The 56,464-nt window shown below is 52.3% G+C and carries 60 protein-coding genes and 1 pseudogene (2 of these 61 only partly in view); 45 read left to right on the forward strand and 16 right to left on the reverse strand.

Annotated elements, in window-relative coordinates; translation table 11 throughout:
* The 3 genes in view from AUMI_RS01710 to msrB are tightly spaced (at most 32 nt apart) and all read left to right on the forward strand, a layout consistent with a single transcriptional unit that may run on beyond the window.
* A protein-coding gene (locus AUMI_RS01710; protein WP_096380614.1) for an aliphatic sulfonate ABC transporter substrate-binding protein crosses the window boundary here: on the forward strand, positions 1-1,049 show its 3' portion. Its footprint begins 13 nt before the window's first position; 1,049 of the gene's 1,062 nt are visible here — the last part of the coding sequence; its start codon lies off the left edge, out of view; its stop codon occupies positions 1,047-1,049.
* A gap of 28 nt (positions 1,050-1,077) precedes the next feature.
* Positions 1,078-1,923, forward strand: a complete 846-nt coding sequence (locus tag AUMI_RS01715; protein ID WP_096380617.1) for an ABC transporter permease — start codon at positions 1,078-1,080, stop codon at positions 1,921-1,923.
* A gap of 32 nt (positions 1,924-1,955) precedes the next feature.
* Positions 1,956-2,360, forward strand: coding sequence for a peptide-methionine (R)-S-oxide reductase MsrB (msrB, locus tag AUMI_RS01720; protein WP_096380618.1), 405 nt, complete (start codon positions 1,956-1,958; stop codon positions 2,358-2,360).
* Positions 2,361-2,363: 3 nt separating this feature from the next.
* Here msrB and AUMI_RS01725 read toward each other — a convergent pair whose 3' ends face one another.
* Positions 2,364-2,879 carry a hypothetical protein gene (locus AUMI_RS01725; RefSeq protein WP_096380621.1) on the reverse strand — a complete coding sequence of 172 codons (516 nt, stop codon included), beginning with the start codon at positions 2,877-2,879 and terminating at the stop codon, positions 2,364-2,366.
* A gap of 101 nt (positions 2,880-2,980) precedes the next feature.
* Here AUMI_RS01725 and AUMI_RS01730 point away from each other — a divergent pair, with 101 nt between their 5' ends.
* From AUMI_RS01730 to AUMI_RS01785, 12 genes and pseudogenes are all read left to right on the forward strand, one after another.
* Positions 2,981-4,273: an O-acetylhomoserine aminocarboxypropyltransferase/cysteine synthase family protein gene (locus tag AUMI_RS01730; protein ID WP_096383387.1), complete on the forward strand. Its 1,293-nt coding sequence runs from the start codon at positions 2,981-2,983 to the stop codon at positions 4,271-4,273.
* Positions 4,273-4,839, forward strand: a complete 567-nt coding sequence (locus tag AUMI_RS01735) for a CoA-binding protein (protein ID WP_096380623.1) — start codon at positions 4,273-4,275, stop codon at positions 4,837-4,839. Before AUMI_RS01730 ends, AUMI_RS01735 begins: the two co-directional genes overlap by 1 nt.
* Positions 4,840-5,008: 169 nt before the next feature.
* Positions 5,009-5,419, forward strand: a pseudogene (gene rpsP, locus AUMI_RS01740) (30S ribosomal protein S16); the annotation flags it as partial.
* A gap of 188 nt (positions 5,420-5,607) precedes the next feature.
* On the forward strand, positions 5,608-5,844 hold the full coding sequence (locus tag AUMI_RS01745) for an RNA-binding protein (protein WP_096380627.1): 237 nt from the start codon (positions 5,608-5,610) through the stop codon (positions 5,842-5,844).
* The gene (gene rimM / locus AUMI_RS01750; RefSeq protein WP_096380630.1) at positions 5,801-6,433 is read left to right on the forward strand and encodes a ribosome maturation factor RimM; all 633 of its coding nucleotides are present in this window, start codon (positions 5,801-5,803) and stop codon (positions 6,431-6,433) included. The genes AUMI_RS01745 and rimM overlap by 44 nt, the downstream gene beginning before the upstream one ends.
* Entirely contained in the window at positions 6,433-7,128 is a 696-nt protein-coding gene (gene trmD / locus AUMI_RS01755; RefSeq protein WP_096380633.1) for a tRNA (guanosine(37)-N1)-methyltransferase TrmD, read from the forward strand. The genes rimM and trmD overlap by 1 nt, the downstream gene beginning before the upstream one ends.
* Before the next feature lie 132 nt (positions 7,129-7,260).
* Positions 7,261-7,608 carry a 50S ribosomal protein L19 gene (rplS, locus tag AUMI_RS01760; RefSeq protein WP_096380636.1) on the forward strand — a complete coding sequence of 116 codons (348 nt, stop codon included), beginning with the start codon at positions 7,261-7,263 and terminating at the stop codon, positions 7,606-7,608.
* Between the two features lie 130 nt (positions 7,609-7,738).
* Positions 7,739-8,464 carry a signal peptidase I gene (lepB, locus tag AUMI_RS01765; RefSeq protein WP_096380637.1) on the forward strand — a complete coding sequence of 242 codons (726 nt, stop codon included), beginning with the start codon at positions 7,739-7,741 and terminating at the stop codon, positions 8,462-8,464.
* 5 nt (positions 8,465-8,469) lie between these two features.
* Entirely contained in the window at positions 8,470-9,099 is a 630-nt protein-coding gene (locus AUMI_RS01770; RefSeq protein WP_096380640.1) for a ribonuclease HII, read from the forward strand.
* 22 nt (positions 9,100-9,121) lie between these two features.
* Complete coding sequence (locus AUMI_RS01775; RefSeq protein ID WP_096380642.1) at positions 9,122-9,445, forward strand: DUF2469 domain-containing protein; 324 nt, start codon at positions 9,122-9,124, stop codon at positions 9,443-9,445.
* A 97-nt stretch (positions 9,446-9,542) separates the two neighbouring features.
* On the forward strand, positions 9,543-10,598 hold the full coding sequence (dprA, locus tag AUMI_RS01780) for a DNA-processing protein DprA (RefSeq protein ID WP_096380644.1): 1,056 nt from the start codon (positions 9,543-9,545) through the stop codon (positions 10,596-10,598).
* A 14-nt stretch (positions 10,599-10,612) separates the two neighbouring features.
* On the forward strand, positions 10,613-11,521 hold the full coding sequence (locus AUMI_RS01785) for a tyrosine recombinase XerC (protein WP_096380648.1): 909 nt from the start codon (positions 10,613-10,615) through the stop codon (positions 11,519-11,521).
* On the opposite strand, the gene AUMI_RS01790 is transcribed toward AUMI_RS01785, so the two are convergent.
* The 5 genes from AUMI_RS01790 to AUMI_RS01810 are packed head-to-tail and all read right to left on the reverse strand — an operon-like array spanning position 11,472 to position 15,132.
* Entirely contained in the window at positions 11,472-12,683 is a 1,212-nt protein-coding gene (locus AUMI_RS01790) for a cation:proton antiporter (RefSeq protein WP_096380651.1), read from the reverse strand. The two genes, AUMI_RS01785 and AUMI_RS01790, sit on opposite strands and share 50 nt — an antisense overlap.
* Before the next feature lie 3 nt (positions 12,684-12,686).
* Complete coding sequence (locus AUMI_RS01795) at positions 12,687-13,181, reverse strand: cation:proton antiporter regulatory subunit (RefSeq protein ID WP_096380652.1); 495 nt, start codon at positions 13,179-13,181, stop codon at positions 12,687-12,689.
* A gap of 9 nt (positions 13,182-13,190) precedes the next feature.
* Positions 13,191-14,111 (reverse strand): TIGR01777 family oxidoreductase, encoded by a 921-nt coding sequence (locus tag AUMI_RS01800; protein ID WP_096380655.1) that lies wholly within the window; start codon positions 14,109-14,111, stop codon positions 13,191-13,193.
* 45 nt (positions 14,112-14,156) lie between these two features.
* The gene (locus AUMI_RS01805) at positions 14,157-14,693 is read right to left on the reverse strand and encodes a DUF4395 domain-containing protein (RefSeq protein WP_096380657.1); all 537 of its coding nucleotides are present in this window, start codon (positions 14,691-14,693) and stop codon (positions 14,157-14,159) included.
* Positions 14,683-15,132, reverse strand: coding sequence for a TlpA family protein disulfide reductase (locus tag AUMI_RS01810; protein WP_096380659.1), 450 nt, complete (start codon positions 15,130-15,132; stop codon positions 14,683-14,685). The genes AUMI_RS01805 and AUMI_RS01810 overlap by 11 nt, the downstream gene beginning before the upstream one ends.
* Before the next feature lie 76 nt (positions 15,133-15,208).
* Here AUMI_RS01810 and thyX point away from each other — a divergent pair, with 76 nt between their 5' ends.
* From thyX to AUMI_RS01845, 7 genes are all read left to right on the forward strand, one after another.
* Positions 15,209-15,946 carry an FAD-dependent thymidylate synthase gene (gene thyX / locus AUMI_RS01815; protein ID WP_096380661.1) on the forward strand — a complete coding sequence of 246 codons (738 nt, stop codon included), beginning with the start codon at positions 15,209-15,211 and terminating at the stop codon, positions 15,944-15,946.
* A gap of 25 nt (positions 15,947-15,971) precedes the next feature.
* Positions 15,972-16,949, forward strand: coding sequence for a 4-hydroxy-tetrahydrodipicolinate synthase (gene dapA, locus AUMI_RS01820; RefSeq protein WP_096380664.1), 978 nt, complete (start codon positions 15,972-15,974; stop codon positions 16,947-16,949).
* A gap of 71 nt (positions 16,950-17,020) precedes the next feature.
* Positions 17,021-18,697, forward strand: coding sequence for a ribonuclease J (locus AUMI_RS01825; protein ID WP_096380666.1), 1,677 nt, complete (start codon positions 17,021-17,023; stop codon positions 18,695-18,697).
* Between the two features lie 51 nt (positions 18,698-18,748).
* Positions 18,749-19,789 (forward strand): LacI family DNA-binding transcriptional regulator, encoded by a 1,041-nt coding sequence (locus tag AUMI_RS01830; RefSeq protein ID WP_096380669.1) that lies wholly within the window; start codon positions 18,749-18,751, stop codon positions 19,787-19,789.
* A gap of 277 nt (positions 19,790-20,066) precedes the next feature.
* Positions 20,067-21,395 (forward strand): ABC transporter substrate-binding protein, encoded by a 1,329-nt coding sequence (locus tag AUMI_RS01835; RefSeq protein WP_096380670.1) that lies wholly within the window; start codon positions 20,067-20,069, stop codon positions 21,393-21,395.
* Positions 21,396-21,502: 107 nt separating this feature from the next.
* Positions 21,503-22,375 carry a carbohydrate ABC transporter permease gene (locus AUMI_RS01840; protein WP_197702071.1) on the forward strand — a complete coding sequence of 291 codons (873 nt, stop codon included), beginning with the start codon at positions 21,503-21,505 and terminating at the stop codon, positions 22,373-22,375.
* A complete protein-coding gene (locus AUMI_RS01845) occupies positions 22,372-23,202 on the forward strand; it encodes a carbohydrate ABC transporter permease (RefSeq protein ID WP_096380675.1) in 831 nt (276 codons plus the stop codon). Before AUMI_RS01840 ends, AUMI_RS01845 begins: the two co-directional genes overlap by 4 nt.
* A gap of 64 nt (positions 23,203-23,266) precedes the next feature.
* Here AUMI_RS01845 and AUMI_RS01850 read toward each other — a convergent pair whose 3' ends face one another.
* Positions 23,267-24,178 (reverse strand): glycoside hydrolase family protein, encoded by a 912-nt coding sequence (locus tag AUMI_RS01850; RefSeq protein ID WP_231951796.1) that lies wholly within the window; start codon positions 24,176-24,178, stop codon positions 23,267-23,269.
* 168 nt (positions 24,179-24,346) lie between these two features.
* Between AUMI_RS01850 and AUMI_RS01855 the strand changes: the two genes are divergently transcribed.
* The 13 genes from AUMI_RS01855 (at position 24,347) to AUMI_RS01915 (ending at position 36,856) form a co-directional block, all read left to right on the forward strand.
* Positions 24,347-25,996: a glycoside hydrolase family 13 protein gene (locus AUMI_RS01855; RefSeq protein ID WP_096380680.1), complete on the forward strand. Its 1,650-nt coding sequence runs from the start codon at positions 24,347-24,349 to the stop codon at positions 25,994-25,996.
* 118 nt (positions 25,997-26,114) lie between these two features.
* Positions 26,115-28,832, forward strand: a complete 2,718-nt coding sequence (locus AUMI_RS01860; protein WP_096380683.1) for an FtsK/SpoIIIE family DNA translocase — start codon at positions 26,115-26,117, stop codon at positions 28,830-28,832.
* A 9-nt stretch (positions 28,833-28,841) separates the two neighbouring features.
* Positions 28,842-29,411: a CDP-diacylglycerol--glycerol-3-phosphate 3-phosphatidyltransferase gene (pgsA, locus tag AUMI_RS01865; RefSeq protein WP_096380685.1), complete on the forward strand. Its 570-nt coding sequence runs from the start codon at positions 28,842-28,844 to the stop codon at positions 29,409-29,411.
* Between the two features lie 2 nt (positions 29,412-29,413).
* Complete coding sequence (locus tag AUMI_RS01870; protein WP_096380687.1) at positions 29,414-29,872, forward strand: CinA family protein; 459 nt, start codon at positions 29,414-29,416, stop codon at positions 29,870-29,872.
* A 137-nt stretch (positions 29,873-30,009) separates the two neighbouring features.
* Positions 30,010-30,318, forward strand: coding sequence for a helix-turn-helix domain-containing protein (locus AUMI_RS01875; protein ID WP_096380689.1), 309 nt, complete (start codon positions 30,010-30,012; stop codon positions 30,316-30,318).
* An 8-nt stretch (positions 30,319-30,326) separates the two neighbouring features.
* A complete protein-coding gene (locus AUMI_RS01880; protein WP_096380692.1) occupies positions 30,327-30,551 on the forward strand; it encodes a DUF3046 domain-containing protein in 225 nt (74 codons plus the stop codon).
* 269 nt (positions 30,552-30,820) lie between these two features.
* Positions 30,821-31,912, forward strand: coding sequence for a recombinase RecA (gene recA, locus AUMI_RS01885; RefSeq protein WP_096380694.1), 1,092 nt, complete (start codon positions 30,821-30,823; stop codon positions 31,910-31,912).
* A gap of 5 nt (positions 31,913-31,917) precedes the next feature.
* The gene (locus tag AUMI_RS08085) at positions 31,918-32,559 is read left to right on the forward strand and encodes a regulatory protein RecX (protein WP_148664040.1); all 642 of its coding nucleotides are present in this window, start codon (positions 31,918-31,920) and stop codon (positions 32,557-32,559) included.
* 111 nt (positions 32,560-32,670) lie between these two features.
* The gene (locus AUMI_RS01895; protein ID WP_096380696.1) at positions 32,671-32,946 is read left to right on the forward strand and encodes a hypothetical protein; all 276 of its coding nucleotides are present in this window, start codon (positions 32,671-32,673) and stop codon (positions 32,944-32,946) included.
* Between the two features lie 11 nt (positions 32,947-32,957).
* Positions 32,958-34,598, forward strand: a complete 1,641-nt coding sequence (gene miaB, locus AUMI_RS01900; protein WP_096380698.1) for a tRNA (N6-isopentenyl adenosine(37)-C2)-methylthiotransferase MiaB — start codon at positions 32,958-32,960, stop codon at positions 34,596-34,598.
* Position 34,599: 1 nt separating this feature from the next.
* Positions 34,600-35,529 carry a tRNA (adenosine(37)-N6)-dimethylallyltransferase MiaA gene (gene miaA, locus AUMI_RS01905; RefSeq protein WP_096380701.1) on the forward strand — a complete coding sequence of 310 codons (930 nt, stop codon included), beginning with the start codon at positions 34,600-34,602 and terminating at the stop codon, positions 35,527-35,529.
* Positions 35,530-35,538: 9 nt separating this feature from the next.
* A complete protein-coding gene (dapF, locus tag AUMI_RS01910) occupies positions 35,539-36,456 on the forward strand; it encodes a diaminopimelate epimerase (RefSeq protein WP_096380704.1) in 918 nt (305 codons plus the stop codon).
* Positions 36,449-36,856, forward strand: a complete 408-nt coding sequence (locus AUMI_RS01915; RefSeq protein ID WP_096380706.1) for a hypothetical protein — start codon at positions 36,449-36,451, stop codon at positions 36,854-36,856. The genes dapF and AUMI_RS01915 overlap by 8 nt, the downstream gene beginning before the upstream one ends.
* Here the strand turns inward: AUMI_RS01915 and AUMI_RS01920 are convergent.
* From AUMI_RS01920 to AUMI_RS08095, 3 genes are read right to left on the reverse strand one after another with little or no spacing between them, the layout of a single operon-like run.
* Positions 36,853-37,473 carry a class I SAM-dependent methyltransferase gene (locus tag AUMI_RS01920; protein WP_096380708.1) on the reverse strand — a complete coding sequence of 207 codons (621 nt, stop codon included), beginning with the start codon at positions 37,471-37,473 and terminating at the stop codon, positions 36,853-36,855. The genes AUMI_RS01915 and AUMI_RS01920 overlap by 4 nt on opposite strands.
* A 24-nt stretch (positions 37,474-37,497) precedes the next feature.
* Positions 37,498-38,370: a hypothetical protein gene (locus tag AUMI_RS08090; protein WP_148664041.1), complete on the reverse strand. Its 873-nt coding sequence runs from the start codon at positions 38,368-38,370 to the stop codon at positions 37,498-37,500.
* Between the two features lie 59 nt (positions 38,371-38,429).
* Positions 38,430-38,627 carry a hypothetical protein gene (locus AUMI_RS08095; RefSeq protein WP_148664042.1) on the reverse strand — a complete coding sequence of 66 codons (198 nt, stop codon included), beginning with the start codon at positions 38,625-38,627 and terminating at the stop codon, positions 38,430-38,432.
* 61 nt (positions 38,628-38,688) lie between these two features.
* On the opposite strand from AUMI_RS08095, the gene hflX reads away from it, so the two are divergent.
* The gene (hflX, locus tag AUMI_RS01930) at positions 38,689-40,200 is read left to right on the forward strand and encodes a GTPase HflX (protein WP_096380710.1); all 1,512 of its coding nucleotides are present in this window, start codon (positions 38,689-38,691) and stop codon (positions 40,198-40,200) included.
* Here the strand turns inward: hflX and AUMI_RS01935 are convergent.
* Genes AUMI_RS01935 through AUMI_RS01945 form a run of 3 tightly spaced genes read right to left on the reverse strand, consistent with a single transcriptional unit; the run spans position 40,197 to position 42,738 of the window.
* The gene (locus tag AUMI_RS01935) at positions 40,197-41,267 is read right to left on the reverse strand and encodes an App1 family protein phosphatidate phosphatase (protein ID WP_231951798.1); all 1,071 of its coding nucleotides are present in this window, start codon (positions 41,265-41,267) and stop codon (positions 40,197-40,199) included. The two genes, hflX and AUMI_RS01935, sit on opposite strands and share 4 nt — an antisense overlap.
* 20 nt (positions 41,268-41,287) lie before the next feature.
* Complete coding sequence (locus tag AUMI_RS01940) at positions 41,288-41,971, reverse strand: DedA family protein (protein ID WP_096380712.1); 684 nt, start codon at positions 41,969-41,971, stop codon at positions 41,288-41,290.
* The gene (locus AUMI_RS01945) at positions 41,968-42,738 is read right to left on the reverse strand and encodes an aminotransferase class IV (RefSeq protein WP_096380714.1); all 771 of its coding nucleotides are present in this window, start codon (positions 42,736-42,738) and stop codon (positions 41,968-41,970) included. The genes AUMI_RS01940 and AUMI_RS01945 overlap by 4 nt, the downstream gene beginning before the upstream one ends.
* 17 nt (positions 42,739-42,755) lie before the next feature.
* Here AUMI_RS01945 and AUMI_RS01950 point away from each other — a divergent pair, with 17 nt between their 5' ends.
* Positions 42,756-44,111: an anthranilate synthase component I family protein gene (locus AUMI_RS01950; protein ID WP_148664043.1), complete on the forward strand. Its 1,356-nt coding sequence runs from the start codon at positions 42,756-42,758 to the stop codon at positions 44,109-44,111.
* Positions 44,112-44,115: 4 nt separating this feature from the next.
* On the forward strand, positions 44,116-46,635 hold the full coding sequence (gene leuS, locus AUMI_RS01955) for a leucine--tRNA ligase (RefSeq protein ID WP_096380719.1): 2,520 nt from the start codon (positions 44,116-44,118) through the stop codon (positions 46,633-46,635).
* 9 nt (positions 46,636-46,644) lie between these two features.
* On the opposite strand, the gene pknB is transcribed toward leuS, so the two are convergent.
* Positions 46,645-48,531, reverse strand: a complete 1,887-nt coding sequence (pknB, locus tag AUMI_RS01960) for a Stk1 family PASTA domain-containing Ser/Thr kinase (RefSeq protein ID WP_425338942.1) — start codon at positions 48,529-48,531, stop codon at positions 46,645-46,647.
* An 86-nt stretch (positions 48,532-48,617) separates the two neighbouring features.
* On the reverse strand, positions 48,618-49,226 hold the full coding sequence (locus AUMI_RS01965; protein ID WP_096380724.1) for a LysM peptidoglycan-binding domain-containing protein: 609 nt from the start codon (positions 49,224-49,226) through the stop codon (positions 48,618-48,620).
* A gap of 133 nt (positions 49,227-49,359) precedes the next feature.
* On the opposite strand from AUMI_RS01965, the gene AUMI_RS01970 reads away from it, so the two are divergent.
* Positions 49,360-49,707, forward strand: a complete 348-nt coding sequence (locus AUMI_RS01970; protein ID WP_096380727.1) for an Rv2175c family DNA-binding protein — start codon at positions 49,360-49,362, stop codon at positions 49,705-49,707.
* A 7-nt stretch (positions 49,708-49,714) separates the two neighbouring features.
* Here AUMI_RS01970 and AUMI_RS01975 read toward each other — a convergent pair whose 3' ends face one another.
* Entirely contained in the window at positions 49,715-50,794 is a 1,080-nt protein-coding gene (locus tag AUMI_RS01975; protein ID WP_096380729.1) for a polyprenyl synthetase family protein, read from the reverse strand.
* Positions 50,795-50,869: 75 nt separating this feature from the next.
* Between AUMI_RS01975 and AUMI_RS01980 the strand changes: the two genes are divergently transcribed.
* From AUMI_RS01980 to AUMI_RS02005, 6 genes are all read left to right on the forward strand, one after another.
* The gene (locus AUMI_RS01980) at positions 50,870-51,235 is read left to right on the forward strand and encodes a DUF3040 domain-containing protein (RefSeq protein WP_096380731.1); all 366 of its coding nucleotides are present in this window, start codon (positions 50,870-50,872) and stop codon (positions 51,233-51,235) included.
* 231 nt (positions 51,236-51,466) lie between these two features.
* A complete protein-coding gene (mraZ, locus tag AUMI_RS01985; protein ID WP_096383396.1) occupies positions 51,467-51,898 on the forward strand; it encodes a division/cell wall cluster transcriptional repressor MraZ in 432 nt (143 codons plus the stop codon).
* Positions 51,899-52,000: 102 nt separating this feature from the next.
* On the forward strand, positions 52,001-52,954 hold the full coding sequence (rsmH, locus tag AUMI_RS01990) for a 16S rRNA (cytosine(1402)-N(4))-methyltransferase RsmH (protein WP_096380733.1): 954 nt from the start codon (positions 52,001-52,003) through the stop codon (positions 52,952-52,954).
* Positions 52,951-53,673 (forward strand): cell division protein FtsL, encoded by a 723-nt coding sequence (gene ftsL / locus AUMI_RS01995; protein WP_096380735.1) that lies wholly within the window; start codon positions 52,951-52,953, stop codon positions 53,671-53,673. Before rsmH ends, ftsL begins: the two co-directional genes overlap by 4 nt.
* A 37-nt stretch (positions 53,674-53,710) precedes the next feature.
* On the forward strand, positions 53,711-55,477 hold the full coding sequence (locus AUMI_RS02000) for a peptidoglycan D,D-transpeptidase FtsI family protein (protein ID WP_231951800.1): 1,767 nt from the start codon (positions 53,711-53,713) through the stop codon (positions 55,475-55,477).
* Between the two features lie 16 nt (positions 55,478-55,493).
* A protein-coding gene (locus AUMI_RS02005) for a UDP-N-acetylmuramoyl-tripeptide--D-alanyl-D-alanine ligase (protein WP_096380740.1) crosses the window boundary here: on the forward strand, positions 55,494-56,464 show its 5' portion. It continues 439 nt past the right edge of the window; the window shows 971 of its 1,410 coding nt (coding positions 1-971); it begins with the start codon at positions 55,494-55,496; its stop codon lies off the right edge, out of view.

Below are 56,464 nucleotides of genomic sequence, written 5' to 3' on the forward strand. Positions count from 1 at the left end.
CCCTACTCGCTTCAGTTACAGCCAGCATTGCAACCCTTGCTCTCGTGCTGACTGGCTGCGCGAGTGAGCCCAAGCCTGTTGTCACCGAAGAAGCTACTGCGGTTGTTGACCGTACCGGTGAAACCCTCAACATTGACTTCGCGACATACAACCCGCTGTCTCTCTTGATCAAAAACTACGGCTGGTTGGAAGAAGAACTTGCTGAAACCGGAATCAAGGTCAACTGGGTTCAGTCCCTGTCCTCAGCTGACGCTAACGCAAAGCTACTTGCCGGTGCTCTCGATGTTGGATCTACTGCTGGTTCTGCCGCGCTTCTCGCACGTGCGAACGGTTCACCAATTAAAACCATCGAAATCTACACCCAGCCTGAATGGGCCGCTCTTGCTGTTGGACCAGACTCCAAGATCAAGGACGTTGCTGATTTGGAAGGCAAGAAGGTAGCTGCACGAAAGGGAACCGACCCCTACTTCTTCCTGCTCCAGGCACTCGAGGAAGCTGGCGTTGACCCAGCAACTGTCACTATCGAGAACCTCGCTCACGCAGATGGTAAGACCGCACTGTTCAACGGTTCAGTTGACGCATGGGCAGGCCTTGACCCCATACTTGCTGGTGCGGAAACCGAAGGTGCACAGCTGATCTACCGCAACGTTGATTTCTTGAGCTACGGCTTCCTCAACGCCACGGAATCCTTCATCGCTGACAAGCCAGATGTGGCTCAAATCGTGACCAACGTTTACGAGCAGGCACGTCAGTACGCAATTGCTAACCCTGACGCTACCTACGCAGTTCTTGCTGCGGCATCTGGTCTGTCTGTACCCGTTGCCAAGAAGGTCATCACTGAGCGCACACTCATCGATATCAACCCCATTCCTGGAAAGAAGCAAACCAAGCTCCTTAAGGGAATTGGCAAGGTCTTTGTTGCTAACGGTGATGTAGCTACCCAGGCGCAGGTCGATGAAGCTCTCAAGACTCTGTATGACACCACCTTCATCAAGAAGTCCTACAAGGAAATCGACGTGAAGGCTACTGAAGCTGCAGAAGCACAGTAAGTCAGAGTTTCACTAAGGAATACGAAGCATGAACGCGACGACTGATCCCACACCCAGAGCACAGACTCGGGGGAAGAATGCCCACAAGGGTGGGGGATCAGTTCGTCGTGCTCCTTTGACGTCTACACGAGCTGGTCGAATCCTCATCAGCTCGATTTTGCCCCTGGCAATTTTGTTGCTGTGGCAAATTACGACCATGCTGGGAGTCTTCACGGTAGGTCAGCTTCCCTCACCGGTGATGGTGTGGCAGGCATTTATTGACCTCATTCAACGTGGGCAGCTTGGGCCCTACATTGGCATTTCAGTTCAACGCGTACTCCTCGGCTTTAGTATTGGTGCCACGCTCGGTCTGATCTTCGGGGCCATTGTTGGACTTGCCAAGGTATGGGACTACTTCTTTGGCTCTACCTTTGGCGCAATTCGCGCTGTTCCGTCCCTGGCTTGGGTCCCGTTGCTGCTGTTGTGGTTGAAGATCGGCGAAGAATCCAAAGTTACGCTGATTGCTATTGGTGCATTCTTTCCTGTCTACACAACAGTTGCCGCGGCACTTCGTCACGTAGATAAGCAATTAGTGGAAGCCGGTCGAGCATTTGGTTTATCTGGCTATCAACTGTTTAGAACTGTGCAATTACCGGCAGTAGTTCCTTCGGTTATTTCTGGTTTGCGCCTGGCCTTAGCTCAATCGTGGCTATTCCTGGTTGCAGCGGAATTGATTGCATCCTCGGCGGGACTTGGATTCTTACTCCTGGATTCTCAAAACAATGGCCGCACGGACAGGGTGATCCTTGCAATTATCTTGCTTGCTGTCTTTGGTAAAACAACAGATGCCCTGTTGGGATTGTTCGAGAAATGGGCAGTTCGACGCTGGGCTTAAAGCCCGTCAGGCAACTCCTTTAGAATGAGCTCATGGCATACGAGGTAGAAAAAGACGACGAGCAATGGAAAGCAGAGCTTTCTGCTGAGGAATACGCAGTTCTTCGTCAAGCAGCGACAGAGCGCGCATGGTCTGGGGAGCTTCTTGATGAAGATCGTGCCGGAATTTACACCTGCAAAGCCTGTGGCAACGAACTCTTCACTGCCGGCACCAAGTTTGACTCAGGCTGTGGCTGGCCTTCATTTTATGAATCCGTTCGCCCAGATGCTGTAGAGCTTCGTCCAGATCACTCTCTGGGTATCGAGCGCACCGAAGTGTTGTGTGCCAAGTGCGGCTCTCACCTCGGTCACGTCTTCCCCGATGGCTTTGGAACACCTACTGGTGACCGCTACTGTATGAACTCGATTTCATTGAACTTCGAGGCCAAGGATAACTAGTCCCTACGCGCGTATTACTCGCACGTCAGCTGCTGTGAGGGCAGTGTTTACTTTCAACTGCTCTGGCTGAGGTTCGGTTGTTGCTGTTGTGGTGACAGCAGTGAGAAGGTGCGAGGTAGCTCGGGAGAGGCCACGATAGGCTGCTTCAGCAGCGGCAGCTTCCGGGGATGTTGCATCTAAGCCCAGCGCAGCAAGTTGGTCGATTACAGCACCTGCGGCCAGGAGATCCTCTGTCGTCACGCGTAGCTGGCCATCACGAGAAGAGCCTGCAGCAACGACCGCAATCAAGATGCGTTTAGCTAGTTTGACCTGCAGGTCAATAACCCACTGTGCCACGGCGTGTGCCGAGGTGAGATCTGTAAAAACAACAACTGGGCCCTGGGGGAGAGAGTTCAGATCGACGTCGCTTCCGGGTTCTGTTATGGCATCGACCCAGACGATGACGTCTGCATCGGCGCCAATGGCATGGGCACCGGTGGTGGCCCAGTCAAAGCGAACTTGGTAGCGAGTTTGTTCCATAGCAACATTCTGCCGGAGGTAGAACGCTGTCACTTTTTCGTGTGACGCAGTATGACATCCCTGGTGTGCGCCAACTCTGTGACTTCCATAACCTTGGAGCTATGGCAGATCGCGAATACGGGTTCAAAACCCGCTCTATCCACGCAGGTAACATCCCTGACTCAACAACTGGTGCCAGGGCTCTTCCGATTTATCAGACCAGTGCATTCGTTTTTGATGACACCTCTGATGCCGCTGCGCGTTTTGCACTGCAAAAATACGGGAACATTTACTCGCGCGTCTCCAATCCAACGGTTGCCTCCTTTGAAGAACGCGTCGCCAGCCTGGAGGGAGGTCTTGGCGCTGTCGCGACTGCTAGTGGGCTCTCGGCGCAGTACATCACCTTTGCTTCCCTAGTTGGGCAAGGAGATCACATCGTTTCATCCGCAAACCTTTACGGCGGATCCATTACACAGCTTGATATCACCCTGCGTCGTTTTGGGGTGGAGACCACGTTCGTGCAGTCAGCTAACCCTGAAGACTACGCAGCTGCCATTACCGAGAACACGAAGCTGATCTATGCCGAGACGGTGGCAAACCCCTCGGGTGAAGTCGCTGATATTGAAGGTCTTGCCGATGTCGCTCACGCTCACGGGATTCCTTTGATTATCGACTCCACCATTGCTACCCCCTATTTGTGTCGCCCGATCGAATGGGGCGCAGATGTGGTCATCCACTCTGCGACTAAATTCCTCGGCGGACACGGCACAACACTCGGTGGTGTTGTCGTGGAATCAGGCCGATTTGATTGGAACACCGACAAGTTCCCCCTCTTTGATGAGCCAGTGCCCTCCTATGGTGGATTAACCTGGGGTGGCAACTTTGGCGAATATGCCTTTTTGACTCGACTCAGAGCAGAACAACTCAGAGACATCGGGCCTGTTCTTTCTGCGCAGTCCGCCTTCCTGCTTGCTCAGGGTGTCGAAACGCTGCCCTATCGAATGCAGGCACACATCGACAATGCTCGTATTGTTGCTAACTGGTTGGCCCAAGATTCCAGAATCGAGTTTGTGAACTGGGCAGGCCTTCCCAGCCACCCTCACTATGAGCGTGGACTGAAGTATTTGCCTCAAGGACCTGGATCCGTCTTTAGTTTCTCTGTCAAGGGTGGGCGTGAAGTAGGCAGAAAGTTCATCGAATCTGTTGAACTTGCCAGCCATGTTGCCAATATTGGTGACGCAAAGACTTTGGTGATTCACCCTGCTTCGACAACCCATGCGCAACTGACCGACCAGCAGCTTCTCGATGCGGGTGTTCTTCCCGGTATTGTCCGTTTGTCTGTTGGTATTGAAGATGTCGATGACATTATTTATGACCTCGATCAGGCATTGACCAAGGCTGTGGAGGGCAAATAATGGCTGAAGTTATCAATGCGCAGCTCGCGAACGGCCTCAGTTGTGAACTGCCTGCCAATTCACCACTTGCTAAGTTACTGAAGTCCCAGCGCACCTGGCTTGGTCCGGATGCTAAAGCCCGCCAGCGCATCCTTAATAATGCTCAATCTGTTGCGATTGTTGGTGCATCTCCTAATCCAGCACGTTCGAGCTACTTTGTTGGCACATATTTGCTCTCGTCAAGTAATTACCGGGTGTATTTCGTGAACCCCAATGCCGATGAAATTCTTGGCCAGAAGGTTTATCCAGACCTAGCTTCCTTGCCTGAAGTGCCTGACATTGTGGACGTATTCCGCAAGGGTAGTGATATCCCCTCTGTCATCGATGATGTTGTGGCTATTGGTGCCAAGACCATCTGGGTTCAGCTGGGAATTTACAACGAAGAAGCAGCTCGCTACGGCGAAGAAAAGGGCCTCACCGTGGTGATGGACCGCTGTATCAAGGTGGAGCACGCCCGTTTCCACGGAGGATTGCACCTGCTCGGTTTTGACACCGGTGTGATCAGTGCGAAAAAGCAGGAAAGATAAGTTTCTCGATTAGCCAAAACCTGGTGAAACCTGCCAGAATAGGAAGTCGAGTTTGATTCATATCCGACCCTCTAATCAGATATGTCTTGAATCCCTAGAGCTTGTACCGAGTGTGCCCCCACGCTCACGGTCGTCAGTTCATCCACTACACATCACTCACAGGAGAATTGTGGCTGTCAAAATCCGTTTGAAGCGCCTCGGAAAAATCCGTGCGCCTTACTACCGCATCGTCGTAGCAGACTCACGCACCAAGCGTGATGGTCGTGTTATCGAGGAGATCGGTAAGTACCACCCCACTGAGAACCCTTCTTTCATCGAAGTTAACTCAGAGCGTGCTCAGTACTGGCTCTCCGTTGGCGCACAGCCAACCGAGCAGGTTGAAGCACTTCTGAAGCTCTCCGGTGACTGGGGAATCTTCAAGGGCGACAAGAATGCCAAGAGCACCATCAAGGTTGCTGAGCCTAAGGCCGCATTCGTTGTCGACACCAAGAAGAAGCCAGTTCTCGTTCCAAAGACTGAAAAGGCACCTAAGAAGGAAGAGGCAGCTGTTGAAGCTGCTGAAGAAGCCGTCGTAGAGGCCGCTGCTGAAGAAGCCGTCGTAGAGGCCGCCGCTGAGGAAGCAGTAGTCGAGGCAGTTGCAGAAGCAATCGTCGAAGAGGCTGTAGCCGAGGCTGTTGTCGAAGAAGCAGCAGCTGAAGTTGTTGCCGAGGCAGAGGAAATCGTTGAGGCTGCTGAAGAAGCAGCTGGCGAGGAACAGGCCTAACAAACATGCTCGCATCAGCAGTCAAGCACCTCGTCAAGGGAATCGTTGAACACCCTGATGACGTTGAGGTTGCTGTGCGTTCAAACAATCGTGGTGAGGTCCTCGAGGTTCATGTGAACCCCGAGGACCTTGGCCGCGTTATCGGCCGTTCTGGCCGCACTGCTAAGGCCCTTCGCACTGTTGTGAACGCCTTAGCTGATGGTCGCAAGGTTCGTGTCGACGTCGTCGACACCGACGCCTAACGTGACCGCTGAATCCAGGCAGACCCAACTTCGCGTCGGGCGTCTGACAAAGGCTCACGGCCTCAAAGGCGCAATCAAAGTTGAGCTCTACACTGACGAACCTGAGAAGCGCTTTGTTCCCGGAGCTGTTTTCTCACTTCAGGTTCCTGAAGAGTCACCTTGGCACGGTAAAAGTATTGAGCTCGTTGAACTGCGCTGGTACAACTCACACCCCGTAGCTTTTTTCAAAGATGTGCCCGATCGCACGGCTGCTGAGTCACTCATTAAAGCAATCTTGTGGGTGGACCATGACACTTCTGTTCTTCCTGAAGAACCAGAGGCCTGGTATGACCACCAGCTCACTGGTTTGAAGGCTGTCCGTGATGGTGTTGAAGTAGGCACGATTGCACGTGTTGACCACCTTCCCGCGCAAGACCTCCTCGTGGTCAAAACTGCACAGGGTGAAGTGATGGTTCCATTTGTGAAGGCAATTGTTCCTGAAGTGGATATTGATAAGGGGATCGTGACACTCACCCCACCAGGAGGCTTGTTCGAAGAGCTTCCTGAAGATGAGGATGACGAACTCACTGAGGGCTCTAGCGAGGCCTAATGCGCATCGATATCGTCACAATTTTCCCTGAGTTCTTTGCAACCTTGGATGTGTCGCTCCTAGGTAAAGCTCGTCAGTCAGGCCTCATCCAGACGCATGTGCATGATCTGCGTGATGTGACCACGGATAAACATCGAACAGTCGATGACACTCCATACGGTGGTGGCGCTGGCATGGTGATGAAGCCAGAGCCTTGGGGGGACACCCTCGATGCCATCCTGGCTGATTCAGAAAGCTCGCAGCGTCCTATTTTGATTGTTCCTTCACCTGCGGGGGAGCCCTTCACGCAAGCCGTGGCCAAGGAACTCTCGCACGAGGAACAACTCATCTTTGCCTGTGGACGATATGAAGGTATCGACCAGCGTGTGAGTGACCACTTTGCTACACGAATGACAGTACGCCCCATCTCTTTGGGAGACTATGTTCTCAACGGCGGAGAAGTGGCTTCTCTAGCCATGATTGAGGCTATAGGGCGTCTTATCCCAGGTATGGTGGGCAATCCTGACTCTCTCGTTGAAGAAAGCCACGAGGACGGTTTGCTGGAATATCCCAGCTACACCAAGCCTGCAGTCTGGCGAGATCTCGAAGTACCTGAAGTATTACTGTCGGGAAACCATGCGGCAATCGCTGCATGGCGACACGAACAACAGCTAGAGCGCACCAAGCGGATTCGGCCCGATTTACTTCCTGAGTAAATTTCTGGCAGAATTGTCACTTGTGCCGTTTGTTTCACCCTGCCACAGGGGGCACTGAAACTTTCATCACAGCACACTCTCTTTTCATCATTCACGTATGAGACCTGTGGCTTGTACAGATTGAGATACATCATGCACATTCTTGACGCTGTAGATGCACCATCGCTGCGTAGCGACATTCCAGAGTTCCGCGCCGGTGACACCGTAAAGGTTCACGTAAACATCATCGAAGGTAACCGTTCTCGTATCCAGGTATTCCAGGGTGTCGTTATCGGTCGTTCCGGTGAGGGCGTTCGCGAAACTTTCACCGTTCGGAAGGTTTCTTTCCAGGTTGGCGTGGAGCGTAAGTTCCCAGTGCACTCCCCAGTTATTGACCACATTGAGGTCGTATCTCGCGGTGACGTGCGTCGTGCAAAGCTGTACTACCTGCGTAACCTTCGCGGTAAGAAGGCGAAAATCAAAGAGAAGCGCGACTTCTAAGACCTTCATCAAGATAACCCCCACAGTGTGGGGGTTATCTTTTTGCCCTATTTCGGAGTTTCACCAACTCCACACAGGCTTTTGACGGAATCGGCAACCTAGACTTGAGCTGCAGGGGAGTAGTAACCACATGACTGACACAACAACACAAACACGCCATCCGTGGCGTTCTGTGTTGTTTTTTCTCCGCGATGTCTTGGTAATCTTCGGAATCGCCATTGTTGTTTCCTTTGTGGTGAAAACTTTCCTCATCAGGTCATTCTTTATTCCCTCGGCTTCGATGGAACAAACGCTCATGATTGACGACAGAGTCATTGTAAACGAGCTTGTTCCCCAGGTTGTCAGTGTTGAACACGGTGACATTGTCGTATTCAAAGACCCAGGAGGTTGGCTACCAGCAAGGCCGCCTGTTGAGGTCAGCCCAACTCAGGCAGGCGTGGAGTGGGTGCTCTCACTTTTCGGTCTCGCTTCGCCAGATAGTAATGATCACTTGATCAAACGCGTTATTGGTATGCCTGGGGATACAGTGCAGTGCTGTTCTGCTGAGGGACAGATCATTGTCAATGGTGTCCCCATCTCTGAGCCTTACATCACCATCCCACCGGGTGAAACACGTGCTTCGGCTATCGATTTCAATGTAACTGTTCCCGCCAATTCATTGTTCGTTATGGGAGATAACCGCTACAACTCAAAAGACTCTCGATACAACACGGAAACCCCCAGCAAAGGTTTCGTAGGGTTGGATCACGTTGTTGGTCGAGCTTTTGTGCTGAGCTGGCCCATGAGCCGCTGGGAGTGGTTGTCGAACTATCCTGAAGTCTTTGCCGATGTTCCACCGGCTCCAGCAGCGCAGTAGGTCAGATGCCAGCTGAACCATCTCTCCAGGTCGAGACAGAAATGTTTGCCTCTGGCGCCAAACTGATTATCGGGATCGATGAGGTCGGCCGTGGCGCAATGGCAGGACCAGTCATGGTGGGGGTTTGTGCCATTAGCCCTTCGGTCACAGAGTTTCCCACTGGACTGCGTGACTCAAAACTCGTTTCAGAAAAGAAGCGCACTGCACTCTTTCCTGAAGTTCAGGCCTGGGCACCCACTGCCGTCGGCGAAGCATCTGCGCTTGAGATCGATGAGATGGGCATCACCGCGTGTTTGGGACTGGCGGCAAAACGTGCACTGGCGTTGCTTCACCATGGTGGTGTTTCTGTGGGAGAGGCCACCGTCTTGTTGGATGGTTCGCATGATTGGCTCAACCCCGCGTTAAGCAGCAAACTTTCTGTTGTCACGCGGGTGAAAGCAGATCAAGACTGTGCTGTTGTTTCTGCTGCGTCAATTGTTGCCAAAGTGACTCGTGACGAATTGATGCTTTCTCTGGATCGTGAACATCCTGAGTATGGCTGGGCGTCCAATAAAGGCTACGGTGCTGCACTGCACATGCAAGCTATCAAAACGAGTGGTCTGACCCCATATCACCGCGCAAATTGGGTGAAGTAAAACATCATAGGATTGATTCACCATGGATGAAGAAGACTTCGATGACTACGACCGCGAGGCCGAGCTGGCGCTCTATCGCGAATATCGGGATGTTGTTGGGCAGTTCTCCTACGTCATCGAGACAGAACGCCGCTTTTATCTAGCCAACGAAGTTGATGTAAAGCGCATTGATGCAGAACACGACTTCTATTTCGAGCTCACCATGACTGACGTGTGGGTGTGGGACGTCTACCGTGCAGATCGCTTCGTCAAGAGCGTTCGAGTGCTGACATTCAAGGATGTCAACGTGGAAGAACTCTCTTCTAAAGAGTTTGAGCTCCCTAAAGAACTCGCACTCGACGAATAGTTCTCAACAACATCACACAGACCAGTTTCGTCAACAGGTGACAATGTAGTTCTCTTTGTCATGCTGTCTGCATGGTTGATTCTCTGTGGAGGTCATCATGACAACAATCTGCGGACTACCTGAATCTGCTGTTACCGAGTACATGAAACCTGTTCGACAGCAGGATTCAAACAGTAGTGAAATAGCCACATCTTTTTCTCGAGCAGTGTGGGGCACCCTTGTAGAAGCAGGCGACAGAGTTGCCGGCCTGCTAGTTAGTGCTGTGGGAGCGCACGACTCAATTGAACTGCTCATTCAACGCCGCACAGCCCATGAGATTGCTCGAATCGTTCAATCTCGAATCGAGATCCAGCAAGAGTTCCCGGACCTCGTCGAAGACATCGCCGAAGGTGTACAGCGGTGGATACCCCGACTGAGCTCGAGGGATGCACTTAATGCAGTTGTACATGCGGCACATTTAGGGGCGTTTCTCCTCACCCCAGAAGATGAGGATTGGCCACGTGGACTTGATGATTTGGCGGCGCACGCACCCCTAGGGTTGTGGGCACGTGGGAATCGTGATGCCGTGAGTAAATTCTCTCGATCGCTTGGGGTTGTTGGCGCGCGGGCATCAACAGGATATGGCGAGCATGTCACGATGGAAACGGTGGCCGCTATTGCGCAACAGGACATAGCGATAGTTTCTGGCGCCGCCTATGGCATTGACGGAATGGCGCATCGTTCTGCCTTGGCAGTGGGAGGAACCACGATGGCCTTTCTTGCCGGGGGTGTTGATCGGTTCTATCCCAGCGGACATGATGCACTTGTGGGCAGAATCATGGAAAGTGGTCTGGTGCTTGCAGAGTCGCCCTGTGGGTACTCGCCAACCAAGTGGCGCTTCCTGTTGCGAAACCGGCTTATTGCTGCTTCGACACAAGCCACGGTTGTAATGGAGGCAGGATGGCGTTCTGGCTCGTTGAACACGGCAAACCATGCAGCATCGCTCGGCAGGCCTTTAGGTGTCGTTCCTGGACCAATCACAAGTGCCTCATCTGCTGGGTGTCATCGCCTGCTACGTGAATACGACGCAATTTGCGTGACAACCGCAGCTGAGATGTGTGAACTACTTCCAGGTCACACTCCGCCAGCTGACGAGCACGAAGACGTTGAATGAGGCATTCTTGAGCTATGCGTATCGACAGTGCACTGGATGGCTTCATGAAGTACCTCAGTGCTGAACGCGGCTATTCGGAGCACACTATCAAGGCGTATTCCTCAGACCTGAAAGACCTCAGCTCATTTGCCGAACGCAAAAATCGTGAAGCTGTCTCCGATGTCACTCTCGATTTCCTTAGGGATTGGCTCTATGAGTCTGCTCAAGCAGGGTTGTCGAAGACAACCTTGGCCAGGCGCACAGCCAGTGCTCGAAGTTTCACCCAGTGGCTCAGACGACAGGGTTTCCTGGAAACAGATCCAGGTTCACGCCTGAAATCTCCAAAAGCTGACCAATCTCTTCCTCGCGTTATCTCTCAACCTCAACTGCAAGACGTCTTTGATTTCCTCACCAGCAATGCTGCTGAAGGAGAGCCGGTAGCACTGCGTGATCTGGCCATTGTGGAACTTTTGTATGCCTCAGGTCTTCGTGTTTCAGAACTTGTTGGGTTGAATCTGGGCGATGTTGATCTAGATCGACTCACAGTTCGAGTTTTGGGAAAAGGTTCAAAGGAACGCGTTGTTCCTTTTGGCAACCCTGCAGCTACAGCTCTGTTGGACTATCTGGTTCGCGCGCGTACAGTCCTGTTGGAAGGCAAGCCAGCAACCTCAGCATTTTTTGTTGGGGCGCGAGGTGGCCGTCTGAGCACACGAGCTGTCTATGGGCTCGTCGCATCATTACTTGAGCCTCTGGGGGGTTCAGGTCCTGCCGGCCCCCATGCTCTCAGGCATACCGCAGCGACTCATCTCTTAGATGGGGGTGCTGATTTGCGAATAGTTCAGGAGATGCTCGGTCACGCGAGTATGGGAACAACCCAGATATATACCCATGTATCTATGGAGCGACTGACTTCGAGCTACCAGCAAGCACACCCTCGCGCTTAGCGGCGAGCTTCATCCGCTGCTTGAACCAGGCAGTATCGGTGATCCGAGCCAGCACTGGGCCGGAGATCACAGTAATGAGCATGTAGGTTGCTGCCATGGGGGCAATCAAAGGCTGTATTCCCGCTGAAACTGCAAGACCAGCGATGATCACCGTGAATTCTCCACGTGGCATGAGGGCGACCCCGGTACGCCAGCGACCTGGGCGACCAATTCCTGCGCTCTTTGCTGCCAGGTAACCGGTCGCAACTTTGGTGGACATTGAGATGATCGCCAAGATCAAAGCTGGAATGAAGACTTGTGGGATGTCTGCAGGGTTTGTGGTCAGTCCAAAAAAGACAAAGAAGATAGCGGCAAAAAGATCACGCAGTGGAGCTAGGAGTTTTTCTGCGTTGTGTGCAACCTGACCCGAGAGGGCAATGCCCACCAGGAACGCGCCAACTGCAGCGGAAACCTGAACAGCGGCGGCAAGACCGGCCACCAACATTGTGAGACCCAAAACACCGAGTAAGAGTGATTCTGGTTGTTCGGCGTGGAAGATGCGAGAGAGCTTCTTACCTTGGCGAACAGCAAGGTACAACACTATTGAAACAGAGCCGACGGCAATAGCAACTGTTATTGCACCCTGCGCCAAACTAGCCCCGACCACTACGGCGGACAAGATAGGCAGATAGAACGCCATGGCTAGGTCTTCAAGGACCAACACTGACAGCACAATTGGTGTCTCGCGGTTACCCAGACGTCCGAGATCTCTCAAGACTTTCGCAATAACTCCTGAGGAAGAAACCCAGGTGACACCGGCCATGGCCAGAGCCGCAATTGGGCCCCACCCCAATATGAGGGCAAATAATGCACCGGGGATGGCATTAAGTAAGGCATCCCACACTCCTGCGCGTGCGGAGGATTTGAGGTTGCCCACAAGCTCAGATGGTGAATATTCCAACCCAAGCATGACAAGCAACAAGACAACGCCTAGCTCAGCACCTGAGCTTAAGAAGTCGTTGCTGGCGTGTAAAGGAAGAATTCCACCTGAACCAAAAATCAACCCTGCTGTCATATATAGAGGGATAGGGGATTGGCCGAACCTAATTGCGACGCGACCGAGCAGACTGAGGCCCAGGAGCAGTGCTCCTACCTCAATCAGCATCCAGGTCTCGTCGTGCATGGGCTATACCTGGCTGTGTGCGAGCAATGAGTCCAGTTTGTCTAAACCTTCGCGGGTTCCCACGGCGACGATGAGGTCATCTAGTCGCAGAATTTCTGCAGGAGTAGGTGACGCAATCACATCTTTGCCACGCAGAATGGCAACGATGGAAGTTCCAGTTCTGGTGCGAGCTTGAGTATCTCCAAGCGGACGATCGAGAAATCTGGAATCTGCAGGAAGCATGAGCTGTTCGGTGTACAGCCCAATCGTGCCGCCGCCCAATCCAGAGAGTTGGCTCAGAAGTGCTGCGTGGCCGAGGAGGTCAGATAGCGCTGCCGCTTCATCACCAGTGAGTTCCACAGAGCCCAAGATGGCGTCGGGATCTTCTGGATCGTAGAGGGCAACCTCACGGTTGCCATCTCGGTAACTCAATACCCCGATGCGTTGTCCCGCTTGCGTGACGACGTCGTGTCGAACGCCAATACCGGGGAGGTCAATTTTTTCGATGCGTACACCCATACCTCCACGTTATCTCAGAGCAGAGCGCACGCCCTCAGAAATGGTCTGATCGGTGAAGCTGAAACCTGAAGTTAACAGAACCTCAGGAACAATATGTTGACTGGAGAGAAGAAGTTCACGACCTGCTTGACCTAACACCAGCGAAATCGCGACGCCAGGCGCTGGTAGCCAGAATGGCCGTTTGAGTTGACGGGCAAGTTCTTTCATGACGGTCGCAGAGGTTGCAGATTCAGGGCTTACGAGATTGACCGCGCCAGTGACATCGTGGTCAATCAAAAAAGCCAAGGCGCGGGCTTCGTCCTCCAAGCTGATCCATGGCCACCAGTCTTTGCCGCCTGCAAGAGGGCCGGATGCAAAGAATTTTGTGATGAGTTTCAAAGGACTCAAAGCACCATGGTCACCGAGGACAAGCCCGGTTCGAGCCAAGACAACTCGAGTGTGTTGTGTTGCAGGCATCGCTGCCTCTTCCCACTGGGCAACAACCTCAGCGAGGAAACCAACCCCCTGCGAAGAAGTTTCAGTCAAAATCTCGTTGTCGCGGTCTCCATAAATTCCGACAGCAGAGCCGTTAATCAACACAGCTGGTTTGCGTTGAGCTCGGGCAATTGCGTCCACAATGGTGCTCGTCGCATCGATACGAGAATCGAGAATAATTTTCTTGCGCTTGGCTGTCCACGGCATTTTGCTGATGGTTGATCCTGCCAGATTCACAATCACATCAATGGGTTTACCTATGTCCTGCGACAGCTGGTCTAAGTCCAGTGGTTCCGCCCCTGGGGCCCAGGCATATGACTGCACGTGGGAAATGGAGCTGGAGGGATTTCGCGAGAGATGGCGAACATCGTGACCTTTTTGCTGCAACAGTTCTGTCAGAGCTGAGCCAATCATCCCTGACCCACCAGCGATGAGAACCGTTAACGAGCGAGCCACGACAACCTCCTAGAGGAGGCGGCCGTGGCTCGAATGTATTTCGAGTTACGCGGATGCGCCTCCGCGTCCCACGATACCTGCGCGAACGAGCAGAACATAGATTTGGCATCCCAGGCAGTATCCAAAAACCGAGTTCAAGAATGCGGCGACGAAGGCAAAGGCTACGGCGATTACTGCGCCAGTAGTGATGCCCAGCACAGCAAAGACCAAGCCTGCCAGGGAAATGATGAAACCAATGAGTTGAGCGAAGGTTGGTGGCTTTGGGTCTTCAAGCTCTTCCGGCGCAGATAGACGTGGTCGAACTGCTGCTTTGAAAATAGCGCCATAAGGGTGCTTGGAAATACCGGCAAACGCACCAATGGCAAAAATGACGGTGATGTACGCAAGCAGTAAACCAGCCGGTGTGAACAGATTTTGGAATACAGAATTGCTCGCAGAAAGTGCTCCGGGGTTTGCGAGTAACAATATGAGCTCAACGGTGAGCGTAATCAGGGTGAGGGTGGCACCAAAGCGGGGGCCACGTGGATCAATGCCTTGGGTTCCAGGCTTAGCAGCCAGCGGGTTGGGCTTCTTAGATGACATAGCTGTCGTGCTCTCTCTTGATAGCGATTTCTAAGGCAGAGATTACTGCCTCGGGTCGGGGAGATCCTCCAATGCGAGCGGCGATAGCACCACTGTCATCGAGGATGAAGGTTGTAGGGGTTTGGAGAATATTGAACTGTTGAGCGAGATCTTGCCGATGGGTCAGGTCCACATCCACATGAGCAACACCCGGGTATTGTGCGGCAACCTGAGCTAGGTATTTTCGTGTCCCTGGGCACTTTGTGCAAAATTCAGAGCTGAATTGAAGAAGGGTTCCGATTTTTCCAAACTGGATACCTTCGCCCAGGTTCGCGGGGTTCACTCGGGTCAAGCCATCTTGTTTCTTGGCACGCCCCTCAGTTGCTTTGACGAGAAAACCTATTGCGGTCGAGACCACAACGAGTCCGCCGATAAGCAGCAGAATGAGTGAGAGATCCATGGTGGTTAAAGACTATTTCTCTTTATCTTCGTCGTGCCGAGTATGACGTAACGTGACGACGGGTAAGGTTTTATCCGTGGCTGAGATTGAATTTCGTTCAGATGTAACTGTTGAATTGGTGCGCTCGAGCGCCCATGACTCTGATGTGCTTTTTGCGGCACGTGTATCGACCCAGGGGGAGCAGACTCTCGAAGAGTCCATGCACACTCCTGAGTCACGTGCAGAGGATGAAAAGCGTGACAAGGGCCTCATCAACTATCTGATGCGTGATCGCCACGGCTCACCTTTTGAGCACAACTCGATGACTTTTTATGTGCAGGCACCCATCTTTGTCTTCCGCGAATTTATGCGTCACCGTATTGCTTCGTACAACGAAGAGTCTGCACGTTATCGTGAACTCAACCCCGTGTTCTATGTTCCAGCTCCAGCCCGTAACCTCATTCAGGTGGGTAAACCAGGTGCATATGACTTCGTTCCTGGGACTGCGGAACAAGCTGCCCTCACCCGTGAAGCAACTATTCATGCCGTCTCTGTTGCGTACCAAGAGTACGAGCGCATGCTCGAAGCAGGTATTGCTCGTGAGGTTGCACGTGGCGTTCTGCCGGTAGCGACATACTCTTCGATGTACGTCACCATGAACGCCCGTTCGTTGATGAACTTCCTTTCGTTGCGGACTAAGCGTGAAGGTACACACTTCCCCTCCTTCCCTCAGCGAGAGATTGAAATGGTCGCTGAAAAGATGGAAGACGAGTGGGCAAAGCTCATGCCACTGACCTATGCGGCGTTCAATGAGCACGGCCGCGTTTCGCCGTAATCCGCTCCAGCGATACGCTTAATTTGTGGCTACAGCAGAAAACCCCTTCGGACAGGTCCTTGTCGCGCTCGTAACTCCCTTCACTGCAGACGGTGAAGTCGACTGGAACGATGTTGAAAAGCACATCGACCATGTTGTTTCCAACGGTGCAGACGGCATAGTCGTCACGGGAACCACCGGTGAAACGAGCACCTTGACAGACGATGAGAAGGTCAAGCTTGTAGAGGTTGGTAAGAATGTTGCCGGCAATCGCGCCAAGATCATCATGGGTGGTCCCTCTAACGAGACAGCGCACGCGATAGAACTTGCTAAGAAGAGTGCCAAGGCTGGTGCTGACGGCATCATGGCCGTCACGCCCTATTACAACAAGCCCACTCAAGCCGGTGTGCTGACTCACTTCCGCATGGTTGCTGACGCTACTGACCTGCCCTTCATCATGTATGACATCCCAGGTCGTGCGGGTATCCAGATTCAGTACGAAACCATCCTGCGTTTGGCCAAGCACCCCAACATCGTTGCAGTCAAAGATGCCAAGGGGGACTTCAGCGAGGTAAGCCGAGTGCTCAACCAGACTGACCTGTTGTACTTCTCGGGAGATGACGCAAACGTCCTACCTCACATGGCTATCGGAGCTTCCGGCTTGATTGGTGTCACCGCCAACGTCGCCCCCGCTCCTTACCGGGCAATGGTGGATGCGGTGAATCGCGGTGACCTCACTGCGGCAACTCAGCAACACATGGCGTTGGAGCCTCTGGTGCGTGCAATCATGACGCACGTGCCTGGAACTGTTGCCGCTAAATATGTTCTCCACGGTTTGGGCAGAATTGGTAGCCCCCGTGTTCGTCTGCCACTTGTTGGTCCTGAAGAGTGGGAAGCAGCAAAGATTGAAGACGAGATTGCACTCGTTGGAGCAATCGAGGGTGTTGATTTCTCTAACTTCCGTCCAGATCGCAATGCCGCCGCAGGTGGAGCATTGCCCAAAATCGCCGGCACTACACGGTAGCGCCACACTCGTCAGGGCAACCGCCAGGGCGTGAATACGAGTCTTTACAGACTCACACTCGTAAGAGGAATATGCCTAACGAATTATTTGACCCACATGTTTTAGAACCTGGAACGCTGCGCGTTGTCCCGCTCGGAGGAGTGGGTGAAATCGGTCGCAACATGACCGTCTATGAACTGGGCGGCAAGCTTCTCGTCGTGGATTGCGGTGTTCTTTTTCCTGAAGAGACCCAGCCAGGTGTGGACCTCATCCTTCCTGACTTCAGCTACATCCGTGACCGCATGGATGACATCCTTGCCATTGTTCTCACGCATGGGCATGAGGATCACATTGGTGCTGTTCCTTATCTGTTGCGTTTGAAAAATGACATTCCTCTGGTGGGCTCTAGCCTCACGCTTGCGTTGATTGAAGCCAAGCTCAAAGAGCACCGCATTCAGCCATACACGCTTCAAGTCAGAGAGGGGGATAAGGAACAGTTCGGTCCCTACGAACTCGAATTCGTTGCGGTCAATCACTCGATTCCTGATGCGCTTGCGGTAGCTATTCGCTCAGAAGCAGGTCTTGTTCTTCACACAGGTGACTTCAAGATGGATCAACTTCCTCTTGATGGCCGCCTGACCGACCTTCGTGCATTTGCCCGTCTCGGTGAAGAAGGTGTTGATCTGTTCCTGCCGGATTCAACGAATGCGGATGTTCCCGGATTTACTCCGCTAGAACGTGACATTGGTCCTGTTTTGGAGAGTGTGATTCATCGTTCACAGCGCCGCGTTATTGTGGCCAGCTTTTCGTCTCACGTGCACCGTGTCCAGCAGGTCATTGATGCTGCTGTGGCCAACAACCGACACGTTGTTTTGATGGGGCGCTCAATGGTGCGCAACATGGGCATTGCGGCCGAACTTGGTTATCTCGAGGTTCCAGAGGGAACCATTATCGATGCCAAGAAGGCTGCAGAGCTTCCCGATGACCGCTTGGTGTACATGTCCACTGGTTCTCAAGGTGAACCCATGGCGGTACTAGCTCGCATGGCAAACCTGGAGCATCAGATTGAGGTGGGACCTGGGGACACCGTGATTCTTGCGTCAAGTTTGATACCCGGCAATGAGAATGCAGTCTTCAGAGTTATTGATGGGTTGACAAAACTTGGTGCCAAAGTTGTCCATAAGGGCAATGCCAAGGTGCATGTTTCAGGCCACGCGGCAGCAGGGGAGTTGCTTTACTGCTACAACATCTTGCAACCCAAGAACGTTTTTCCCGTGCACGGCGAATACCGTCACTTGGTGGCGAACGCCAACCTTGCTATTGATTCAGGCGTAGATGCACACCGCACCATCCTGGGTGAGGATGGAACAGTCATTGACCTCAAGGGTGGAATTGCCCGAGTAGTAGGCCAGCTCGATATCGGATATGTCTACGTCGACGGTTCTAGCGTGGGCGAAATTACCGATAACGATCTCAAGGACAGACGCATCCTTGCTGAGGAAGGATTTATTTCCATCATCGTGGTGGTTGACCCTGCCACAGGCAAGATCATCGTTGGGCCGGAGATTCACGCCAAGGGCTTCGCTGAAGATGATGCTGTCTTTGATGAAATTAAACCCGCTATTGCGAGAGCTCTGCAAGAGGCCGCGCATAACGGTGTTCGTGACACGCATTCTTTGCAGCAGGTCATTCGACGAACTGTTGGCCAGTGGGTGTCCAAGAGCTATAGACGCCGCCCCATGATTATTCCTCTCGTCATTGAGGCCTAATTGTCGAATAAGTAGTCGACGCGTGTCGACGACAAGGTTTATGCTGTTGACATGCCAACACCAGTCAAGCCAAAGCAGGCTACCCGCGCAGACGTTGCGCGGCTAGCAGGTGTTTCGGAGAGCACTGTGAGTTACGCGCTGACAGGTGTGAGGCCTATTGGTGAGCAAACGAGAGAACGTATTTTTGCAGCCATGGAGGAACTGGGCTATGTCCCTAATGCCATGGCTCAGGCGCTCGCCGGAAAAAAATCTGGAATTCTTGCGTTGCTTTTCCCCGTCGGAGAGCGTGGATTTAACGAAACAGACTTCGAATATGTTCAAGCTGCTAATGAGGCCGTTTCTGAGGAGGGTTACCAACTTCTGCTGTGGCCGAACGCTGTGGAAGATATTGATTCTCTGACGAAGATTGTCAACCAGGGACTCGTCGAGGGTGTTCTCCTCATGGAGGTCCGCGCCGATGACCCTCGCGTTGATGTGCTGGAGCAGGCAGGTATGCCTTTTTGTCTCATTGGTAGAACAGATTATTCAGATAATTTGACCTATGTAGATGCTGACTTTTCACAGTGGGGTCCCATGGCAATTCGCCATCTGGTAGATCTCGGGCACAAACATGTTGGGTTTATCGGTATTGGGGATGAGTTGGTCGCGGCAGGATATGGACCTGCGGTCAGAACTGAATCGGGTATGAAAGAAGAAGCACGCCGTGCTGGAGTCAGCTTGTATATGAAACATATGCCAGCAACTATTCGTGCAGGACGTGCGGCGATGACGGAGCTTCTCAAAGATAATCCTGAAGTGACCGCGGTGATTGGGTTCAACGAACCAGCCATGATTGGTGCTCTTGAGGTAATTGCCACACATGGGCTTGAAATTCCACGGGACATATCCATCATGTCTCTGGGTCTTTCAGAAATTGCCGCAAACCTTACCGTTCCTGCTCAAAGTACCATCGGTGTGGAGGGCAAGGATTTGGGACGTATGGCCGGACAGTATTTAGTTGCACGTCTGAACGGGGACACCAAATCTGTTCTTCAACACTTGTCTGCCCCTCACTTTGTTGATCGCGGAAGCACGGCTTCGCCCTCTCGTTGAGAACTGCAGAATCACATTTTGGTTACAAATCAAGAAATTGCCCGAAATTTGTAGACAGAGCTCAGTAATACGCGATAGATTTCTCTCTATCGACGCGCGTCGACGACGCGCGTCGAACCTAGAAGCACCAAAGATGTTGCGTGACCGCAAGGCCACCAATGAGATAGGTAATCACAGAAGAAGGAAAGTACACGGTCTTACTCACCACTCGTGAAAGCGAGAGAAACCCTTCGGGGGATTGAGGCCGTAAACACCTTCGCTACGAAAGGAAAAAACTATGGCAGTTTTTAGCCGTAAGAAAGCAGCCGTTGCCGGTATTGCTGTTACTGCTGTTGCCGCCTCCCTCATGCTGAGCGGATGTGCAACAAGCGATTCCAGCAACCCTAACTTCAAGGACTGCAAGGAAGTAACCGACATCACATGGCTTGGAACCATCAAGGTTGAGATCCAGGACCAGTTCACCAACGCAATCGACACCTACAACGCAACTAACACCGATTGCACCACCGTAACCATCGTTGAGTCTCCTGACCAGCCATTCCTCCAGACCGTCACCACCATGTACGAAGCTGGTGAAGCACCAACCATCATGACTGCTCTCCAGGAACTTCCTGACATGGCAGACAAGGTTATGGACTGGACCGGTCAGCCTCTGGCTGAGCTCGCAGCTCCTGGAACTCTTGACGTAGCAAACATCGATGGCAAGCAGGTTGGTATCCCCGTTACTGCTGAAGCTTTCGGACTTCTCTACAACAAGGCAGTTCTTGACGCAGCTGGTGTAGACCCTGCAGCAATCAAGACCCGCTCTGACCTCGCTAACGCATTCGCAGCAGTGAAGGCAACTGGTGTTTCACCAATGCACTTCTCCGGTCTGTGGTGGTCACTCGGTGCTCACCTCACCAACGTTTACCACGCAAACGCAGCTGACACCGCTGAAGGACAGCTTGCTGTTCTCGACGAGCTGACTGCTGGTAGCAAGTCACTCATGGATGACCCTGCATTCATCAACTGGCTGGACACCTTCGACCTTCTGAAGGCAAACACCATTGACACCGCAACCATCGCTGACTCTGACTACGACGTCGCTGTTGAGAACCTTGCAACCGGACAGTCCGCTTTCTGGTTCATGGGTAACTGGGCAGAGCCAAACCTCCTCACCACCACTCCTGATGGTGAATTCGGCATCATGCCTCTGCCAATCAACGACAACGCTGGTTCGGCTGCGAACGAGAACATCTCCGTTGGTGTTCCTTTCTACATCATGATCGACACCGAGCAGTCCACCGAAGCACAGCAAAAGTCCGCTATTGCCGTTCTGACCTGGTTCCTCACCACTCCTGAGGGTCAGGCATTCTGGGCTGGTCCAGTTGAGAAGGATGGCATGAACTTCATCCCCGTTTACGAGGGCTTTGAAGTACAGCCAACCACCTACATGGCACAGGAAATCGCGAAGTACATCGCTGCAGGTAAGACTCTGCAGTGGGTCAACAGCGCTTACCCAGCTGGTCTGCAGGACGCATACGGTGCTGCAGCTCAGAAGTACTACGACGGCCAGATCGACCGCGCTGCATTCGCTGCAGAGCTCGAAGCAGCCTGGAAGAAGTAACACTTCTTCTCTGATTAGGAATCCCCTAATCTAACTACAGTGGTAAAAGAGTTGCCCGGGGCCTTGGGGCCCCGGGCAACTCGCCCTCACAGCTAAGGTCAATGAAGATGAGAAGACGTACAGAAGAAATTAAGCGTTTTGCGGTGTTCGCACTGATTCCGCTGGCCATCTTCACCCTCGTACTTGTAGTCCCTTTCACTCGCGGACTCTACTTCAGCTTCACTGACTGGAATGGCTTCGATGTCACGAAGTTCGTCGGTTTCGACAACTACATCCAGTCCTTCCAAAACGAATCTTTCTGGGCGTCTCTCAGCCTGACTGTTGCCTATGTGGCGGCTTCACTCGTTCTCGTTAACGTCGTAGCATTCGGTCTCGCTCTGCTAGTGACAATCCCTCTGCGCGGTGTCAATATCCTGCGCACCACATTCTTTGTGCCTAACCTCATCGGTGGAGTTATCCTCGGTCTTATCTGGCAGTTCATCTTCGGTCAAGCCCTGCCAGTCATGGCCAAGGCATCCGGGATTCCTCTCTTTGAAAAAAACTGGCTTCTCGATACAACCACCGCATTCTGGGCAATGGTTATTGTGACCGTGTGGCAGATGTCTGGTTACATGATGATCATTTACGTCACTGCGTTGATGAGTATCGAAAAAGATGTTCTTGAGGCCTCCTTCATCGATGGAGCCAGCAACGCACAAACGTTGTACTATATCAAGCTTCCCCTGATGGCTCAGGCATTCACCATCTCTCTGTTCTTGACCATCCGTAACGCCTTTATGGCGTACGACCTCAACCTTGCGTTGACTGGTGGTGGGCCATACCGAACCACAGAGTTGATATCGCTTCATGTGTTCCGTGAAGCTTTTGGCTACGGTAACTTCACCGCTGGCCAGTCCCAAGCAATCATCATGTTCGTAGTTATCGCGATTGCTGCTCTCACACAAGTCGTCATTTCTAAGAGGATGGAGGTCCAGCGATGAAACGCGCAAAACGTATTAACATCTTCTTCTTCATCTTTGCCAGTGTGCTGGCCGTGATTTATGCGTTCCCTTTTCTTTTGGTACTTCTTAACTCCGCCAAAGAAAAGCGTGCGGTACTGAACGACCCTCTTTCTCTTCCTGTTGAGTGGCAGTGGGAAAACTTCACTGATGCCATCAAGAAAATGGGCTACTGGCAAGCTCTAACTAACTCGTTGATCATTACGATCATCAGTGTTGTTGCCATCATCATTACCTCATCGATGCTGGCCTATTACCTCTCACGTTCGAAGACTAAGTTCTCTGCGATCACATTCCTCGTTCTGGTGGCATCGATGATTGTGCCCTTCCAAGCACTAATGATTCCTTTCGTTGGTCTTTTCGGAGAGCGTGGGTTGAACCTTCCCGGCAACCAGATAACCATCGCATTCTTCTATGTGGGCTTTGGTGTTGCGCTATCCACCTTCTTGTATCACGGGTTTATTTCTAACATCCCCTATGAACTTGATGAAGCTGCAGCTATTGATGGTGCTTCTCCGTTCAAAACATTTAGGAAGATCATCTTCCCGATGTTGGGACCTGTCACGGCAACTGTTGCCATCATCAACGCTCTTTGGGTGTGGAACGACTTCCTCTTGCCATCAGTGGTTTTGATTGATTCCGACCAGAAGACTCTTCCGCTGCGTACCTTCGTCTTCTATGGAAAGTACACCTCCGACTACGGTCTTGCCATGGCAGGTCTTCTGCTCTCTATCATTCCGATTCTGATTTTCTACTTCCTCATGCAAAAGAGAATCATTTCTGGTATCTCTGCAGGTGCAGTGAAGTAATTTCAGTTCACACGAGAATGGGCCCCAACGACATCAGTCGTTGGGGCCCATTCCCTATCTGGCATCAACTGACGCGATTAATCAATCCTTCGGAGGAGCGTTCGAGCTTGATAGGGTCACATATCACGCCGGTAAAGCCTCCGGGGTTACCTGTGTCAACAAAGCCAAGAAGTAGCCACTCGCCCTTAAACTCCACCACGCGGGCAGCATAAATTTCATCTGCAATAAGGGTCGTTCGATCCAGATCGAAAGGGCCTAGTGGCCCTGCAGCCGGAACGCAATATGTGCCGAATCCTTGTGCAATTCCAGGGCGTTCCACATCACGTGGCCCCATGCAGAAAAAGAGGAACCATTCACCATCTATTTGGATGGTTTCAGTCACTTCACACTGTCTAAATTGACTATCTGCAATCAGAGGTTCTTTGAGCTGCCAGGTTTCTAAATCTGGAGAGGTCGCATGAGCCACTGTGCCCCAGCCATCTTCGTCGCTTGCTGTGATGAGCATGTGCCATGAGTTGTTGTGGAAAAAGACCCAGGGATCACGGAAGTGTTCTGCGCCATCACTCTCATTGCCCAGAAGTGCGTATGGGGCTGCAGCTGAGAGTATCGGGGAGTCGCTGACGCGTTTCCACGTTGTGAGGTCATCAGAAACGGCGTGGCCGAGAGCTTGACGTTTTTCTTTGGTGCTGGTGTTGATTCCCGTGTAGAACATGTGCCAAATGTTTTTGTCTTTGACAATGCTCCCGGTCCAAATGGCTTGGTTATCAAAGCTTTCTGCGTGGGACGGACCGAGTGCTTCAGGTAGGTGCGTCCAGGAATATCCATCCTGTGAGATGGAATGTCCAACCCTCGCATTGATGTGCCTGAGGTCTGGATTTCCGAGGGATTTTGGTGCCATGAGATAAAAAGCATGGAGCGTTTCGTCGTCTACGACGTACCACGAGTCCCAAATCCATTCATGTTCTCGCGAAATCATACGCATTTTCTTTCTGTGTTGGGCAGGGGTGAAAAATAAATCCGAAACTGTGTGTCAAATGATTGTGATTCATTGCGTTTCATCAAGTATCCTCGATAATATCGACGCGCGTCGATAGTTTGCTACACATCAGTTTTCTGCACGAGTTTTCAACGGAAAGTAGTTCATATGTCAGATTCAGTTTTCCTCGCCGGAGATGAGAACTGGTGGCGTCAGGCAGTGGTTTATCAGGTATACCCACGATCATTCAAAGACTCCAACGGTGATGGTCTTGGGGACATTAAGGGAATTACTTCCAAGGTTGACTACATCGCAGAACTGGGCGTTGATGCCATCTGGCTGAGCCCTTTTTATCCCTCTGCACTTGCAGATGGCGGATACGACGTTGCTGACTATCGTGATGTTGATCCCAAGCTTGGTTCACTTGCTGACTTCGACGAGATGATCAAGGCATATCACTCCAAGGGGATTCGTGTTTTTGTTGACGTTGTCCCAAACCACTCATCTGACCTGCACGTGTGGTTCCAGGAAGCCCTTGCTTCCGAACCCGGATCTGCTGCTCGGGACCGCTACATCTTCCGCGATGGCAAGGGGGAAAATGGTGAGCTTGCACCCAATGACTGGCCTTCACACTTCGGACCAACTGCTTGGACGCGCACTACGAACCCTGATGGAACTCCAGGACAGTGGTATCTTCACCTCTTTGCTCCAGAGCAACCTGACTTCAACTGGGATAACCAAGAGGTCATTGATGACTTCAAAAAGACCATGCGTTTTTGGTCTGACCGCGGCGTAGACGGATTCCGCATCGATGTAGCACATGCCCTCAAAAAGGACATGTCGGAGCCTTACCCCTACATCGAAAACTACGACGTCAAGCACATCCCCCTTGACGGCTCGCATCATCTCTTTGACCGTGATGATGTGATGGAAATTTACAGGGGATGGCGTGAAATCTTCAATTCCTATGACCCACCACGTGTTGCTGTGGCTGAAGCATGGGTACCAGCAGCCCGGCGCCCACGATATGCCAGTCCAGAAACTCTCGGCCAGGCTTTCAACTTTGATTTGTTGGCGGCTCCATGGTCTGCAAGAAAGTTTAAGAAGAGCATCGAGTTCAACCTTGATTTATCAGAAAAATCTGGATCTTCTTCGACATGGGTACTCTCCAACCATGACGTGATTCGTCACGCAACACGCTACGGTCTGCCCAAAAAGACAGATTATGAAAAATGGGTGATGACAGATGGAACGAGCCCAGAGCTGGACCGTGAGCTAGGCCTATCCCGCGCCCGGGCAGCCACTATGCTTGTGTTGGCTCTTCCAGGCAGCACTTACATGTATCAGGGTGAAGAGCTCGGCCTGTTCGAAGTAGCTGATCTGCCAGGGCAGGTGCTTCAGGACCCAATCTGGTTGCGTGATGGCAAGACCCGAAAAGGTCGCGACGGTTGCCGTGTACCTCTCCCATGGGAAAAGGGCGGTTCTTCTTTTGGTTTTGGAACAGGATCAGCTCACCTACCTCAGCCTGCTTGGTTTGCAGGTTACTCGGTCGAGTTCGAAGAAGCGCAAGAAGACTCAACACTCAAGCTCTATCGGGCAGCACTGAAACTTCGCAAGGAGTTATTGACCGATGAAAATCTTGAGTTTGTTGACAGCAAACGCAAGGTTGTTCACTTCGTCCGCCCTAACGGTTGGCACAACATTACAAACTTCGGGAAGAAGCCAATCGCTCTTCCTGCGGGCTCGGTTCAACTCACTAGTGCACCCCTGGTTGATGGCAAGCTACCCGGCAACGCCACAGCCTGGATCACAGAATAAGGGGTTCCCTCCCTCCGTTCGAATGGTCTGTAATTCACGTGATTACAGGCCATTCGTATATCTGAACACTCGCCCGTAATACGGGGAAAAGTCGGTGCCCTCGCGTAGTTTTGAGGGCATGGCTTCAGGCTCTCAATCGCGTGGTCGCAGTAGTGGCGGCTCTCGTTCGCGTACCTCGAGCAGCAAGAAGTCTCAGCCTGCATCGGGTAGTCGATCAACGTCCTCCAACGGAGGAAGCCAGTACACCGGTATCGCGTGGCTCTGGATGAGCATGGCTCATCTAGCTGGTGGTGCTGCACGCATGCTGGGCCCGGAAAAGTTTTCTAAAGAAGAACGTCGTGATGGCGTGCCATTCACGCTAGTTGTTTTAGCGGTAATTGGTGCAATTACGCAGTGGTTCCTGCCCAACAATGAGATTGCCCAAACCATCAACGACTGGACATTTGGTGGATTATTTGGCCGGATTGCCTATGCCCTTCCGGTAGTGATGCTGCTGATGGCAATGTGGCTATTTCGTCATCCAAGCTCGGTCAATGACAACAACCGCATCGGTGTTGGGGTATTCCTGCTTCTGATGGCATCTTCTGGTTTGGCGCAAATTTTCGGCGGTCAACCAGATCCTTCTCAAGGACTTGCTGCCCTGGCAGATGCAGGTGGCGTTTTGGGCTGGGTCATCGCGGCTCCGTTAGCGCTCATCATTACTCCGGTAGGTGCTGTTGTCGTGATGATTGCGCTCATTGTGCTGTCACTGCTGATCATTACCAAGACTCCACCAAACCGCATCGGTGCTCGCTTACGTGAACTGTATGCGTATCTTTTTGGTTCACAAGCTGAGTCTGAAAGCAAAGAAACAGGCTCAATTGAGATTCTCGAGCTTGATCCAGTTGAGGCGTCTTCGTTGCCCTGGTGGCGCAGAAACGCGAGCAAGCGTGAAACTGAAGCAGCCTTTGATACTCCGGTGATAACTGATCCTGCGGCACATGCAGTTGATTTAGCAGCCACCCGAGAGATGTCAGATGTGGACATCATTGAAGAACTTGCCAACGCCGAACAAGCAGTGCGCGCATTCCATACCGGTGAGGTCGTCACAGATCCAGACTCTGTGGCTTCTCAGGACAACGTCTCTACAGCTCCGGTAGCGATTGTTGCCGCTACCGCTGAAGAGGCGGGTGTTGATGAATCTGTTGTCCCTCGTGTTGCGGCTCCTCAGGCGCCACCTGCCGTGTACCGCCTACCTCCGGCCAACTCGTTATCCGCAGGCGCGCCAGCAAAGACTCGTTCTGCAGCAAATGATGAGGCTGTCAGGGCAATCACAGAAGTACTTAAGCAATTCGCAGTAGACGCCACCGTCACCGGATTTAGTCGTGGACCAACAGTGACACGCTACGAGATTGAACTTGGACCTGGTGTGAAGGTCGAACGCGTCACTGCACTGTCGAAGAATCTCTCCTATGCAGTTGCCTCTAATGAGGTGCGCATTCTTTCGCCGATACCTGGCAAGAGTGCCATTGGTATAGAGATTCCAAACACGGACAGAGAAATCGTCACGTTGGGTGACGTTTTGCGCTCTAACGCTTCCTCCTCCAGTGAGCACCCTATGACCATTGGCGTGGGTAAAGACGTTGAGGGCGGCTTTGTTGTTGCCAACTTGGCCAAAATGCCTCACCTGTTGGTGGCTGGTTCAACCGGTTCTGGTAAGTCAAGCTTCGTCAACTCCATGATCACCAGCATCTTGATGCGGTCAACTCCCGCAGAGGTGCGCATGGTTCTTGTAGACCCTAAACGCGTCGAATTAGCCCCCTATGCCGGTGTTCCGCACCTGATTACCCCCATCATTACAAACCCCAAAAAAGCTGCAGAAGCTCTTCAGTGGGTCGTAAAAGAGATGGATATGCGTTACGACGACCTGGCAAGTTTTGGGTTCCGTCACATCGATGATTTCAACCGCGCCGTTATCAACAATGACATCGTTCTGCCCCCCGGTAGTGAGAGAGAACTGCGTCCTTATCCTTATCTCCTCGTCGTTGTTGATGAGCTCGCTGACCTCATGATGGTCGCACCACGTGATGTAGAGGATTCCGTGGTGCGTATTACTCAACTTGCACGTGCTTCTGGAATTCACTTGGTGTTGGCAACCCAGCGACCCTCGGTAGATGTGGTTACTGGTTTGATTAAGGCAAATGTTCCCTCACGTCTAGCGTTTGCGGTAACCAGCGTTACAGACTCACGCGTTATTCTCGACCAGCCGGGTGCAGACAAGCTCATCGGGCAAGGCGATGCACTATTCCTGCCCATGGGTGCCAATAAGCCCATTCGAGTTCAGGGTGCTTGGGTCTCGGAAGAGGAAATCCACAAAGTTGTCACCCATGTCACTAGACAAGCTCGACCTGAATACCGTCAGGATGTTGCGGCAGCAGCAGAGCGCAAAGAAATCGATGCAGACATCGGCGATGACCTCGACGTACTGCTTCAAGCTGTTGAGCTTGTCGTCTCCACGCAGTTTGGTTCGACATCAATGTTGCAACGCAAACTTCGCGTTGGTTTCGCAAAAGCTGGCCGTTTGATGGATCTAATGGAAAGCCGGGGCATCGTTGGTCCTTCTGAAGGGTCCAAGGCTCGAGATGTTTTGGTTTCTCAGGAACAGCTTGCTGGTGTTCTAGCCACTCTCCGCGGCGAGGATGCTCCCCCTGCAGCAGCTCCCACGGGAAACGTCACTGTGATGGCTTCAGTAGACCCTTACGGGCAGGATCCTGTCACAGCCATGACGTCAGGCCATGAGGAAGTTGATGGGGATGACGGCAATGAAGATGCATGGCAACTCACAGGCCGGGACTAGCCTGAAGCTATGAAGCACGTACCGAACATCATCACCATTGTTCGCATCTTTTTTGCGCCGGTTTTTATCTGGATGCTCCTGACTGCAGGTGATGACGTGAACTCTCCTCTGCGGTGGTGGGGTGCCGGACTTTTTGTTTTTGGCATGGCGACGGATGGAATAGATGGCTACCTTGCTCGTAAATACAACGTGGTCAGTGATTTCGGGAAGCTTCTTGACCCCATTGCAGACAAAGTACTTACCGGCGGCGCACTGATAACACTCTCAATGCTGGGTGAACTTCCCTGGTGGGTCACCGGCCTGATTCTGCTTCGCGAAATTGGCATCACGGTATATCGATTTGCCGTACTCAGCGATCGTGTCATCCCCGCCTCACGCGGCGGCAAGATAAAGACAATTACTCAGTTTGTTGCCATTACTTGCGCGTTGCTTCCTCTTCAAATCTTTATGGGCACTGCTGCTGATGTGTTAAACACAATCTTGATGTCTGCAGCCACCATCATCACGGTTTGGACGGGTGTCGACTATCTTCTTGACGCCCGCCGGCAAACAAAGAAACTCGCTACTCAAGAGGACTAGTCATGACCTCTGAGCTCATCCAGCGCCTCACCCAGCGAGGAATCACTGTTGCAGTTGCCGAATCTTTGACCGGTGGCCTGCTTGCAGCTCGTCTTACCGAAGTTCCCGGCGCATCCGTGGTCTTTCGTGGCGGCATTGTTGCCTACGCGACTGATCTCAAACATGAGTTGTTAGGCATTGACAGTGCTCTTCTTGAGCAGCGTGGTCCCGTTGATTCGAAAGTCGCCAAACTGATGGCTGTCGGTGTTGCCAACAAACTCTCAGCAGACATCGGGCTTGCAACTACCGGGGTTGCTGGACCAGATTCACAAGGCGGTGTCGCGGTAGGGACTGTCTTTATTGCCTGCGTGGGGCAGGGGAGTGAAACTATAGAAGAACACCATTTTGAGGGCACGAGAAATGAAATCCGCGCACTCACTGTTCAAGCTGCACTAGCGCTTCTTGCGAGGCACGTAAATTAGGTGTCATTCTCTGGGAATAAATCTCGCGTAACCTAAGTTGATACAAGAAGACTCACATCTTGTTTTCAGGTTTGAGTGACTAACATAGTGATGTAGATGAAGAGGAACCGACAGGTTCACCAGCGTAGGGAGGCACCATGATTCTTGTTCGACAGGAAATCGGCGATGTTCTGCGCGACTACCGCTTGCAGAAAGGTCGCACACTGCGACAGGTTGCGAGCAAGGCTAGCGTTGCACTTGGGTATCTGAGTGAGGTCGAACGCGGGCAAAAAGAAGCGAGTTCTGAGATTCTTGCCGCTGTGGCAGATGCTCTGGACACTCCAATTTCACAAATTATGCGTGAAGTGGGCGATCGTTTAGCAGTCATTGAAGGTATTGAGCCTATGCGCGCAATCCCGGACACTGTTCCCGACGAGTTCGTCAACGATTTCGTAGCTACTCGCTAGTAGTTTTTGTGCGCCTCAGCGAATTTTGGCGCGCCGTCTCAGACGAGTTCGGTGAGGCATATGGACGTGTCTTAGTCAATGACTTGGTGTTGTCTGAACTGGGTTCACAAACGGCTGCGGAGGCTCTGCGTAAGGGGATTCCTGCACGTTCCGTATGGTTAGCCCTTGTCAAAGCGGCTGACGTTCCCGAGTCACGCTGGTATGGAGTCGGTTTACCCGAGCCTAAGAAGTAATTTCCAACACGCCGACATTTGTTCGAATATGTATTCGAAAACGGCTAGTCTCCTACACATGCACTTGTTTGCACGTGTTATCCCCGAAGAAGCACCACAGGCAGTTAATGTCCGTGGCTACTTCTACGGTGAAATACGTCCGAATAGGAGCATCCGCCTTGTCGTAAGCGCCCCGCAGCGCCCGCCCCGCCTTCACCGGCCGGTCGGTAGCGGAGGAGTAGCACGGCAGCCGATAGGCGAATCACCCTCGATATGTAAAGGAGACGGCCATGGCATCCGCCGCTGACCGCGAAAAAGCACTAGAAACAGCACTAGCCCAAATTGACCGCCAGTTCGGTAAAGGTTCCGTCATGCGCCTGGGAAGCGACGAACGCGCTCCCGTCGAGGTGATTCCGACAGGATCAATTGCACTTGATGTTGCTCTCGGTATCGGGGGACTTCCTCGTGGCCGTATCGTCGAGATTTACGGTCCAGAGTCATCCGGTAAAACCACACTGACACTGCACGCTATTGCGAATGTGCAGAAGCAGGGCGGCATCGCCGCCTTTATCGACGCTGAACACGCACTCGACCCTGAATACGCCAAGAAGCTTGGTGTTGATATTGATGCTCTTCTTGTTTCGCAGCCTGATACTGGTGAACAAGCACTTGAGATTGCAGACATGCTTGTCCGCTCAGGATCTATTGATCTCATCGTCATAGACTCCGTCGCTGCTTTGGTTCCTCGCGCTGAAATTGAAGGCGAAATGGGAGACTCTCACGTGGGTCTGCAGGCACGTTTGATGTCTCAGGCGCTGCGTAAGCTCACCGGTGGATTGAACTCCACCAACACAACCATGATCTTCATCAACCAGCTACGCGAGAAGATTGGTGTGTTCTTTGGAAGCCCAGAAACCACTGCTGGTGGTAAGGCATTGAAGTTCTATGCTTCCGTGCGTCTGGATATTCGCCGCATTGAAACCCTGAAGGATGGTACCGATGCCGTCGGTAACCGTACTCGCGTCAAGGTCGTCAAGAACAAGATGGCCCCACCCTTCAAGCAAGCTGAATTCGACATTCTTTACGGGACTGGTATCTCTCGTGAAGGAAGCCTTTTGGACTTTGGCGTCGATCACGGAATCGTCAAGAAGTCTGGAGCGTGGTACACCTACGAAGCAGACCAGCTTGGTCAGGGTAAAGAAAACTCTCGTAACTTCCTGATCGAAAACCCTGCAGTGGCGCTAGAAATCGAACAGAAGATCCTTGCAAAGCTCGGTGTTGGTGCTGCTGCTGCGGAAGCTGCTGCTGTTGAAGCAGCCGCTACTGCCACCGAGGTCGAACCAGACTTCGAGGCACTCGAAGAGGTCCGTAAGGGAGCCTGAGTTTCGTGACAAACGTCACATTCTTACCCTGGGTTAATCCAGAAGAGAATCAGCCCGTTGCCTCACCTGTGAATGCAGGTGAGGCAACGGCTAACTCACACGATGTTCCTGAAGGGGTGTCTCGTTTGAGTGCAATTTTGTTTACAGAGGTTGAGGAACCAGAAGAAGTTTCTGCGGCAGGTTTGGATCTTGATGCGCTGGAGCAGAGTTTGCTCAGAAAACTCAACTCACAGGACATGTCTGTGTTTGAGGTGCAACAGTGGCTTGCTAGTAAGGATGCCCCTGAAGCGGATGCGGCCGAATTGGTAGCCAAATGCGAGCGTTTGAACTATCTCAACGATGAACGATTAGCGCATGAGCTTGCTTCTCGACTGAGCGAGCGCAATGGCAAAAGTAAAAGCGTAATTACCAGAGAGTTGCGTCAACGAGGAATCTCAACTGCACTGATTAGCGCTGCCGTGGAATCTATAGACGACGATGACGAATTACACAAAGCTACTGAACTTGCCTTACAGAGAGTTCGCCAATTTTCACGACTTGACGATGTTACGGCAGAACGCCGATTGGTTGGGTTTCTCAGTAGGCGGGGATATTCCGGAGACATAGTTCGTGCGGCGTGTAAACAAGCTTTGAGTTCTAGGTCCTAAGCTTTCAAGAGTGCTCAATGATATTCTCAACAGCCCCTATGCGGTCGTTGCCGCATTACTTGTCATCATCGTGTACATCACATGGGGCTATCGTCGCAGGAAGTAGAAACTATGTTTGATCCCACTCCAGAAGAACAAACTGAAACTCCTGCAAAACCTCTTACGCCCAAACAACAAGCTGCACGTTTGAAAGCAAAAAAGCGAAACGTCGTTGCTGTGATTATCTGCGGCGTGCTGTGTGTTGTACTCGGTGTTGTTGCAGCCGTACTTCCTTCAGAGGTCGCTACACCCTGGATGTTTGCTAGCTACGCAGCTGGATATGTTGGTGTTCTCTGGGGGCTGGCAGCTCTGTGGGCCCATTACATGGGACCAAACTCGGCAAAGTAAACTGGACTCCTATGTCCAGTCCAAGTGAAGCTCCCACATTCATCCCCGTCTCTGAAGCGGCTGTTGATGAATCTGGTCGTCGGCGTACCTATGAGGTACGAACATTTGGCTGCCAGATGAACGTTCACGATAGTGAACGTCTTGCCGGAGCTATGGAAGCAGCTGGATACATCAAGTTTGATTTAGCAGCCGAAGCGGAAGCTGATCCTGACCTCAAGCGAAGTGCTAGCTCGCCACAACCTGATGTCGTTGTCATAAACACCTGTGCCGTGCGCGAAAACGCGGATAACAAGCTTTATGGAAACCTCGGGCACTTAGCTCGTGTCAAGGAGAAGCACAAGGGGTTACAGATCGCAGTAGGCGGGTGTCTTGCTCAAAAAGATCAAGCTCTCGTTCTCAAAAAAGCACCCTGGGTCGATGTTGTCTTTGGTACCCATAACATGGGCTCACTGCCAGGCTTGTTGGAGCGCTCACGCCACAACAGCAAGGCCGAACTGGAAATTCTGGAATCTCTCGAAACCTTCCCCTCAACCCTTCCTACCAAGCGTGACTCAACCTATTCGGGGTGGGTATCCATTTCTGTGGGATGCAACAACACATGCACCTTCTGCATCGTGCCCAGCTTGCGCGGTAAAGAACGCGATCGGCGTCCTGGGGAAGTCCTCAACGAGGTCAAGGCGTTAGTTGACCAAGGGGCCATTGAGGTCACTTTGCTCGGTCAGAACGTCAACACCTATGGTGTTGAATTTGGCGACAAGGGGGCTTTTGCCAAGCTGCTTCGTGCCTGCGGAGAGATTGACGGCTTAGAACGAGTGCGGTTCACAAGCCCTCACCCTGCTGCCTTTACCGATGATGTGATTGCTGCGATGGCGGAAACACACAACGTCATGCCTCAGCTCCACATGCCGCTGCAATCTGGCTCAGATGCAATTTTGAAAGCCATGCGCCGTAGCTATCGCAGTGACAAGTTCTTGGGTATCTTGCAACGTGTTCGTGAAGCGATGCCTCATGCGGCAATTAGCACGGACATCATTGTTGGTTTCCCAGGTGAAACCGATGAAGATTTTGAGGAAACACTTCGTGTGGTTCGTGAGGCACGATTCGCAACTGCGTTCACTTTCCAATACTCCAAACGCCCCGGGACACCTGCTGCTGAGATGGACAATCAAGTCCCTAAAGCTGTTGTTCAGGAGCGATATGAGCGATTAGTTGAACTTCAAAATGACATCGCGTGGCAAGAAAACAAGAAGCAAATTGGTCGCGAAGTGAACGTCCTCGTAGCAAACGGTGAAGGTCGCAAGGATGCTGCTACAGAACGGATGAGCGGTCGTGCTGAAGATTCACGTCTAGTGCACTTTGAGGTGACCCCAGGTAGTGAGATCCCACGCCCTGGAGATGTTGTCACGGTCACAATTACAGAAGCAGCTCCGTTCCACCTTCTTGCAGATGATCCTTCCGGCGCACCCGTCAAGGTACGTCGCACAATTGCTGGTGATGCCTGGGATCGTGAGCAATCAGAAAGTTGTGGCGTTCCCTCAACCAGCGGTGCGAAGAACTTGGGTTCAACCTCTATTCCTGTTGTTGGTTTAGGTATGCCCGCACTGCGCGTCTCAACCACACCAATTTACGACGTCGAAGACGGGCAGCGTTAGGGTGACAGGTAACACCCAAATCATCGCGATTGTGGGCGCAACCGGAACCGGAAAAACCGAACTTTCATTAGATGTGGCGCAAGCTCTTGCTGAGCAGGGTGTTACCGCTGAGATTGTTAATGCAGACGCAATGCAGCTTTATGTTGGAATGAATATTGGAACTGCCAAGCTCCCTGCAACACAGCGCAGGGGGATTCCTCACCATATGTTTGACGTCTTAGATGTCACGACAGAAGCGGCAGTTGCCGATTATCAACTACATGCCCGCCACATCATTGAAGAGATCCACTCGCGTGGAAACATTGCCATTCTTGTTGGGGGATCAGGTCTGTATGTCAGCAGTGTTCTGTTTGATTTCGAATTCCCCGGTCATGATGACCAGGTTCGTGAAGACCTTGAAAGTGAATATGAGCGAGAGGGCATCAAGCCACTCTTTGCTCGCCTGAAAGAGCTTGCTCCCGAAGCAGCTGAGCGCATTGATCCTCAGAACTCCCGTCGAGTGATCAGAGCTTTGGAAGTCCTTGAGGTCACAGGTAGTACTGCATCGTTGGGCACATTGCCTGAGGAAACTCGATATTGGAAGCCCACGGTCATCATTGGATTAGCGGAGGACCGTGAAGTCCTCGTAAAAAGACTTGATGTACGTGTTGAAAGAATGTGGGAAGAAGGGCTTCTTGACGAAGTTGAGAGTTTGATTCCTTTAGGCATCGAGCAGGGGATAACAGCCCGTCGTGCAATTGGGTATGCCCAAGCTTTAGCTCAGCTAGCTGGTGAAATGACACAGGAAGAAGCAATCGCTGTAACACAGAGCATCACACGCAGATATGCCCGCAGACAAGTCAGTTGGTTCAAGAGATATGCAGACATTGTGTGGCTGCCTGCAGGTGATCCCCATAACGTTCGTGAAGTTCTTCACAAGATTCGCACTTAAACTGAACTCATGGCTATTTCGCTGCACTTCACTAAGGGTCACGGCACAGGTAACGACTTTGTGCTCTACACCGACCCTGAGGGTGAACTACCGCTGACTCCTAGTCAGATAGCCGCACTGTGTGACCGACACTTCGGAATTGGTGCAGACGGTGTGATTCGTGCCGTGAAAAGCAGCAAACTCAATCGCAAACATGAGCCTGGCCAGATCGTTTCAGATCCTGCTGGCGCAGCAGCGCTAGAAGAAGATTTGGCCGCTGAGTGGTTCATGGATTACTACAACTCAGACGGTTCACTGAGTGAAATGTGTGGAAACGGCATACGGGTTTATGCCAAATATCTTCTTGAAACCGGCCTGACAGCGATCAATCCTGGCGAAACTCTCGCCATTGGTACGCGCGCAGGGGTCCGGGATCTCACCGCCCAGGGGGCAAGCTTCCAAGTAGATATGGGGCGCTGGAGTTTTGCTGGCGGTGAACCCGTCGTCAAAGTTGATGGTGTTCCCGTGGCCCGACCTGGTCTGGGAATAAACGTGGGGAACCCTCACGTCATTGCCGCTTTTGCTGATGATACTGAGCTTGACGCTGCTGAGCTTTCTAAAGCTCCCCGTTTAGAGCCAGAACTTCCTGAGGGTGCAAATGTGGAACTGGTTGTTCCCCGTGACCCGCTGGTCAAAGATGGTGTTGGCCATATCCGCATGCGCGTTCACGAACGCGGTTCGGGGGAGACTCTCTCGTGTGGAACTGGAGTTGTGGCTGCAGCGCTGGCAACCCGCCACTGGGCTGGTGAAGGAGCCCCCCATAACTGGAAAGTGGATGTTCCCGGAGGAACGCTTGCCGTGCGCATGTTCCCCACTGAGGAAGGCGAACACGTCGCATTGTCTGGTCCTGCCGAACTTATCTACACGGGAGTTGTTGAACTTGCTTAAGTCCCTCCTTTTAGGAACCACCGCCATTGTTACTGCACTTGCATTGACGGGCTGTGATCAAATTCCGAGCTTTGATGCAAACGATAAAGCCGCGAACACAGCAGCATGTGAGTCTGTGAGCACAACGTGGGAAACCCTCAACGCAGCATTTAGCAGTGGAGATATCCTCGGTTTGCCAACAGCGATTGTGAGCGTTCCCAGTCAACTTGATCAGGTGCTTTCTGGAGCAACAGATCAGCAGCTCAAAGAATCACTCACCGGTTTGAAGTCACAGGTTCAATCCATTGTGGATGGCAACCAACCTGACGTGAGTGCCTTGGTTGCCTCCGGCGTAGGAATCTCAGCGCGGTGTGCAATCTTGGGGGCAACAGTTGACCTCCAGCTGCCCCAAATTCCTTAGGAAACGCGCGTCACGTTAATGATGCGGAAACCCTTTCGGGTGTCCTCGCGTGTAACGCTATGTGTCGAAGCAAATTTGCTGCTGAGCCATTTCTCAAAAGAGTCAGCTCCGAGGTGTTTTGCCACAACCAGATAAGCCTGACCGCCAATGTTCAGGCGAGGAAGCCAGGTGTGCATAATCGCATGTAGTTCAGCTTTGCCAACCCGAATTGGGGGATTCGACCACATCAGATCAAAACTGAGTTGGGGATCTATCTGATCTGGCACTGAGGCGGTGATGTTATCGAGGCTCAAACGTTCTGCATTGCGTCTTGTGAGCTCCAGAGCACGCTGATTGACATCAACGGCATAAATATGTGCATGAGGGGCTTCTAGCGCCAACGTGAGGGCAAGCGGACCCCATCCACACCCAATATCGAGAAAATTGCCGGTTTGAGGTGGCGTTGGAACGCTATACAGTAGCTGTTCGGTCCCGGCATCAATATGATCGGGGCTAAAAATACCACCAGCAGTCTCGACGGTGTAATCACTGTGCGCGAGACGAACTTTGATCTCTTTCGTAGTGAAATCACCAGCTGGTTGTGCCGAAAAGTAGTGTTCGGTCTTCTTTTCGGTCATATGAACAGGCTACTGGTGAGAAAACTAGCCAACAGTCACGTTCCAGGACCCATTGGCCTGGATTGTGACAACTGAAGGTCCAGCAGAAATTGGTCCACGCTGGTCAACCATGGTGGGAGAGTTCACCAAAGTGAGAGCTGATGCGGAAGGGCCAAAGTATTGGGTTACAACAATGCCTTGGTTGGGAGTGAAGGTTTGTGCGTGCAATGTTGCAGCACCGCCACCGTGGAGGTAAACCGTGTCATTCTGCGTGTCAGTAGAAGTGGCGAGCGGGCCCTGAGGAGCACTTGAAATCGGGGAGATCAGAACAGACCACGTGACATTCTGATTGGTTGTAATTTTCAAAGCACCTGGAGTTTGTCCTGCAGTTGCAACCAAACCAAAAGCTGTGGTGCCGGTGTAGGAATCTTCGCTGACCACGAGAGTGTCGATAACTGTCGTGTTGTCGGTGGCAAGAACCTCAACAGTGAAGGAGTCGTTGCTGAGGTTGGTGGTGTCAATTTTGACCAGACCCGCAGTGATGTTGTTTCCGAAGTCGACAACTTTTGTTCCGGTTTGGTTGAGGCGACTAACTGGAGAGAAAGTTCCATAGGTTTTTTCTGCCCAGGTTGTTACCGGAGTCACTGTGGGGCTAGGAGTTGGACTTGAAGTTTTTGTAGGTGTTGGGGTCGGCGTCGGACTTGGTGTCACCGTGGGTGTGGGAGTCTTGGTGGGTGTTGCAGTGGGGTGAGGAGTTGGGGTCACCGTGGGAATGCCGGTGTTTGTGGGCTCTGGCTTGGGGGCAGAGTTAGACACAGCAACAAAAACAACCAATGCAATCACTATTACGGCGGCAAGCGCGCTGACAATGATCCAAGGAAGCTTGGACGAAGCTGGTTTAGGCGTTGGTGCAGACACAGTACTCCTCATAGAAAAAGTCCACGTGAGGACGTAGACCGTGTTCCAAGTGTACTTGGTTACACCTTTTCGGGTAAGAGTTCCGGGCCAGCACATCCCTTTGTGGGGCAGCCATCGTCGGGTGCTCCCGGGTACATCATGCAGCCACCGAGAACAATTTCGCCCCTGGAGACCTGCTCAAAAGCATCCGGTGCTGGAAAGCCATAGACGATAGGCACAAGTGCGGCCCCACAGTGTGGGCAAGTCTGTGTGCTCATGCTCACATCCTAGCCACAGCCCTGGGGTAAATCCCTAGCATTGAGCGCTATCTTGGAGGTAATGAGTAGTGAATCCTCCGATGAGATCGTAGACCGCGTGCTTGCTCGCGCCGGTAATCAAAATCAAGCACGTGTTTCCGTCTTTTCTTCTGGTCGGGCGCAGGCTTTGAGCGATGATGTTGCTGTAACTCATGATGATTCTTTTGACGGCCAACAACAGGATTTAGCAGACCGTATTTCGCTGCGCCGTGTTCAAGGTCTCTCTACTGAACTCGAAGATGTTACTGAGGTTGAATACCGTCAGGTTCGACTTGAAAACGTAGTCCTCATCGGGGTTTATCCCAAAGGTCAAACAGAAGATGGCGAAAACTCTTTGCGTGAACTTGCGGCGCTGTGTGAAACAGCAGGTGCGCGAGTGCTTGATGGTGTCATCCAAATGCGTCCAATGCCAGATCCTGCAACATATTTAGGTCGAGGAAAAACTCAAGAACTCAGAGATCTCGTTGCTGCACTCGGGGCTGACACCGTCGTGGCAGATACTGAGTTGGCACCTTCCCAACGTCGTGCTTTGGAAGACGAGGTAAAGGTCAAAGTCATTGACAGAACTGCTGTCATTCTTGATATTTTTAGCCAGCATGCCAAAAGCAGAGAAGGTAAAGCTCAGGTCGAACTGGCCCAAATGCAATACATGCTTCCTCGATTGCGTGGTTGGGGTGAATCGATGTCCCGCCAGGCTGGCGGTCAAGTCGGTAGCGCTGGGGCAGGTATGGGTTCTCGTGGTCCTGGTGAAACCAAGATTGAGTTAGATCGCCGTCGAATCAACACACGCATGGCTAAATTGCGTAAACAGATTGCCGCGATGAAACCCGCGCGTGACACCAAGCGAGCAAACCGTAAACGCAACGCCATTCCCTCAGTAGCAATCACCGGATACACCAATGCCGGTAAATCTTCACTTCTCAATCGCATTACACGAGCGGGTGTGCTCGTTGAGAATGCCTTATTTGCCACCTTGGATGCCACTGTTCGTCAGGCAAAAACTGCCGACGGGAGAAATTACACTCTCGTCGACACAGTGGGTTTTGTCCGAAATCTTCCTCACCAACTCGTTGAAGCCTTCCGTTCCACAATCGAAGAGGTAGCTGATGCTGACCTCATCATTCACGTCGTCGACGCGTCCCACCCAGATCCTGCCTCACAAATTCGGACTGTCAGGGACGTCATTGGTGAAGCTGATGCTTCCGACATTCCTGAGCAGATTGTTTTCAATAAATCTGACCTCATTGATGACAACACCAGGCTTCTACTTCGAGGATTAGAACCCTCCGCGCTTTTTGCCTCGGCCCGCACCGGGGAAGGCATTGAAGATGTCCTTCAGACGATTGCCGACCGTATTCCAACCCCTGATGTTCCTGTTGTTTTAGTTGTTCCCTATGACAGGGGCGAAGTTGTTTCTGCCCTTCACGCTAAAGCAGTGATTGATTCAACTGAATATCTAGAAGAGGGAACGCTCATTCATGCGCGCGTCAAAAAATCAGATTTGCCTCAGTTCGAGCAATTTATTCCTGCTTAGTCGGGCAGAATTCCTAATTCTTTGAATTGTGCTGCCAAGCCAGCACCGTCTGGGGCGTAGACCCACGGGGCATCACCTGCTTTGCTGTGTTCTTCAGCTTTCTTACGACCTCCGGCAAGAACTGCCTCACCGTTGGAGAGCTGGCGAATAGCAACAGCTTTCACACTGGTAGGAACGTCTTTTTCGAAAGCGGCATAAATGGACTCGTCATGCTGGCCATCATCCCCGACAAGAATCCATTTCACATGGGGAAATTCTGAAGCTAGCCGGCGAAGTTGTGTTTCTTTGTGTTGGCGCCCTGAGCGGAACATTCGGTCGTGAGTGGGGCCCCAGTCTGTCAGGAGCAGTGTTCCTTGCGGATACAAGTTGCGGCCAAGGAATCTGCGTAAGGTCGGAGCAACATTCCATGCTCCGGTTGAGAGATACACCACGGGCATACCCTGTTCAATGCGGGCGACTCGGGAGAGGAAAACAGCCATTCCAGGGGTGGGGACTCGGGCGTGTTCGTCCAACACAAAAGAGTTCCAGGCAGCTAAAAAAGGACGTGGCAGCGCCGTCACCATGACGGTGTCATCAACATCACATACCAAACCCACAGATGCAGTGGGAGAAATGACATAAATAGTTGCTTCTGCGACTTCAGAGTCCTCAGAATGAATTCTCACAATGTGTTCACCAGGTGTGAGCTTCATGGGCAGCTGCACGTCAACGACGCCGCCACGGTCAGCAAGGACAGTAGTTTCATAGCCGTTGATGGCGATGGTGACACTGACCTCATTGATGGGAACAGAGGTGAAAGAACGCCAGCCTCGGACGCTCTCTGACCGCTTCTGCATTTTCTTCGCTGCACGCGAACCAGGTCGAGGATTTCTTGTGAGGAGAACACGACAGAGAACACGAACCCATTCGGTTGTGCCGTAACCGGGGTAGGGGACAACAGTGACGGCATAGCCGCGCTTGCGGGCACGCTTTTCCCGATAAGCGTGAAAGCGGTCCTCGATGCGAGCTGCGCGGTGTATGACATCTTGGGTCAGCTCTGCAGCGGTCGAGGGCTTTTTGCTCTTCACGTCGTTCAGTTTGCCACGAATTAGGAGCCGAGAGGATTTTCGACCGTGCGGGGGTCGTGATCTCCAGGCTCATCCATGTAGCGCTCTTGGCTCTTTTCGATACGTTTTTTGATCAGGGCAAACCCAATGATGATGACGACGACAATGCCTAAAAATAGGAAGCCTGCCCAGTCATACTTAGCGGCAAAGGCCTCGTATTGATCTTTGAGAACTGCGGCCAAAGTTACATAGACAACGGCCCAAATTGTGCAGGAGGCACTTGTCCACGCGATGAATTTCTTATACGTCATTCGTGTCATGCCCACAGTCAGCGGCACCATCGAATGCAGGATGGGTAAGAACCTAGAGACAAACACAGCAATCCCACCGCGGCGGTCGATGTAGTTTTCCGCTTGTTCCCAGCGATGGTGACCTATCTTTTTGCCCAACCAGCTGCGACGAATATGTGGGCCAAAATACTTTCCAACAAAGAAACCAATGGTTTCGCCTGTGAGCGATCCAATGATGACCATGACGACCATGAAAATGTATTCCGGAAAGCTGCTAATTGCTGTTGAGGAAATGATGACTACTGTGTCACCTGGAATCACGAGCCCCACCAGGAAGGAGGTTTCCAACATGATGAGGAACGAAGCCAAAAGTGTTCTGGTTATTGGATCAATCGATGCAACTAAAGCGAGCAGGTAGTTGATGATGTCATTCATGAGGTCACCGGAAGTTTTTCAGTTTGGCCAGCATAAAAATTGCGCCACACGTTAAGGCGCTCATGATTCACTCTTAATGTTGGACCATTAACCCAAGAAAGTGCTGAACGTATGCCGTGAAGTGCATTGAGTGCATACAACTCGCATCCTTCAATATCGGCAGGTGTTGCCCATCCTTCCTCGATTGCAATGCCTTGGGTTTGCAGAATGTCTTTGAGGATACTGACGGTGATGCTGTCGACTCGTAATGCTTCCATCGGGGGAATAACTACTCTGTGCCCCTCAACCCACACAAGGCATGTGGTTGAACCATCCACGATTCGGCCTCGCGAATCCAGGATGACCGCGTCATCAGCTCCCTGATTTTGTGCTTGAGCACGTATCTCGTTCAGGGCAGGGATATCGGGTCCTTTGATTGTTGGTTCTTGCCGTGGATCCGTTGCTGAGGTTGAGAGCACGAGTGATTGTTTCAGTGGTGGAGCTGGCCGAATCCACACCTCGAGCTCGCCACGCTCGGTGAGATCTATGCGTGGGAACCACTTACCCTCCCGAGGGAGTGCTGTAGTGACCTTTTCCAAAAAAGGATCCACCGAGCGAACCAAACCTTGACGCTGTGTGGAGGTGGTGAAGCGTTCAAGATGGCGCTGGTAGCCAACAACCTTCCCGTCTTCCAGAAAGAATGAATCTGCGACATAGAGGGGTATTTCAGGCGCCCCAGTGATATCCACGAGTTCTGTGCCATTCCAGCGCAAACGTAAGACATCCACAGCCCTAGGCTAGTACGGTGACCGAACGTTTACGGCGAGTGCCACTTCAGAAGTGGGTTGATCCTGCTGTGGCGTATCGCGCGCTTTCTTCTGACGAACCTCGGTCAATTTGGCTTGATGCAGGGCCTGAAGCAACAACTGGTCTGTCCTACATTTCACTTCCCACCACAAAAGTTCTGATGGAAAAAGTTGCCGAGGGTGATGTCACCATTTTTGAACGACTCAGAACCGAGATTGAACACGATTTCGCAGTTGATACTTCTGTCGCCGCAGAAAACGGTTTCGCCCTGGGCTGGGTCGGTTGGCTAGGTTATGAGCTTGCTTCCCATACTGCAGGTGTCCCTACAGCGGATTCTCTGACCCCCGACGCCTATTTCGTATACCTGGACTGGGCGCTTGAATTTGATCATTCACGTCATGCAGTTGATCTTCTTTACCTTGGGAGCGATGACCAGGCCCAACTGAAGTGTTCTGAAATTCAAGAGCTGTTTTCTCAACCGAACAGTCACATAGTCGATCACACAAGCTTTATTGACCGTGTTGAGTGGCGCCATCAACCCGAGCGCTATAAGCAGATGGTCCAAGAATGTTTGGACGCCATTACTGCTGGATATGCATACCAGCTTTGCCTGACTAATCAGGCGATGGTTTCTGGAACGTTCAATCCCACACAGGTGTATCTCTCACTGCGCCAAGAAAATCCCAGCCACCATGGGGGAATCCTCGTCTTTGAGGATGTCGCATTACTTTCGAGTAGTCCCGAAGTTTTCCTCACCGTTGACACAGCAGGCAAAATCACGACAAAGCCCATCAAGGGGACGCGAAAGCGGGGTCTTACTTCACTGGAAGACATCGCGCTCGCAGAAGAACTCGTTACGAGTGAAAAAGAACGCGCTGAAAATCTGATGATTGTCGACTTGATGCGTAACGACATTGGCAAAGTTGCCCAGCTGGGGACAGTCACGGTTGAGGAGCTCTTGACCGTTGAAAGCTATGAAAATGTGCATCAGCTTGTCTCCACAGTCACCGCGCAGTTGTCTCCAGGAATGACCGCTATTGATGCTCTAGAGGCGTCATTTCCTGCGGGATCCATGACTGGCGCCCCGAAAATTAGTGCAATGACTTTGCTTCATCACTTGGAGCAGGGTCCTCGAGGTATTTATTCAGGTGCTTTTGGTTACCTTGGCATTGATGGCGCTGCCAACTTCGCCATGGTTATTCGCAGTATTGTGCTGACGGACCAGGGAGCAATTATTGGCACAGGTGGCGGAATAACCAGCGGATCGATTCCTGACGCTGAGTTGGAAGAGACCAGAATCAAGATAGCTCCGCTGTTGAAGGCATTAGGGGTGGTTTCAAACCGGTATTCTTAGAAGGATGTCTGAGAACGAGGGCGCGACCTATAACTTCGCGGAAATACAAGAAAAATGGCTTCCTATTTGGGACAAGATTGAGCCGTTTCGCTCTGACGACCCCACGGATGAACGCCCACGCAAATATGTCCTGGACATGTTCCCGTATCCTTCTGGCGACCTACACATGGGGCACGCCGAGGCATATGCCCTTGGTGACGTGATTGCCCGTTACTGGCGTCACCGTGACCACAACGTTTTGCATCCCATCGGATGGGACTCCTTCGGGCTTCCAGCGGAGAACGCTGCAATCAAGCGCGGACTCAACCCTGTGACCTGGACGTATGACAACATCGACCAGCAGAAGCGTTCGATGCGTCGCTACGCAACTAGTTTTGACTGGTCTCGTGTCATTCACACTTCAGACCCTGAGTACTACAAGTGGAACCAGTGGCTGTTTCTGCAGATGTACAAAAAGGGTCTGGCATACCGCAAAGACAGCTGGGTTAACTGGGACCCTGTAGACCAGACCGTTTTGGCAAATGAGCAGGTTCTTCCTGATGGTACCTCTGAGCGTTCTGGCGCAATTGTGGTCAAGAAGAAACTCACTCAGTGGTACTTCCGTATTACCGACTACGCAGATCGCCTACTGGATGACCTCGACACTCTTGAAGGTCAGTGGCCTGCCAAGGTGCTCACCATGCAGCGCAACTGGATTGGTCGCTCAGTTGGAGCTGACGTTGACTTCGTCATCGAAGGCCGCGATGCGCCTGTAACTGTGTTCACGACGCGTCCTGATACTCTCCACGGTGCAACCTTCATGGTTGTTGCGCCTGATGCGGATCTTGCTTCTGAGCTCGCAGCTGGTGCTACGCCTGAGATTCAGGCTGCCTTCGAGGAATACCTCACCGAAGTTCAAAAGGCGACAGAAATTGAACGCCAGGCAACCGACCGCCCCAAGACCGGCGTTTTCTTAGGTCGATATGCCATCAACCCTGTCAACGGGGAGCGTTTGCCCATTTGGGCCGCAGATTACGTGCTCGCGGACTACGGACATGGCGCCGTCATGGCCGTTCCTGCGCATGACCAGCGCGACTTGGACTTTGCCCGAGCATATGACCTGCCCATCAAGATTGTCGTGGATGTTCCTGCAGGAACTGATGAAGATGGCAACGTCATTGACAACAACCCAGCTGTGACCGGGATTGCAACCGGTGGTGAGGGCAAACTCATCAACTCTGCTGAACTGAACGGCTTGACCAAAAAAGAAGCAATAGCGAAAGCAATTGAAATCCTCGCCGAGCGGGGTACTGGTAAGGCTGCTAAGAACTTCCGTCTGCGTGACTGGCTGATTTCTCGACAGCGTTACTGGGGAACCCCAATCCCGATTATTCACGCTGAAGATGGCACCGAGATTCCTGTTCCAGAAGACCAGCTACCTGTTGTTCTTCCCCCCACAGAAGGCTTGAACTTACAGCCCAAGGGCTCCTCGCCTCTGGGTGCTGCTGAAGACTGGGTGAACGTCCCCAGCCCACTAGACGGTTCACCTGCACGTCGTGACCCTGACACTATGGACACCTTTGTCGATAGCTCGTGGTATTTCTTACGCTTCCTTTCGCCCCATGATGACACTCAGGCCTTTGATCCACAACTGGCAAAGAAGTGGGCTCCAGTCGACCAATATGTCGGCGGTGTGACCCACGCCATCTTGCATTTGCTTTATGCGCGTTTCATCACCAAGGTTCTTTTTGACCTTGGTTATATCGACTTTGAAGAGCCCTTCACTAACCTCCTCAACCAGGGCATGGTGTTGATGGAAGGCTCAGCAATGAGTAAATCCAAGGGCAATATTGTCAAGCTCTCCGAGCAACTTGAGGAGCATGGCGTTGACGCCGTTCGTTTGACCATGGCGTTTGCCGGTCCTCCTGAAGACGACATCGACTGGGCAGATGTCTCACCCGCTGCTTCTAACCGCTTCTTAGCTCGCGCATGGCGCATTGCTCAAGACGTTGCCAGTGCCCCGGGTGTTGATTTTTCCACCGGTGATGTTGCTTTGCGTAAGGCCACGCACCACCTGCTAGCAGAAGCGCCAGGTCTTGTTGAAAGCTTTAAGTTCAATGTTTTGGTTGCGCGACTGATGGAGCACGTCAATGTAACCCGTAAGGCTATTGACTCAGGTGTGGGAGCCGCTGATCCGGCTGTTCGTGAATCCGCAGAGACTATTGCCATGATGCTTGATCTCTATGCACCATATACCGCCGAGGATATGTGGGCAGCATTAGGACACCAGCCCACTGTTGCCCACGCAGTGTGGCCAGAAGCAGATCCTGCACTCTTGGTCGAAGACTCTGTGACCTGTGTCGTTCAAGTCGATGGCAAGGTTCGTGACCGTCTTGAAGTTTCTCCAGATATTGCCGAGGTAGATCTAGAGACTCAAGCTCGGGAACTTCCCGGAGTGGTCAGGGCTCTAGAGGGCCGCGAGATTGTGAACGTGATTGTTCGAGCGCCCAAGATTGTCAGTATCGCAACCAAGCCTGCGGCTTAGTACTGGTACTTAGAACGAGATAAACACGTTCGAACCACGCTTAGCCATGGTTCCTGCTGCAGGTGTTTGTGTCTTCACCGTGCGCTTTGAGAACAAAGCGGGATCGACGTCTGTGGAATAGGTGAATCCTGCGGCTTGAAGCTTGGAAATCGCCTCATTGAAGTCCATGCTTCCAGTGGAAACATTGGGCACTTGAACCAGGTCAGGTCCCTTAGAGACAATCAAGGTCACGTTCGTACCCGTCGTGACCACACCCTCGGGAACCGATAGAGAGATGACAGTTCCTGCAGGGACGCTGTCACTAAATTCCTCTGAGCTGGCTCCAACAACAAGACCGACATCGGTGAGTGCCTTTGTAGCATCAGTCACGCTCAAACCCGCTACTTGAGGAATAGCACCCAAGGAGACAACAAACTGAACTTCCGAGCCCGCTGGGTATTTGGCAGGAAGTGGGGCACCTGCAGCATCCAGAGCAGCAATGACGCTACCTGCAACAACATCGGCAGAGAACTGCTTAGAGGCTGTCTTGGGTTTCAATCCCAATTCTTTGGCCTGTTTTGTGGCATCGGCTTCTGTCATCCCTGCAAAAGCTGGGGTGTCAATGATCTTGGGCCCCAAGGAAACGATGACCTTGATCTCAGAACCTTTGGTTACAGAAGAATTCTCTGGCGGATCAGTTCCAATAACTTTGCCCGAAGGGACTGTGGAGTCATTGGCTTCCACCAGTGCAGTGGTGAAACCTGCTTCTTCTACAATCTTTCGCGCATCGTCCGGAGCCATACCTGCAACAGCAGGAACTGTAGCGAGTGAGCCGGGGCCGACGCTAAAGAACCAGCCGGCAGTTGCACCCAGAACAGCTAAGACAATAGTGATTCCGAAAATCCAAAAGCCACGGACCCGGCGTGAATCCGAAACCTCTTTGAGGGAGCCCACGGGGTCATCGGTGGCTACTTTGCGGTTCAAGCCAGCAAGAGCGCCTGTGGAGAAAACTTTTGTCTCGTCGTCAGCGCTGGCCAAGATTCCGGCTGGCATGACCATTGTTTGCTGCGTTGAGAGGTCTTGATAGGAAGAACCAGTCCGAATGACCTTTTCAGCTTGGAGCAGCTTGTCGAGAAGAATTCCCGCATTTTCCGGGCGCCCTTCAGGTGATCGTGTTGTTGCCCAGGCAACAATCTCATCAAGTTCGACAGGGATTGCCGGGTTGGCAGAGGAAGGCGCAGGCACCTTGTCATTGGCGTGCTGGTATGCCACAGCCATAGGCTGCTCGCCCTTGAAGGGTTGTTCTCCGGTGAGCATCTCGTACATCATGATGCCGATGGCATAGATGTCACTTCGTGCATCTGCAACCCCGCGGGTCAGAAGTTCGGGGGAGAGGTATGCGATAGTTCCCAGAAGGGCCTGTCCGGAAGCAGTATTTGCTGTTGTCGCGCGGGCTAAACCAAAATCACCAAGCTTGATGCGGCCGTCATCGGCTAAAAGTACGTTTTCAGGTTTGAGATCACGGTGAACTATGCCTGATTCGTGAGCTGCAGCCAGCCCCCGCAGGACCGCATCCATAATGTCAACGGTTTGTTCGGGAGTGAGCTTGCCGTAGTCCTTGAGGAGATCTCGCAGTGTAATCCCAGGCAGGTATTCCATGACCAGATAGGCCATCTCAGAATCTTGTCCCTGGTCGAAAACATTTACAACATTGGGGTGTGCAAGCCGAGCTGCAGAGCGGGCTTCTTGAACGAAGCGAGCTTTGAATGCGCTGTCATCTGCAAGATGGCCATGCATAATCTTGACGGCAACGCGTCGTTCCAGACGCAAATCTGTAGCCAGATAAACGGTGGCCATACCTCCACGGGCAATACGTGACTTGACCTGATACCTGCCGTCGATGAGACGACCGATCATGGGGTCTTCGGAGGCAGTAGTCACAACGAAAGTCTATGTAGCCAGCAGTGGTAAAACGCTGTGAAACACCGGTGTGTGGTCGGGATTTATGCGCTTGCTGCGGCAGGCAGACTGCTCATGAGTTGCGCATCTGGAATGACGAGACGTTGACCAACAACAAGCCTGCTTGAACGGTCAAGACCGTTCGCGGTCATGATTGCTCGAGGTTGAACGTTGTAGTTGCGTGCGATGGCTTCCAGGGTTTCTCCAGATACGACCGAGTGGCGAATGATGCTTTCGCCAACTTCTGCCGTTTCTGTTCCACTGGAAGATGCTGGAATGTTCAGCTGTTGGCCCGCAAAAATCATCGTTTTCCAGCTCAGACCGTTTGCGGCGAGTAGTTCAGCCGAGGAGATGGCATGTGCCTGAGCAATACTTCGAACAGTGTCGCCCTCCACAACGGTGTACTTATCTGAGCGCAAAGCAGCGGGAGTGACATGGGTAGCTCTGTGCGCGTGGGGGAGGTCTGATTTGGCTTTGGGGAGCTTCTCAATTTTGGGAAGCTGATCTGCTTGGGCAGATTGCACAGTGAAAAGCATGCTTGTCGCGGTGGCGATGGCAACGGGAATAGCAGCTATTTTCCTGAATTTTTTACCCTTACGAGGGGTTGAGGAGGAGAGCGTTTCGTGGTTTGAACGGTAGGTATGTTCAGCCATATGCACGCTCCTCTCCCCATTAAAAGATTGGCTAAGTCTTCACCTTAACTTGAAGGTTAACCTTGAGTGAATTCGGCGTGTCGCAAAAAGGCCTCAGTTCGTTCTCCTGCGCGACCTGTGGCACTCTTGACTTGTGGTTAAAGCTCAAGAACACCCCGAAACTCAGTGGCTCACCGTTCCAGATCTCGTTGAACTGCTCGGCGTTACCCAAAGCAATGTGCGCCGCATGCTCGAAGACAATGTGTTGGCTGCAACGCGAGTTGATGGAGTTCTCAAAGTTCCTGCCGACTTCATTCACGAGGGCGAGCCGCTTCATCCGCTGCAAGGAACAATCGTTTTATTGCGTGATTGCGGTTTCGACGGTGACGAACTTGTCACGTGGCTAATCACAGATGAAGAATCTCTGGGAACTTCACCAGTACAAGCACTCAAGGCTGGACGTAAGGCTGAAGTGCGTCGAGTTGCTCAAGCACTTCTCTAAGGAAACCCTAGGCAGAGCGCTGAGAAACCAACTCGGCAAGATTGAGTAACCCTGTGGTTGCATCCTGGTTGAAGCCTGCTTGAGCAATAACGGAGCGGGCAAGTGCAACTTGTTCGTCAATGATGGCCTCAAGTTTGTCTACTGCACCGGTGTTGGTGAGGGTTGCTTGCAGCGTAGCAATCTGGTTGTCATCTAGGGACTCATCGCCGAGAAGTTCATCCATCAGTCGGATAGCGGTAGCGGGAAGTTCCTGTTGTGCCAAAGCAATAAGTACGGTTCGTTTACCTTCGCGCAGGTCATCACCAGCTGGCTTTCCCGTTACGGCTGGGTCACCAAAAACTCCAAGAAGATCATCACGCAGCTGGAAAGCAATACCCAGGGGTAGGCCAATTTCACGCAAGGAGGTTAGCTGCTGGATGCTGGCGCCGCCCAAGGCAGCCCCGATAACCAAAGGGGCTTCAATGGAATATTTTGCTGACTTGTAGATAACAACACGTTGAGCTCGAGTGAGGGCATCAAGTTTGTCGACCACGGGCCATGCTCGCTCTTCGACAATGTCGAGATACTGCCCAGCCGTGACATCAATTCTCATTCGGTCAAATTCGCGCCGAGAAGCCTGGGCGGCAGAGATGTTGGTGGAATCAGATAAACCTTGCGAAAAAAGTTCATCGCTAAATGCCAGCAACAGATCACCCAGCAGAAGCGCTGAGGATGTTCCAAAGTCATCCCCAGTCCCTGCCCAACCTGATTGCTTGTGCAACGACTCAAAACGACGATGCGCTGAAGGCGCACCACGTCGAGTATCAGACTTATCCATGATGTCGTCATGAACTAACGCTGCAGCGTGGAAGATTTCCAGCGCGCTGGCTACATCTATGACGTTCTCAGGGGTCTGGTCATGTTGTGTGCCGTATCCCAGGAGTGCACAGCGTGCGCGGAAGCGTTTTCCGCCGCTGAGAAAGAGCCGTGAAAACTCAATAAATGGTTTCAAATCAGGGGAGACCTCAAGCACAATAGATTCACGGTCAGTGATGAAGTGCTCGATACGAGCATTGACTCGCTCAACCCAAGTGTCCTGGTCACGCATGCGCCTAGCCTATCTAGGCGAGCGGGGGTACACTTGGTATCCGCACTACCATTTCGAAAACTTGAGGAGGTCACAATGCCCTTATCTGAGCATGAACAGCGCCTACTTGATGAAATGGAGCGCAATCTCTATGGGCACGATGCAGATGTCACCTCTACCTCGTTCGTTGGAATGCCGCGGCCGAACTACCGTGCCATCATCCTGGGAGTGATCATCGCGCTCGCCGGTTTGGGCGGTTTGATTGCAGGCGTCATGCTGCAAAACGTCTTCATTGGTATTGCAGGTTTTGCCGCAATGTTTGCCGGTGTCCTTGTTGCTTCTCGGCCAGGAGCACCTGCTCCAGCAGCATCAACAGGCACCCGTCCGCAAAAGTCTTCCGGATCATCTTTCATCAAGCGCATGGAGCAGCGCTGGGACGAGCGCGATAACGGTCGCTTGTAGTACCCAAGCACCTTCACACTAAGCCGCCAGAAATGGCGGCTTTTTTGTTTCTCATCGCTGCTTTCGTTTGATCCCCAATACTCCATTTTCCTCCACTGACTTAACCCCTGTAAATTAGCGGAAGTATCGACACGCCGACCGCAATTTTGTGCAAATTTTTAACACTTGTGGTTGAAAGTGGAGTAAAGTGGAGAAATCACCACAAGGCCGGTAGTGAAGGGGGTGGCGCAGATGTTCCTAGGAACCCACTCACCCAAACTCGACGACAAGGGACGCGTCATCCTTCCCGCTAAATTTCGCAACGAATTGGCCGAAGGAATTGTTGTCACCCGCGGTCAAGAAAACTGTTTGTACGTTTTCAGCGCTGCTGAGTTCAACGACCTTCACGAAAAGATTCGACAGGCTCCCGTTACCAGCAAGTCAGCTCGAGACTTCCTCCGTGTATTCCTCTCCGGAGCAAGCGCAGAAACGCCAGATAGCCAAAACCGCATCACTCTTCCAGCAAACCTGCGCCAGTACGCAGGTCTTGATCGCGATCTCACCGTCATCGGTGCTGGGAACCGTGTTGAAATCTGGGACACCGACGCCTGGAATACCTACCTCGCATCACACGAAGAAGCCTTCTCCAACACCACGGAGGAGGTGATTCCTGGTCTTTTCTAATCCTTAGATTCCGGCTCCCAGCCGCATCACCCTGAATCCACTTCCCCGGAAGCAGGTTGATCTGGAGGGGAACCAGAATCTAAGGCTCAGGCCTCAACTGTTATGGAACTCAACCAGATTCACACCCCCGTCCTTCTCGAGCGTTGCGTTGAATTACTAGCTCCTGCATTAGAGAAGCCAGGTGCAGTTCTGGTTGATGCCACCTTAGGCATGGGCGGACACTCGGAAGCTTTTCTCTCCCGTTTCCCCGAACTCACCCTTGTGGGGCTCGACCGAGATACAGATGCCCTCGCAATAGCCGGTGAGCGCTTGTCTCGTTTTGGAGACCGGGTTCACCTCGTTCACACCGTCTATGACGGCATCGCAGAGGCGTTGGACGAGCTGGGCATCAAGTCTGTCGATGGAATTCTCTTTGACCTCGGTGTTTCTTCTTTGCAACTCGATCGCGCCGAACGCGGATTTGCTTACGCACAAGATGCCCCATTGGACATGCGTATGAACCAGTCAGAAGGCATGACGGCAGCTGAGGTGATTGCTACCTACAGCGAGCAGGAACTTCGAACCATCTTCCACAAATACGGTGATGAAAAACTATCTGCTCGCTATGCCAGGGCCATAGTGACCCAGCGTGAAGTAGAGCCCATCACGCGCTCTGGCCAGCTCGTGCACATTCTTACTGTTGCCACCCCCGCTGCACTTTCTCACGCGGGACACCCTGCCAAGCGTGTCTTCCAAGCGCTCCGCATTGAGGTCAACCAAGAACTTTCCGTCCTAGAACGAGCAATACCCGCAGCGCTGAGCACACTTGCCCTCGGTGGTCGCATCGTGGTGATGTCCTACCAGTCACTCGAAGACCGTATTGTCAAAGGTTTTTTCCAGGCAGCGGCTACCTCCTCGGCTCCTGTCGGGCTTCCCGTCGAGCTTGAACAGCACAAACCAGAGCTACGTTTGCTTGTTCGCGGTGCCGAACTAGCCAGTGATGAAGAAAAGCTTCGTAATCCTCGTGCCACACCTGTGCGATTGCGTGCAGCCGAACGAATCAAGGAGGCGGCATGAGCTCCGTCAAATCCACTCGGATGAACCGTCCGCAGACTCATCCGCAGGTTTCCTCACGGGCGAACCAGGCTCGTAAATCATCAACAACGGCAACCCAGGGCAATTTGGCACTCAAGGCTCGTTCCACTCTCTCCTCGGCAGCTCAGTGGCGTCCCTCCATACAGGTTGTGGCAACCCGGGCTCAGCGCAAAGCCCGACCACGAGTCTTTTACGCTCTGGTCAGCATGGGAGTTGTTTTTGGCATCATTGTCGCTCAACTTCTTCTTTCTGTGGCTGTTTCTGCAGGTGCCTATGAGATTGCGTCCTTACAGCAGTCGAATAAAGAGCTTTCTCGCACCTACCAAACCATGAATCAAGATCTAGATCGGCTTTCGTCACCCCAAAATCTTGCAGCCAATGCGGAAGCATTGGGCATGGTGATCAATAACACTCCCGTGTATCTTCGTATTTCTGACGGAGCAGTTCTAGGGACACCTGTTCCCGCTGCTGCCAATGCTGGTGTGATTGCAGGGTCTGCAGCCGGAGCAATTCCAAACTCTTTGCTCTCAGAAGTCTCACTGGTTACTCAGAAAGAATCTGAAGCTAAAGCAGAAGCAGCAAAGAAGGCTGCTGCCGAAGCTGCCAAGGTTGCCCCAGTGACTGACAGCGCGCCTGCGGCAGCTGTCCCCGCTGGTCCAGTAGCTTTGACAAACGGACTGCCAGGCATCGCAACCCACTAGTTTCAGGTCGCGATAACGCCCCTGCTAAGGAATATCAGTGAAGCGAAACCCCATCCGATTTAGAGCATTTCTCGTCATGCTCTTCGTTGTGATTTTCGTGGGTTTGTTCGTCATCAAACTGGTTGACATCCAAGTCATTAGAGCTTCGGCATACAACGAAGAGTCGGTTGGGAAACGCTCTATTCCTTCCACCGTGTTGGCTAAACGAGGAACAATTACTGATGCCAAAGGGACAGTGATGGCCGAAAGCGTTCTGCGTTACAACATCACCGTTTCGCCGAAGAATGCCAAAGATTTCCTTCGTCAAACTGACCGTTCTGAGGTCACCATTACGCCGCAGCAAGCAGCTATTGAGATCGGAACCATCACTGGTCAAAAGCCGGAAGAAATTCTCAAGATCATTGCAGATGCTCTGGCACAAAACCCCAAGTCTGACTTTGCGTACATCAAAAAAGCTGTGGATGTCGATACTTTCCGAGCACTCTATGCCCTGGAGATACCGTGGCTGTTTTTTGAACAGGCACCCGGGCGTACTTATCCTGCAGGAGCTGTGGGCGGAAACCTGCTTGGTTATGTAGGTCAAGACGGACAGCCGCAGGCAGGACTCGAACTAGCTCAGAACGACTGTCTCGCCGGCACCAATGGGGAAGAGGTATATCAGCGCGGTGCTGATGGAATTCGCATTCCTGGCAGCACTGTCACCAGTGTTGCTGCAGAAAACGGTGGAAGCCTCAAACTGACAATTAACTCAGACCTGCAGTGGTACTCCCAGCAGGTGTTGGCCAAGCGTGTAACTGAAACCAACGCCCAGTGGGGAATCGTGATCGTTCAAGAGGTCAAAACAGGAAAGCTGCTGACTGTTGCGGACTATCCCACCGTTGATCCCAATAACGTCAATGGTTCTGACGAGAGTGCTCGAGGTTCTCGCGCCTTTACCTCTCCCTACGAACCAGGCTCAACGATTAAGGCACTCACCGCTGCTGGATTAATCAACTCCGGCGCCGCAGATCCTTCAACCCAAGTAATTGCTCCATATGCCCTCACATTCCCTAACGGAGCGAAAGTCAACGATGCTGTGCCCCACGGTTCCTGGCCGTTGACGCTTACAGGTGTTCTTCAAGAATCCTCTAACACCGGGATTACGCAACTAGGCCAAGCGCTTGATGCGAAAACCCGCTACGACTATCTCCGTGCTTTTGGTTTTGGCGAAACCTCAGCGGTGAACTTCCCTGGTGAGTCCGGCGGTATTTTGCATCCCTACGAAGAGTGGGACAACCAAACCACCTACAACACCATGTTTGGCCAAGGCTTAGCTACCACCGCAGTTCAGGTTGCGGGGGCGTATCAAACTCTTGGCAACGGGGGAGTGCATTTACCTGCTTCACTTGTCGAAGAGTGCGTCAAAGCAAATGGAACCGTGGTCAAGCCTGAGCAATCAAAGGGAACACAGGTTGTCTCACCTGAAGCAGCCCGCACCACTGTAGACATGTTGGAAAACGTGGTCACCCAGGGCGCCCTCACCTCCGTGGTGCAAATTCCGGGCTATCGCAGCGCCCTCAAGACGGGTACAGCACAGCAGTCTGACGGCAGTGGAAAATATGGCGAGAAATACATCGTCTCCAACGCGGGTCTTATTCCCGCCGATGATCCGCAATACGTTGTCTACGTAGTGATTGCTTATCCAGATGGAAACACATTCATGGCGTCCCCACCGGTATTTCGAGACGTGATGGCTCAGGTCATCAAGGAATATCGAATTCAACCTTCAACTTCTGCATCTCCTGCGCTTGCTGTGCGCTTCTAAGCACCAGAATAAGAACATGATTGAACTCACCCTTGCTGACATAGCACTCGCTATTGACGGTGAGCTTTACCTGGGAGACTCTGGCGCTACTGAAAATACTGTTATCAGTGGTGTGGCCGACACAGACTCTCGCTTGATAACTCCTGGTGACATCTTTATTGCTAAGCCCGGGGAAGAGACAGACGGGCACCTCTTCGTTGCGGCTGCACTCGAAAACGGTGCCAGCTTGGCAATCGTAGAGCACACCGTTGAGGTTTCTATTCCTCAGATTGTTGTTAGCAACGCCGTAGTCGCACTGGGTGCACTTGCTCGTGAGGTGGTTGCCCGCGTTCGTTCCCTGGGCAAACTCAAAGTTGTTGCCATAACGGGTTCTAACGGAAAAACCACCACGAAGAATCTTGTTGCAGCCATGTGTAGCGGCAAAGGTCAGACCGTTTTTCCGCGCGCATCCTTCAACAATGAAGTGGGCGCACCCATCACGATGTTGCAGGTGCGCGAAGACACTGAGTTCCTCATCCTTGAGATGGGAGCCAGTGGTCCAGGTAACATCAAGCTGCTGACAGATATGGTGCAACCTGATATCAGCGTTGTCCTGATGATTGGGCTTGCACACGCAGGAGAATTTGGCGGTGTAGAGACCACTGTTGTTGCCAAACGAGAAATCTTAGAAGCATTGGGGCCTCAGGGCGTCGCAATATTGAATGCTGATGACCACCGCGTGATGTCAATGGCCTCTGCCGCCCCGGGAGCAATGCGAACATTTGGTTATGCCGCAGATGCCACCGTCCGCGTGGAGAATGTGACTTCGAGTATGCAAGGCACGCAGTTCGATCTGTGTCTGAGTTCGGGAGAACGTTCTCATGTTGCATTTTCTGTCTTGGGAGAGCACCACGTCATGAATGCGGCAGCGGCAGCTGCTGTTGGAGTGGAATTAGGGTTCTCCCTGGATTACATCGCGACCAGCCTCGAGTCAGTAACGCAAGCTGA

Origin of the sequence: Aurantimicrobium minutum (assembly GCF_002355535.1) — a bacterium.
GTDB lineage: Bacteria > Actinomycetota > Actinomycetes > Actinomycetales > Microbacteriaceae > Aurantimicrobium > Aurantimicrobium minutum.

Excerpts from the sequence above, each read along its gene's own strand:
- AUMI_RS01715 (WP_096380617.1), top strand. The coding sequence starts at position 1,078 with ATGAACGCGACGACTGATCCCACACCCAGAGCACAGACTCGGGGGAAG.
- msrB (WP_096380618.1), top strand. The coding sequence starts at position 1,956 with ATGGCATACGAGGTAGAAAAAGACGACGAGCAATGGAAAGCAGAGCTT.
- AUMI_RS01725 (WP_096380621.1), bottom strand. The coding sequence starts at position 2,879 with ATGGAACAAACTCGCTACCAAGTTCGCTTTGACTGGGCCACCACCGGT.
- AUMI_RS01730 (WP_096383387.1), top strand. The coding sequence starts at position 2,981 with ATGGCAGATCGCGAATACGGGTTCAAAACCCGCTCTATCCACGCAGGT.
- AUMI_RS01735 (WP_096380623.1), top strand. The coding sequence starts at position 4,273 with ATGGCTGAAGTTATCAATGCGCAGCTCGCGAACGGCCTCAGTTGTGAA.
- AUMI_RS01745 (WP_096380627.1), top strand. The coding sequence starts at position 5,608 with ATGCTCGCATCAGCAGTCAAGCACCTCGTCAAGGGAATCGTTGAACAC.
- rimM (WP_096380630.1), top strand. The coding sequence starts at position 5,801 with ATGGTCGCAAGGTTCGTGTCGACGTCGTCGACACCGACGCCTAACGTG.
- trmD (WP_096380633.1), top strand. The coding sequence starts at position 6,433 with ATGCGCATCGATATCGTCACAATTTTCCCTGAGTTCTTTGCAACCTTG.
- rplS (WP_096380636.1), top strand. The coding sequence starts at position 7,261 with ATGCACATTCTTGACGCTGTAGATGCACCATCGCTGCGTAGCGACATT.
- lepB (WP_096380637.1), top strand. The coding sequence starts at position 7,739 with ATGACTGACACAACAACACAAACACGCCATCCGTGGCGTTCTGTGTTG.
- AUMI_RS01770 (WP_096380640.1), top strand. The coding sequence starts at position 8,470 with ATGCCAGCTGAACCATCTCTCCAGGTCGAGACAGAAATGTTTGCCTCT.
- AUMI_RS01775 (WP_096380642.1), top strand. The coding sequence starts at position 9,122 with ATGGATGAAGAAGACTTCGATGACTACGACCGCGAGGCCGAGCTGGCG.
- dprA (WP_096380644.1), top strand. The coding sequence starts at position 9,543 with ATGACAACAATCTGCGGACTACCTGAATCTGCTGTTACCGAGTACATG.
- AUMI_RS01785 (WP_096380648.1), top strand. The coding sequence starts at position 10,613 with ATGCGTATCGACAGTGCACTGGATGGCTTCATGAAGTACCTCAGTGCT.
- AUMI_RS01790 (WP_096380651.1), bottom strand. The coding sequence starts at position 12,683 with ATGCACGACGAGACCTGGATGCTGATTGAGGTAGGAGCACTGCTCCTG.
- AUMI_RS01795 (WP_096380652.1), bottom strand. The coding sequence starts at position 13,181 with ATGGGTGTACGCATCGAAAAAATTGACCTCCCCGGTATTGGCGTTCGA.
- AUMI_RS01805 (WP_096380657.1), bottom strand. The coding sequence starts at position 14,693 with ATGTCATCTAAGAAGCCCAACCCGCTGGCTGCTAAGCCTGGAACCCAA.
- AUMI_RS01810 (WP_096380659.1), bottom strand. The coding sequence starts at position 15,132 with ATGGATCTCTCACTCATTCTGCTGCTTATCGGCGGACTCGTTGTGGTC.
- AUMI_RS01825 (WP_096380666.1), top strand. The coding sequence starts at position 17,021 with ATGCCTAACGAATTATTTGACCCACATGTTTTAGAACCTGGAACGCTG.
- AUMI_RS01830 (WP_096380669.1), top strand. The coding sequence starts at position 18,749 with ATGCCAACACCAGTCAAGCCAAAGCAGGCTACCCGCGCAGACGTTGCG.
- AUMI_RS01835 (WP_096380670.1), top strand. The coding sequence starts at position 20,067 with ATGGCAGTTTTTAGCCGTAAGAAAGCAGCCGTTGCCGGTATTGCTGTT.
- AUMI_RS01840 (WP_197702071.1), top strand. The coding sequence starts at position 21,503 with ATGAGAAGACGTACAGAAGAAATTAAGCGTTTTGCGGTGTTCGCACTG.
- AUMI_RS01845 (WP_096380675.1), top strand. The coding sequence starts at position 22,372 with ATGAAACGCGCAAAACGTATTAACATCTTCTTCTTCATCTTTGCCAGT.
- AUMI_RS01850 (WP_231951796.1), bottom strand. The coding sequence starts at position 24,178 with ATGATTTCGCGAGAACATGAATGGATTTGGGACTCGTGGTACGTCGTA.
- AUMI_RS01855 (WP_096380680.1), top strand. The coding sequence starts at position 24,347 with ATGTCAGATTCAGTTTTCCTCGCCGGAGATGAGAACTGGTGGCGTCAG.
- AUMI_RS01860 (WP_096380683.1), top strand. The coding sequence starts at position 26,115 with ATGGCTTCAGGCTCTCAATCGCGTGGTCGCAGTAGTGGCGGCTCTCGT.
- pgsA (WP_096380685.1), top strand. The coding sequence starts at position 28,842 with ATGAAGCACGTACCGAACATCATCACCATTGTTCGCATCTTTTTTGCG.
- AUMI_RS01870 (WP_096380687.1), top strand. The coding sequence starts at position 29,414 with ATGACCTCTGAGCTCATCCAGCGCCTCACCCAGCGAGGAATCACTGTT.
- AUMI_RS01875 (WP_096380689.1), top strand. The coding sequence starts at position 30,010 with ATGATTCTTGTTCGACAGGAAATCGGCGATGTTCTGCGCGACTACCGC.
- recA (WP_096380694.1), top strand. The coding sequence starts at position 30,821 with ATGGCATCCGCCGCTGACCGCGAAAAAGCACTAGAAACAGCACTAGCC.
- AUMI_RS01895 (WP_096380696.1), top strand. The coding sequence starts at position 32,671 with ATGTTTGATCCCACTCCAGAAGAACAAACTGAAACTCCTGCAAAACCT.
- miaB (WP_096380698.1), top strand. The coding sequence starts at position 32,958 with ATGTCCAGTCCAAGTGAAGCTCCCACATTCATCCCCGTCTCTGAAGCG.
- dapF (WP_096380704.1), top strand. The coding sequence starts at position 35,539 with ATGGCTATTTCGCTGCACTTCACTAAGGGTCACGGCACAGGTAACGAC.
- AUMI_RS01920 (WP_096380708.1), bottom strand. The coding sequence starts at position 37,473 with ATGACCGAAAAGAAGACCGAACACTACTTTTCGGCACAACCAGCTGGT.
- AUMI_RS08095 (WP_148664042.1), bottom strand. The coding sequence starts at position 38,627 with ATGAGCACACAGACTTGCCCACACTGTGGGGCCGCACTTGTGCCTATC.
- hflX (WP_096380710.1), top strand. The coding sequence starts at position 38,689 with ATGAGTAGTGAATCCTCCGATGAGATCGTAGACCGCGTGCTTGCTCGC.
- AUMI_RS01940 (WP_096380712.1), bottom strand. The coding sequence starts at position 41,971 with ATGAATGACATCATCAACTACCTGCTCGCTTTAGTTGCATCGATTGAT.
- leuS (WP_096380719.1), top strand. The coding sequence starts at position 44,116 with ATGTCTGAGAACGAGGGCGCGACCTATAACTTCGCGGAAATACAAGAA.
- pknB (WP_425338942.1), bottom strand. The coding sequence starts at position 48,531 with ATGATCGGTCGTCTCATCGACGGCAGGTATCAGGTCAAGTCACGTATT.
- AUMI_RS01965 (WP_096380724.1), bottom strand. The coding sequence starts at position 49,226 with ATGGCTGAACATACCTACCGTTCAAACCACGAAACGCTCTCCTCCTCA.
- AUMI_RS01975 (WP_096380729.1), bottom strand. The coding sequence starts at position 50,794 with ATGCGTGACCAGGACACTTGGGTTGAGCGAGTCAATGCTCGTATCGAG.
- AUMI_RS01980 (WP_096380731.1), top strand. The coding sequence starts at position 50,870 with ATGCCCTTATCTGAGCATGAACAGCGCCTACTTGATGAAATGGAGCGC.
- mraZ (WP_096383396.1), top strand. The coding sequence starts at position 51,467 with ATGTTCCTAGGAACCCACTCACCCAAACTCGACGACAAGGGACGCGTC.
- rsmH (WP_096380733.1), top strand. The coding sequence starts at position 52,001 with ATGGAACTCAACCAGATTCACACCCCCGTCCTTCTCGAGCGTTGCGTT.
- ftsL (WP_096380735.1), top strand. The coding sequence starts at position 52,951 with ATGAGCTCCGTCAAATCCACTCGGATGAACCGTCCGCAGACTCATCCG.